At 61.6% G+C, this 57671-nt stretch carries 52 protein-coding genes and 1 tRNA gene (2 of these 53 cut by a window edge); 28 read left to right on the plus strand and 25 right to left on the minus strand.

Annotation, left to right across the window (positions count from 1 at the left end):
* The 11 genes from FBY10_RS05515 to pqqE form a co-directional block, all read left to right on the plus strand.
* Positions 1 to 1152 carry the final stretch of an EAL domain-containing protein gene (locus tag FBY10_RS05515; RefSeq protein ID WP_131699116.1) on the plus strand. Its footprint begins 2592 nt before the window's first position, so 1152 of the gene's 3744 nt are visible here — the last part of the coding sequence; the start codon falls outside the window, past its left edge; it ends in the stop codon at positions 1150 to 1152.
* Between the two features lie 16 nt (positions 1153 to 1168).
* Positions 1169 to 1245 (plus strand) — tRNA-Ile (locus tag FBY10_RS05520).
* A gap of 85 nt (positions 1246 to 1330) precedes the next feature.
* Entirely contained in the window at positions 1331 to 1777 is a 447-nt protein-coding gene (locus tag FBY10_RS05525) for an Lrp/AsnC family transcriptional regulator (protein WP_145336842.1), read from the plus strand.
* Positions 1778 to 1945: 168 nt separating this feature from the next.
* Complete coding sequence (locus FBY10_RS05530; protein WP_145336948.1) at positions 1946 to 3628, plus strand: NAD(P)/FAD-dependent oxidoreductase; 1683 nt, start codon at positions 1946 to 1948, stop codon at positions 3626 to 3628.
* 10 nt (positions 3629 to 3638) lie between these two features.
* A complete protein-coding gene (locus FBY10_RS05535) occupies positions 3639 to 4433 on the plus strand; it encodes a carbon-nitrogen hydrolase family protein (protein ID WP_145336843.1) in 795 nt (264 codons plus the stop codon).
* A gap of 48 nt (positions 4434 to 4481) precedes the next feature.
* Positions 4482 to 6851: a pyrroloquinoline quinone biosynthesis protein PqqF gene (gene pqqF / locus FBY10_RS05540; protein WP_145336844.1), complete on the plus strand. Its 2370-nt coding sequence runs from the start codon at positions 4482 to 4484 to the stop codon at positions 6849 to 6851.
* Between the two features lie 159 nt (positions 6852 to 7010).
* On the plus strand, positions 7011 to 7085 hold the full coding sequence (pqqA, locus tag FBY10_RS05545) for a pyrroloquinoline quinone precursor peptide PqqA (RefSeq protein ID WP_003194766.1): 75 nt from the start codon (positions 7011 to 7013) through the stop codon (positions 7083 to 7085).
* A gap of 71 nt (positions 7086 to 7156) precedes the next feature.
* On the plus strand, positions 7157 to 8068 hold the full coding sequence (gene pqqB, locus FBY10_RS05550; protein ID WP_032883902.1) for a pyrroloquinoline quinone biosynthesis protein PqqB: 912 nt from the start codon (positions 7157 to 7159) through the stop codon (positions 8066 to 8068).
* Positions 8069 to 8174: 106 nt separating this feature from the next.
* Entirely contained in the window at positions 8175 to 8927 is a 753-nt protein-coding gene (gene pqqC, locus FBY10_RS05555) for a pyrroloquinoline-quinone synthase PqqC (RefSeq protein ID WP_131699111.1), read from the plus strand.
* Positions 8924 to 9199 carry a pyrroloquinoline quinone biosynthesis peptide chaperone PqqD gene (gene pqqD / locus FBY10_RS05560; RefSeq protein WP_027605935.1) on the plus strand — a complete coding sequence of 92 codons (276 nt, stop codon included), beginning with the start codon at positions 8924 to 8926 and terminating at the stop codon, positions 9197 to 9199. Before pqqC ends, pqqD begins: the two co-directional genes overlap by 4 nt.
* Positions 9192 to 10322, plus strand: coding sequence for a pyrroloquinoline quinone biosynthesis protein PqqE (gene pqqE, locus FBY10_RS05565; protein WP_065938222.1), 1131 nt, complete (start codon positions 9192 to 9194; stop codon positions 10320 to 10322). The genes pqqD and pqqE overlap by 8 nt, the downstream gene beginning before the upstream one ends.
* A gap of 5 nt (positions 10323 to 10327) precedes the next feature.
* Here pqqE and FBY10_RS05570 read toward each other — a convergent pair whose 3' ends face one another.
* Positions 10328 to 10486, minus strand: a complete 159-nt coding sequence (locus tag FBY10_RS05570) for a YqaE/Pmp3 family membrane protein (protein ID WP_010207008.1) — start codon at positions 10484 to 10486, stop codon at positions 10328 to 10330.
* Between the two features lie 181 nt (positions 10487 to 10667).
* Positions 10668 to 11936, minus strand: coding sequence for an aspartate aminotransferase family protein (locus FBY10_RS05575; RefSeq protein WP_145336845.1), 1269 nt, complete (start codon positions 11934 to 11936; stop codon positions 10668 to 10670).
* Between the two features lie 209 nt (positions 11937 to 12145).
* Between FBY10_RS05575 and FBY10_RS05580 the strand changes: the two genes are divergently transcribed.
* Entirely contained in the window at positions 12146 to 13045 is a 900-nt protein-coding gene (locus tag FBY10_RS05580; protein ID WP_131699108.1) for a LysR family transcriptional regulator, read from the plus strand.
* Between the two features lie 240 nt (positions 13046 to 13285).
* Here the strand turns inward: FBY10_RS05580 and FBY10_RS05585 are convergent, their stop codons facing one another.
* The 10 genes from FBY10_RS05585 to bioB form a co-directional block, all read right to left on the minus strand.
* Positions 13286 to 15064 carry an acyl-CoA dehydrogenase C-terminal domain-containing protein gene (locus tag FBY10_RS05585; protein ID WP_131699107.1) on the minus strand — a complete coding sequence of 593 codons (1779 nt, stop codon included), beginning with the start codon at positions 15062 to 15064 and terminating at the stop codon, positions 13286 to 13288.
* A 122-nt stretch (positions 15065 to 15186) separates the two neighbouring features.
* The gene (locus FBY10_RS05590) at positions 15187 to 16956 is read right to left on the minus strand and encodes an acyl-CoA dehydrogenase C-terminal domain-containing protein (RefSeq protein WP_145336846.1); all 1770 of its coding nucleotides are present in this window, start codon (positions 16954 to 16956) and stop codon (positions 15187 to 15189) included.
* Between the two features lie 90 nt (positions 16957 to 17046).
* Positions 17047 to 18336 carry a diguanylate cyclase gene (locus FBY10_RS05595; protein WP_131699105.1) on the minus strand — a complete coding sequence of 430 codons (1290 nt, stop codon included), beginning with the start codon at positions 18334 to 18336 and terminating at the stop codon, positions 17047 to 17049.
* 204 nt (positions 18337 to 18540) lie between these two features.
* Positions 18541 to 20346, minus strand: a complete 1806-nt coding sequence (locus FBY10_RS05600) for a phenylacyl-CoA dehydrogenase (protein WP_131699104.1) — start codon at positions 20344 to 20346, stop codon at positions 18541 to 18543.
* Positions 20347 to 20599: 253 nt separating this feature from the next.
* A complete protein-coding gene (locus FBY10_RS05605) occupies positions 20600 to 20881 on the minus strand; it encodes a hypothetical protein (RefSeq protein WP_053131056.1) in 282 nt (93 codons plus the stop codon).
* 106 nt (positions 20882 to 20987) lie between these two features.
* A complete protein-coding gene (gene bioD / locus FBY10_RS05610) occupies positions 20988 to 21668 on the minus strand; it encodes a dethiobiotin synthase (protein WP_131699103.1) in 681 nt (226 codons plus the stop codon).
* Positions 21665 to 22477, minus strand: a complete 813-nt coding sequence (gene bioC, locus FBY10_RS05615; protein WP_145336847.1) for a malonyl-ACP O-methyltransferase BioC — start codon at positions 22475 to 22477, stop codon at positions 21665 to 21667. Before bioC ends, bioD begins: the two co-directional genes overlap by 4 nt.
* Positions 22470 to 23201: an alpha/beta fold hydrolase gene (locus tag FBY10_RS05620; protein ID WP_145336848.1), complete on the minus strand. Its 732-nt coding sequence runs from the start codon at positions 23199 to 23201 to the stop codon at positions 22470 to 22472. The genes bioC and FBY10_RS05620 overlap by 8 nt, the downstream gene beginning before the upstream one ends.
* Positions 23194 to 24375, minus strand: a complete 1182-nt coding sequence (bioF, locus tag FBY10_RS05625; RefSeq protein WP_131699100.1) for an 8-amino-7-oxononanoate synthase — start codon at positions 24373 to 24375, stop codon at positions 23194 to 23196. The genes FBY10_RS05620 and bioF overlap by 8 nt, the downstream gene beginning before the upstream one ends.
* A gap of 46 nt (positions 24376 to 24421) precedes the next feature.
* Positions 24422 to 25477, minus strand: a complete 1056-nt coding sequence (gene bioB / locus FBY10_RS05630; protein ID WP_010207025.1) for a biotin synthase BioB — start codon at positions 25475 to 25477, stop codon at positions 24422 to 24424.
* A 92-nt stretch (positions 25478 to 25569) separates the two neighbouring features.
* Between bioB and FBY10_RS05635 the strand changes: the two genes are divergently transcribed.
* The 5 genes from FBY10_RS05635 (at position 25570) to rarD (ending at position 31269) form a co-directional block, all read left to right on the plus strand.
* A complete protein-coding gene (locus FBY10_RS05635; RefSeq protein ID WP_145336849.1) occupies positions 25570 to 26307 on the plus strand; it encodes a ComF family protein in 738 nt (245 codons plus the stop codon).
* Between the two features lie 52 nt (positions 26308 to 26359).
* Positions 26360 to 27124, plus strand: coding sequence for a TOBE domain-containing protein (locus FBY10_RS05640; protein ID WP_131699098.1), 765 nt, complete (start codon positions 26360 to 26362; stop codon positions 27122 to 27124).
* Between the two features lie 79 nt (positions 27125 to 27203).
* Positions 27204 to 29102: a PhoX family phosphatase gene (locus FBY10_RS05645; protein ID WP_145336850.1), complete on the plus strand. Its 1899-nt coding sequence runs from the start codon at positions 27204 to 27206 to the stop codon at positions 29100 to 29102.
* A gap of 179 nt (positions 29103 to 29281) precedes the next feature.
* Positions 29282 to 30256: a serine/threonine protein kinase gene (locus FBY10_RS05650; RefSeq protein ID WP_015886213.1), complete on the plus strand. Its 975-nt coding sequence runs from the start codon at positions 29282 to 29284 to the stop codon at positions 30254 to 30256.
* Between the two features lie 128 nt (positions 30257 to 30384).
* Positions 30385 to 31269: an EamA family transporter RarD gene (rarD, locus tag FBY10_RS05655; protein ID WP_145336851.1), complete on the plus strand. Its 885-nt coding sequence runs from the start codon at positions 30385 to 30387 to the stop codon at positions 31267 to 31269.
* A 219-nt stretch (positions 31270 to 31488) separates the two neighbouring features.
* On the opposite strand, the gene FBY10_RS05660 is transcribed toward rarD, so the two are convergent.
* Positions 31489 to 32001, minus strand: coding sequence for a glycine cleavage system protein R (locus FBY10_RS05660; protein WP_145336852.1), 513 nt, complete (start codon positions 31999 to 32001; stop codon positions 31489 to 31491).
* A 266-nt stretch (positions 32002 to 32267) separates the two neighbouring features.
* Here FBY10_RS05660 and FBY10_RS05665 point away from each other — a divergent pair, with 266 nt between their 5' ends.
* The gene (locus tag FBY10_RS05665; RefSeq protein WP_145336853.1) at positions 32268 to 34445 is read left to right on the plus strand and encodes a malate synthase G; all 2178 of its coding nucleotides are present in this window, start codon (positions 32268 to 32270) and stop codon (positions 34443 to 34445) included.
* 118 nt (positions 34446 to 34563) lie between these two features.
* On the opposite strand, the gene FBY10_RS05670 is transcribed toward FBY10_RS05665, so the two are convergent.
* Positions 34564 to 35010, minus strand: a complete 447-nt coding sequence (locus FBY10_RS05670; protein ID WP_131699148.1) for a response regulator — start codon at positions 35008 to 35010, stop codon at positions 34564 to 34566.
* Between the two features lie 246 nt (positions 35011 to 35256).
* On the opposite strand from FBY10_RS05670, the gene FBY10_RS05675 reads away from it, so the two are divergent.
* The 8 genes from FBY10_RS05675 to FBY10_RS05710 all read left to right on the plus strand — a co-directional run bounded on the left by FBY10_RS05675 (position 35257) and on the right by FBY10_RS05710 (position 44275).
* Positions 35257 to 37179: a putative nucleotidyltransferase substrate binding domain-containing protein gene (locus FBY10_RS05675; protein WP_178116728.1), complete on the plus strand. Its 1923-nt coding sequence runs from the start codon at positions 35257 to 35259 to the stop codon at positions 37177 to 37179.
* Positions 37176 to 37883, plus strand: coding sequence for a PolC-type DNA polymerase III (locus FBY10_RS05680; protein WP_145336855.1), 708 nt, complete (start codon positions 37176 to 37178; stop codon positions 37881 to 37883). Before FBY10_RS05675 ends, FBY10_RS05680 begins: the two co-directional genes overlap by 4 nt.
* A 100-nt stretch (positions 37884 to 37983) precedes the next feature.
* A complete protein-coding gene (locus FBY10_RS05685; RefSeq protein ID WP_145336856.1) occupies positions 37984 to 38502 on the plus strand; it encodes an RNA polymerase sigma factor in 519 nt (172 codons plus the stop codon).
* Positions 38499 to 39467: a FecR domain-containing protein gene (locus tag FBY10_RS05690; RefSeq protein WP_131699090.1), complete on the plus strand. Its 969-nt coding sequence runs from the start codon at positions 38499 to 38501 to the stop codon at positions 39465 to 39467. The genes FBY10_RS05685 and FBY10_RS05690 overlap by 4 nt, the downstream gene beginning before the upstream one ends.
* A gap of 204 nt (positions 39468 to 39671) precedes the next feature.
* Positions 39672 to 42110, plus strand: a complete 2439-nt coding sequence (locus FBY10_RS05695) for a TonB-dependent siderophore receptor (RefSeq protein WP_145336857.1) — start codon at positions 39672 to 39674, stop codon at positions 42108 to 42110.
* A gap of 63 nt (positions 42111 to 42173) precedes the next feature.
* A complete protein-coding gene (locus FBY10_RS05700) occupies positions 42174 to 43277 on the plus strand; it encodes a PepSY domain-containing protein (RefSeq protein WP_145336858.1) in 1104 nt (367 codons plus the stop codon).
* Complete coding sequence (locus FBY10_RS05705) at positions 43274 to 43456, plus strand: hypothetical protein (protein WP_131699087.1); 183 nt, start codon at positions 43274 to 43276, stop codon at positions 43454 to 43456. The genes FBY10_RS05700 and FBY10_RS05705 overlap by 4 nt, the downstream gene beginning before the upstream one ends.
* 189 nt (positions 43457 to 43645) lie before the next feature.
* A complete protein-coding gene (locus tag FBY10_RS05710; RefSeq protein ID WP_131699086.1) occupies positions 43646 to 44275 on the plus strand; it encodes a glutathione S-transferase in 630 nt (209 codons plus the stop codon).
* A gap of 186 nt (positions 44276 to 44461) precedes the next feature.
* On the opposite strand, the gene creD is transcribed toward FBY10_RS05710, so the two are convergent.
* Genes creD through FBY10_RS05730 form a run of 4 tightly spaced genes read right to left on the minus strand, consistent with a single transcriptional unit; the run spans position 44462 to position 48504 of the window.
* Positions 44462 to 45835 carry a cell envelope integrity protein CreD gene (creD, locus tag FBY10_RS05715; RefSeq protein WP_131699085.1) on the minus strand — a complete coding sequence of 458 codons (1374 nt, stop codon included), beginning with the start codon at positions 45833 to 45835 and terminating at the stop codon, positions 44462 to 44464.
* Positions 45836 to 45886: 51 nt separating this feature from the next.
* Complete coding sequence (creC, locus tag FBY10_RS05720; protein WP_131699084.1) at positions 45887 to 47326, minus strand: two-component system sensor histidine kinase CreC; 1440 nt, start codon at positions 47324 to 47326, stop codon at positions 45887 to 45889.
* Positions 47326 to 47994 carry a two-component system response regulator CreB gene (gene creB / locus FBY10_RS05725; protein WP_131699083.1) on the minus strand — a complete coding sequence of 223 codons (669 nt, stop codon included), beginning with the start codon at positions 47992 to 47994 and terminating at the stop codon, positions 47326 to 47328. Before creB ends, creC begins: the two co-directional genes overlap by 1 nt.
* Before the next feature lie 9 nt (positions 47995 to 48003).
* Positions 48004 to 48504: an ATP-dependent zinc protease gene (locus FBY10_RS05730; RefSeq protein ID WP_053131000.1), complete on the minus strand. Its 501-nt coding sequence runs from the start codon at positions 48502 to 48504 to the stop codon at positions 48004 to 48006.
* Positions 48505 to 48677: 173 nt separating this feature from the next.
* On the opposite strand from FBY10_RS05730, the gene FBY10_RS05735 reads away from it, so the two are divergent.
* Entirely contained in the window at positions 48678 to 49565 is an 888-nt protein-coding gene (locus tag FBY10_RS05735; RefSeq protein ID WP_131699082.1) for an acyltransferase, read from the plus strand.
* Here the strand turns inward: FBY10_RS05735 and FBY10_RS05740 are convergent.
* Positions 49562 to 50134: a DUF2780 domain-containing protein gene (locus FBY10_RS05740; RefSeq protein WP_131699081.1), complete on the minus strand. Its 573-nt coding sequence runs from the start codon at positions 50132 to 50134 to the stop codon at positions 49562 to 49564. The two genes, FBY10_RS05735 and FBY10_RS05740, sit on opposite strands and share 4 nt — an antisense overlap.
* 136 nt (positions 50135 to 50270) lie before the next feature.
* Between FBY10_RS05740 and FBY10_RS05745 the strand changes: the two genes are divergently transcribed.
* Positions 50271 to 50729 (plus strand): anti-sigma factor domain-containing protein, encoded by a 459-nt coding sequence (locus tag FBY10_RS05745; protein WP_131699080.1) that lies wholly within the window; start codon positions 50271 to 50273, stop codon positions 50727 to 50729.
* A gap of 135 nt (positions 50730 to 50864) precedes the next feature.
* On the opposite strand, the gene fdhA is transcribed toward FBY10_RS05745, so the two are convergent.
* The 6 genes from fdhA to FBY10_RS05775 all read right to left on the minus strand — a co-directional run.
* Positions 50865 to 52064, minus strand: a complete 1200-nt coding sequence (gene fdhA, locus FBY10_RS05750) for a formaldehyde dehydrogenase, glutathione-independent (RefSeq protein ID WP_003176541.1) — start codon at positions 52062 to 52064, stop codon at positions 50865 to 50867.
* 205 nt (positions 52065 to 52269) lie between these two features.
* Entirely contained in the window at positions 52270 to 53127 is an 858-nt protein-coding gene (purU, locus tag FBY10_RS05755) for a formyltetrahydrofolate deformylase (RefSeq protein WP_032883972.1), read from the minus strand.
* A gap of 10 nt (positions 53128 to 53137) precedes the next feature.
* Complete coding sequence (locus tag FBY10_RS05760) at positions 53138 to 53770, minus strand: sarcosine oxidase subunit gamma (protein ID WP_131699079.1); 633 nt, start codon at positions 53768 to 53770, stop codon at positions 53138 to 53140.
* A 130-nt stretch (positions 53771 to 53900) separates the two neighbouring features.
* Positions 53901 to 56918: a sarcosine oxidase subunit alpha gene (locus tag FBY10_RS05765; protein WP_131699078.1), complete on the minus strand. Its 3018-nt coding sequence runs from the start codon at positions 56916 to 56918 to the stop codon at positions 53901 to 53903.
* Positions 56915 to 57217 carry a sarcosine oxidase subunit delta gene (locus FBY10_RS05770; protein WP_027605979.1) on the minus strand — a complete coding sequence of 101 codons (303 nt, stop codon included), beginning with the start codon at positions 57215 to 57217 and terminating at the stop codon, positions 56915 to 56917. Before FBY10_RS05770 ends, FBY10_RS05765 begins: the two co-directional genes overlap by 4 nt.
* Before the next feature lie 15 nt (positions 57218 to 57232).
* On the minus strand, positions 57233 to 57671 hold the 3' portion of the coding sequence (locus tag FBY10_RS05775; protein ID WP_010207084.1) for a sarcosine oxidase subunit beta. Its footprint extends 812 nt past the window's final position; 439 of the gene's 1251 nt are visible here — the last part of the coding sequence; its start codon lies beyond the right edge, outside the window — the gene reads right to left on this strand; its stop codon occupies positions 57233 to 57235.

The raw sequence follows: 57671 nt of genomic DNA on the forward strand, positions 1-57671 counted from the left end.
CTCAAAGACATCGCCGTACGCCTCAAGGAGCAATTGCGCGACATCGACACCGTCGCGCGCCTGGGCGGCGATGAGTTCATCATCCTGCTACCCGGCCTGCAACACGCCAGCGATGCCGAGCAACTGGCCAACAAGCTGCTGGCCTGCTTCACCCCGCCGTTCCAGGCCGGCGAACACGAATTCTTCATCAGCGCCAGCATCGGCACCAGCCTGTACCCCCAGGACGGTACCGACGTTGCCACCCTGGTCAAGAACGCCGACGCCGCGATGTACCGCTCCAAGGCCAAGGGCCGTAACCGGGTCGAAAGTTACACCCGCGACCTGACAGCCCAGGCCAACGAGCGTGTGGCACTGGAGCACGAACTGCGGCGTGCGATCGAACGTGATGAGTTGAGCCTGTATTACCAACCAAAACTGAGCCTGGTGACACAAGAATTGATCGGCGCCGAAGCCTTGATCCGCTGGCACCACCCCACCTTTGGCGATGTCCCGCCCGAACACTTTATCGCCCTGGCCGAAGAGAACGGCACGATCCTGCAGATTGGCGACTGGGTCCTGGAGCAGGCCTGCCTGCAAATGCACGCCTGGCAGACCCGCTTTGATGACTTCGGCCCGCTATCGGTCAACCTCGCCGGCGCGCAATTGCGCCACCCTGGTTTACTGGATCGCATCGAACAGCTATTGCGCGACTACAGTCTCGAACCGGGCTGCCTGCAACTGGAGATCACTGAAAACTTCATCATGAGCCAGGCCGAAGAAGCGCTGGCAGTCCTGCACCAACTCAAGCGCCTGGGCGTACAACTGGCGATCGACGATTTCGGCACCGGCTATTCGTCCCTCAGCTATCTCAAGCGCCTGCCGCTGGATTTCCTGAAGATCGACCAATCCTTCGTCCGCGGCCTACCCGACGACCCCCACGACGCCGCCATCGTGCGCGCCATCATCGCCCTGGGCCACAGCATGCAATTCACCATCATCGCAGAAGGCGTGGAGACCCCCGCGCAGCAAGCCTTCCTGGCCGCTGAAGGCTGCGAACAGATGCAGGGCTACATCGTCAGCCTGCCGCTACCGCCCGAGCTTTTTGCCGCTACCTTCCTTCGCAGGAGCATTGAGGATTTTTCGGATAGCACAGTGGAGAAACCATCGTTATAATCCGCGACCTGTTACAGGGCCTATAGCTCAGTTGGTCAGAGCAGAGGACTCATAATCCTTTGGTCCACGGTTCAAGTCCGTGTGGGCCCACCAAACAAGAAAGCCGCGCATTGCGCGGCTTTTGCGTATCTGGAAGATTGTAATATGGCTCCCCTCACCGCCCATACTGGAGCCACCCTTGGCCGTCCTCGATGAAATCGATCGTCAATTGATCGCCGCCCTGCAGATCAACGCCCGCGAAAGCGTGGCCATGCTTGCCCGGCAGTTAGGCATCGCGCGCACTACGGTGACGTCGCGCCTTGCGCGCCTGGAAAAAACCCAGGTGATCACCGGCTATGGTGTGCGCCTGGGCCAACGCATGGCAGATGGCGGCTTGCAGGCCTATGTGGGGATCACCGTGCAACCGCGTTCGGGCAAAGAAGTGCTGCGCAGGCTGAGCGTCATGGCCCAGGTTCAACAACTGTGCGCGGTCAGCGGCGAGTTCGATTACGTGGCCTGGTTGCGCACCGATTCGCCGGAACAGCTCGATCAACTGCTGGACCAGATTGGCAGTGTCGATGGCGTGGAGAAAACCACCACATCGATCATCCTCAGTAACAAATTGGACCGCGGACAACCAATCTGACCACTAAATTCGTCACTATGACTAAAAACAATTCATTCCGACGACACTTTGCGTCTTATTAACGAACGCAACGCTCCCTAAACTGGCTGCCATCTTTTCCTATACTCAGCGGGTCACTTCCCGCCGAGTCGTCAGCAAGGGCCCGCCATGAGCATTCCGTCCAGCACCATCAGCAAGACCAATCGCCACCCAGCAGACGGTAAAAAACCCATCACCATCTTTGGCCCGGATTTCCCGTTCGCCTTCGATGACTGGATCGAACATCCGGCTGGACTCGGCAGTATCCCCGCCGCCAACCATGGCGCTGAAGTGGCCATCGTCGGCGCCGGTATCGCCGGGCTGGTCGCCGCCTACGAATTGATGAAGCTGGGCCTCAAACCTGTGGTGTATGAAGCCTCGAAGATGGGCGGCCGTTTGCGTTCCCAGGCCTTCGAAGGCGCCGAAGGCATCATCGCCGAGTTGGGCGGGATGCGTTTTCCGGTGTCATCTACCGCGTTCTATCACTACGTCGACAAGCTGGGCCTGGAAACCAAACCCTTCCCCAACCCGCTGACGCCAGCCTCCGGCAGTACGGTGATTGATCTGGAAGGCCAGACCCACTACGCACAAAAGCTGTCCGATCTGCCTGCGCTGTTCCAGGAAGTGGCTGACGCCTGGGCCGACGCCCTGGAGGCCGGCTCGCAGTTCGGCGATATCCAGCAAGCCATCCGCGACCGTGATGTACCGCGCCTCAAAGCGCTGTGGAACAAGCTGGTGCCCTTGTGGGACGACCGCACCTTCTACGACTTCGTGGCGACCTCCAAGGCTTTCGCAAAGTTATCGTTCCACCACCGCGAGGTGTTTGGCCAGGTAGGTTTCGGCACCGGCGGCTGGGACTCGGATTTCCCCAACTCGATGCTGGAAATTTTCCGCGTGGTCATGACCAACTGCGACGATCACCAACACCTCATCGTCGGCGGCGTTGCCCAGGTGCCGATGGGCATCTGGCGCCATGTGCCGGAGCGTTGCGCCCATTGGCCGGCCGGTACCAGCCTCAGTTCCTTGCACCGCGGCGCACCACGGGCCGGGGTCAAGCGCATCGCCCATGCGGCTGATGGCCGTTTCGCGGTGACCGACAACTACGGCGATACCCGCGAATACGCGGCCGTGCTCACCACCTGCCAAAGCTGGCTGCTGACCACCCAGATCGAATGCGATGAAACCCTGTTTTCGCAAAAGATGTGGATGGCCCTGGACCGTACGCGCTACATGCAATCGTCGAAGACCTTCGTGATGGTCGACCGCCCGTTCTGGAAAGACAAAGACCCGGAAACCGGCCGCGACCTGATGAGCATGACCCTCACCGATCGCCTCACGCGCGGCACTTACCTGTTCGACAACGGCGACGACAAGCCAGGGGTGATTTGCCTGTCGTACTCGTGGATGAGCGACGCGCTGAAAATGCTCCCGCAGCCCATCGACAAGCGAGTGAAACTGGCGCTGGACGCCTTGAACAAGATCTACCCGAAAGTCGACATCAAGGCGCGCATCATCGGCGACCCGATTACCGTGTCCTGGGAGGCCGACCCGCATTTCCTCGGTGCCTTCAAAGGCGCGTTGCCGGGTCACTACCGCTACAACCAGCGCATGTATGCGCACTTCATGCAGAAGGACATGCCCGCCGAACAGCGTGGGATTTTTATCGCCGGTGACGACGTTTCCTGGACCCCAGCGTGGGTGGAGGGTGCGGTACAAACCTCGCTGAACGCGGTATGGGGCGTCATGACCCACTTTGGCGGCAGCACTCACCCCGAGAACCCGGGGCCGGGTGATGTGTTCGATGAGATCGGGCCGATTGCCCTGGCTGACTAAGGAGTTGAACATGCGCGTCGCCCTGTACCAATGCCCACCGCTGCCGTTGGATGTCGCAGGCAATCTCAAGCGTCTGCACCAACTGGCGCATGAAGCGTCGGACGCCGATGTACTGGTGCTGCCGGAGATGTTCCTCACCGGTTACAACATCGGTGCTGAAGCCGTGGGTGCCTTGGCCGAAGCGCAGGATGGGGAGTCTGCGCAAGCCATTGCCGAAATCGCACAAAACGCCGGGCGGGCCATTCTGTACGGCTACCCGGAGCGGGCCGACGATGGGCAGATCTACAACGCCGTGCAGTTGATCGACGCCCACGGCCAGCGCCTGTGCAACTACCGTAAGACCCACCTGTTCGGCGATCTGGACCACTCGATGTTCAGTGCCGGCGACGATGATTTTCCGCTGGTGGAACTCAACGGATGGAAGCTGGGGTTCCTGATCTGCTATGACCTCGAGTTCCCGGAGAACACCCGACGCCTGGCCCTGGCCGGTGCCGAGCTGATCCTGGTGCCCACCGCCAATATGGTGCCGTTCGACTTTGTCGCCGACGTCACCGTGCGGGCGCGGGCCTTCGAGAACCAGTGCTACGTGGCCTACGCCAATTACTGCGGGCACGAAGGCGAGATTCAATACTGCGGGCAAAGCAGCATTGCCGCACCGGATGGCCAGCGAATCGCCCAGGCGGGTCTGGATGAAGCCTTGATTGTCGGGACAGTGGATCGGCAATCGATCCTCGACGCCCGCGCCGCCAACCATTACCTGCAAGACCGGCGTCCCGAGCTTTACGGCCCACTGCACAAGCCCTGATTGAATGGGTTTGTTAGCATAGGCACTTGCCCCGTTCTGGAAGTGCCCATGCCCGCCCCGGCCCACCTTTATCCCGTTCATCTGACCCTGGCCAATGGCCTGCGGGTTTCCCTGCGTCATGCACCGCGCTTAAAGCGTTGCGCGGCGGCGCTGCAGGTGGCTGCCGGTAGCCACGACGTGCCGTTGGCCTGGCCGGGGCTGGCACATTTTCTTGAGCATTTGTTGTTTCTGGGAACCGAGCGCTTTCCTGCAGGCGAAGGGCTGATGGCCTACGTGCAGTGTCACGGTGGACAGGTCAACGCCAGCACTCGCGAACGCACCACAGACTTCTTCTTCGAACTACCGGTGTCGACCTTTGCCAATGGATTGGAGCGACTGGCTGACATGCTGGCGCGTCCGCGCCTGGATCTGGAAGATCAACTACGCGAGCGCGAAGTGCTGCACGCCGAGTACGTCGCCTGGTCCCAGGATGCCAAGGCACAGCAGCAGGTGGCGCTGCTCGAAGGTTTGGCGGCGGATCATCCGCTACGCGGCTTTCACGCGGGCAACCGTGACAGCCTGCCGGTGGAGCACGAGGAATTTCAAAAAGCACTCAGGGAATTCCACGGACATTTCTATCAAAGCGGGCAGATGACCTTGAGCCTCGCCGGCCCACAGACGCTGGATGAGCTGGAAGCCCTGGCGCAACGCTTCAGCGCGCAACTGATCACTGGCCCCCTGCATCCGCAGGCCTCGCCACCGGCCTTGATGCAAGGCCAGGCTCGGCGTTATCAACACATCGACAGCGGCCATCTGCACCACGTCATCACCTGTGACGCGCCCCGTGAAGCCCTGGATTTCCTCTGCACCTGGCTCAATACCTCCGCGCCGGGCGGGCTGCTCGCCGAGTTGAAAAACCGCCACTTGACCAGCGCACTGCAGGCGTCAGTGCTGTATCACTTCGCCGGACAAGCCGTGCTGGACATCGACTTTACGCTCGATAGCGAAGACGAACCGACCACACACATTGAGGCGCTGCTGCACGACTGGCTGAGTTTTTTCGCACACAGCGATTGGACGCCACTGCGCGAAGAGTTCGCCCTGCTGAACGCTCGCCAACAACAGACCCAGGGCGCCCTGGCATTGGCCCGCAACGATCGCGAAGACCTCAGTGAACAGGGCGTCGCTGCGCTCAAGGCCCTGCTTGTTTCACTGCATTTGCCGCCCGCCGAACACCGTTGGCAGTTGCCCCCGAACAACCCGTTCCTGCGCCCACAGGTCAAAGAAGAACGCGCCGGCCTGATTCGCGGCCAAACCAGCGCTCACCGAGGCTTGCGCACGTTTGCCCAAGATCGTTCACGGGGGCGAAGGGACGTATCGGCGCTGACCTTCAGCCAGGCCTTGGCGGATGACAGCGATGAGGGCGCGCTGTACCTGCAGTGGCGCTTCGACGCGCCAGCGCCTGCGGGGCTGGAAAACACCTTGCAGCCATTGCGTGAGAACGCGCGCCAGGCGGGCGTGGAATTATCTTTCGAAACCACCGGCCATGATTGGCTGGTGAAGATGACCGGGTTGCACGACCCCATGCCGGCCGTCCTGGAGGCGTTGGCGCAGAGCCTGCATCTGCCGCAAGACGCCGCCCCGCCAGCAACACCCATGATCGCAATCCGAGAACTGCTCAAGGCGCTCCCCACGTGCTGCGCCACCGACAGTGTCGACGCCAGCGATCAGCCTGCATCCTGGGCCACCGCACGCTGGCACGGCCTGGGGCTGAGTATGCCCGCCGCGTGTGAAACGTTGATAAAGGCCGCCGCCGCTCGTCTGCCTGGACAACCTGCACACCTGGAACCCCCTCTTCAACACCTCGGCGGTCAACGGGTGTGGCATACGGTTAAAACTGACTCAACCGAAGCCGCCGTGCTGCTGTTTTGCCCGATACCCAGCCAATCCCTGGCCGATGAAGCCTCATGGCGACTGCTTGGGCACCTGCTCCAAGGTCCGTTCTACCAACGCCTGAGGGTCGAGTTGCAGTTGGGCTACGCCGTATTCAGCGGTGTCCGACAGATCAACGGGCAAACCGGCCTGCTGTTGGGTGTGCAGTCACCCAGCGTTTCGTTGGAAGGTATCGTCGATCACGTGCACACCTTCCTGGAACACCTACCGTTGTTGATCGACGGCAGCGATGACTTGGGCAATCACACCTTGGCACAGCAGTTCTGCGCCGAAACGCTACCGATCACCCAAAGTGCCGAACTGCTTTGGCACGCGTGCCTGGCGGGCCATCCGTCGGATTATCTGTGCCAGCTTCAAGCGTTGATCCAGACCCGAACGCAGGAGGACCTGCAACGAGCAGCCCAACAGCTACAGGACGCGACTGGCGGCTGGCGCTGCATCGCCAACGGCCCACGTGTCGACGAGACCTGGCAACCCGCGAGCTGATCATTGCCAACCCTGCAACAGGCTTTTTCCACCAAGACAGCGCTAACTTGAAAAGAATTGCGTAACATTCCTACGCACACATCTGAACATCTCCGACTGGAGGTGGACTATATGTATTACTTGGTAGTAAACGTCCCATCCCTTCGTAGGAGTAAGAATATGACCTGGTCCAAACCTGCTTACACTGATCTGCGCATCGGCTTCGAAGTCACCATGTACTTCGCCAGCCGCTAAGCCGCTGGGTAATACAACGCCTCGGTTCGCCCGGGGCGTTTTTGTTTTGAGCTTTGCTTGATGGAGCGGCCATGTTTGTCCAGATTCTAGGTTCCGCCGCTGGCGGCGGCTTCCCGCAGTGGAACTGCAACTGCGTGAACTGCGCAGGTTTTCGTGACGGCAGCCTGCGGGCGCAGGCGCGGACCCAGTCATCCATCGCCATTTCCGACGATGGCGTGAACTGGGTACTGTGCAATGCCTCGCCGGATATCCGCGCGCAACTCCAGGGTTTTGCGCCGATGCAGCCCGGCCGCGCACTGCGCGACACCGGCATCAGTGCCATCATCCTGATGGACAGCCAGATCGACCACACCACCGGTTTATTGAGCCTGCGCGAAGGCTGCCCACACCAGGTGTGGTGCACCGATATGGTCCATGAAGACCTGAGCACCGGCTTCCCGCTGTTCACCATGCTCACCCACTGGAACGGCGGCCTGGCCTGGAACCGTATCGAGCTGGATGCCAGCTTCACCATCCCGGCCTGCCCCAACCTGCGCTTCACCCCACTGCCACTGCGCAGTGCCGCCCCGCCCTACTCGCCGCACCGCTTCGACCCGCACCCAGGCGATAACATCGGCCTGATCGTCGAAGACCTGCGCACCGGCGGCAAACTGTTCTACGCCCCGGGCCTGGGCAAAGTCGATGCGCCGTTGCTGGAGATCATGGCCGGCAGCGATTGCCTGCTGGTGGATGGCACGATGTGGGACGACGACGAAATGCAGCGCCGTGGCGTCGGTACCCGTACCGGCCGCGAGATGGGCCACCTGGCGCAGAACGGCCCCGGCGGCATGCTCGAAGTACTGGAGCAGTTGCCCGAGCAGCGCAAAGTGCTTATCCACATCAACAACACCAACCCGATCCTCGATGAAGACTCCCCCGAGCGCGCGGAACTGGTGCGGCGCAATGTTGAAGTCGCTTACGACGGCATGAGCATCGAACTGTAGGAGCGGGCTTGCCCGCGAAAAACCCAAGGGCACCGTGCTCATTCAGAACGCCCACGTCATCGTTAACGACCTTCGCGAGCAAGCTCGCTCCTACAGGAGACCTCTTATGACTGATAGACCCATGAACACCGACGAATTTGAAAAAGCCCTGCGGGCCAAAGGCGCCTTCTACCATATTCATCACCCGTACCATGTGGCGATGTATGAAGGCCGTGCCACCCGCGAGCAGATCCAGGGCTGGGTCGCCAACCGTTTCTATTACCAAGTGAATATCCCGCTGAAAGACGCCGCAATCCTGGCCAACTGCCCGGACCGCGAGATCCGCCGCGAGTGGATCCAGCGCCTGCTCGACCACGATGGCGCACCGGGTGAAGACGGCGGTATCGAAGCCTGGTTGCGTTTGGGCCAAGCGGTCGGCCTCGACCCTGACCAGCTGCGCTCCCAGGAACTGGTGCTGCCCGGCGTGCGCTTTGCGGTAGACGCCTACGTGAACTTTGCGCGCCGCGCCAGCTGGCAGGAAGCCGCCAGCAGCTCGCTCACCGAGCTGTTTGCGCCGCAGATCCACCAGTCGCGCCTGGACAGCTGGCCGCAGCACTACCCGTGGATCGATCCCACCGGTTACGAGTATTTCCGCACCCGCCTGGGCCAGGCTCGGCGCGATGTGGAGCATGGGCTGGCAATCACCTTGCAGCACTACACCACCCGTGAAGGCCAGGAGCGCATGCTGGAAATTCTCCAGTTCAAACTCGACATCCTGTGGAGCATGCTGGATGCCATGAGCATGGCCTACGAACTGAAACGCCCGCCGTATCACAGCGTGACCGAGCAGCGGGTCTGGCACAAAGGGATCACCCTATGAGTTTTGATCGCAGCAGAAAACCAACCTGGCGCCAGGGCTACCGCTACCAGTACGAACCCGCGCAAAAAGGCCACGTATTGCTCTACCCCGAAGGCATGATCAAGCTCAACGACAGCGCCGCGCTGATTGGTGGCTTGATTGACGGTGAGCGCGACGTGGCGGCGATCATTGCCGCGCTCGAAGAACAGTTCCCCGGCGTGCCTGAGTTGGGTGACGACATCGAGCAATTCATGGAGGTCGCCCGTGCTGAGCACTGGATCACCCTTGCCTGAAAAACCAGCCATCGGCCTGCCGCTATGGTTACTCGCCGAGCTGACCTACCGCTGCCCGTTGCAATGCCCGTATTGCTCCAACCCGCTGGACTTTGCCGAGCAGGGCAAGGAGCTGAGCACCGAACAGTGGATCAAGGTGTTTCGCGAGGCCCGTGAGATGGGCGCCGCGCAATTGGGGTTTTCCGGCGGTGAGCCACTGGTACGCCAGGACCTTGCCGAACTGATCGCCGAGGCGCGCAAGCTGGGGTTCTACACCAACCTGATCACCTCGGGCATCGGCCTCACCGAGCAGAAAATAAGCGACTTCAAGAAAGCCGGCCTGGACCACATCCAGATCAGCTTTCAGGCCAGCGACGAACAGGTTAACAACCTGCTGGCCGGCTCGAAAAAAGCCTTCGCGCAAAAGCTGGAAATGGCCCGTGCAGTGAAGGCGCACGGCTACCCGATGGTGCTGAACTTCGTCACCCATCGGCACAATATCGATAAGATCGACCGCATCATCGAGCTGTGCATCGCGCTGGAGGCGGACTTTGTCGAGCTCGCCACCTGCCAGTTCTATGGCTGGGCGCAACTCAATCGCGTGGGTTTATTGCCGACGAAGGAACAGCTGGTGCGCGCCGAACGCATCACCAACGAATACCGCGCCAAGCTCGAAGCCGAAGGCCACCCGTGCAAGCTGATATTCGTCACGCCGGATTACTACGAGGAGCGCCCGAAGGCCTGTATGAACGGCTGGGGCAGTATCTTTCTGACCGTGACGCCAGACGGCACCGCCCTGCCCTGCCACGGCGCCCGACAGATGCCGGTGCAGTTTCCCAATGTGCGCGACCACAGCATGCAGCACATCTGGTACGACTCTTTCGGCTTCAACCGCTTTCGCGGCTACGACTGGATGCCCGAGCCGTGCCGTTCATGCGATGAAAAGGAAAAGGACTTCGGCGGCTGCCGTTGCCAGGCCTTCATGCTCACGGGGGATGCGAGCAATGCCGACCCGGTGTGCAGCAAGTCCGAGCAGCACGGCATCATCCTCAAGGCGCGGGAAGAGGCCGAACATGCTACCCAGACCATCGAGCAACTGGCCTTTCGCAATGAGCGCAATTCACGGCTCATCGCAAAAGGCTGAGGCCATCAGCGTTTGGCGATGATGTACACGGCGTGAATGATGCCCGGGAAGTAACCGCACAACGTCAGCAGAATATTCAGCCAGAACGCGCCGGCGAAACCCACTTGCAGGAACACACCCAGTGGCGGCAGCAGGATGGCGATGATGATACGAATGATGTCCATGGGTCAGCTCCAGAAAATCGGCTCGTGTGAGCCGTGTAGCTAATCGACCTTGGGCGTTCGTGAGGGTTCAGTGGGATCTGGCACCAGGCCATCCTTTAATGGCCAGACAAAAAAACGCCCCCAGCCGAAAAAATCAGGCTGGAGGCGCCGCGTATACCGCGAGACGGTTCAGGAATGTGGGTTAAACGGCGATGCCCTTGCGGCACTGCAACTGGGCGGTGCGCACCCGGGAAAAAGCGCGAGCCAGGCGCAGGAGCATTTCGTCGATGTTGCTTTTGCTCACCGTAAGCGCCGGGGTGAAGCGCAGGCAGTCAGGTTGCGGGGCGTTGAGGATCAGGCCTTCGTGCAGAGCGGCTTTTACCACTGCATCTGCAGAATCATCCGACAACGTCAGGCCCCACATCAGGCCGTGGCCGCGCAATGGGCCCTGATCGTAGCGGTAGCCCAGCCGGGCAAGGCCTTCGCTCAGGTAAAGGCCGGATTCACGTACGTGTTCCAGGAAGCCATGCTCCAGCACCGTATCGAGCACCGCCAGCCCGGCCGACGCCATCAGCGCGTTGCCATGATGGGTGCCTTCCAACTCACCCACTTCGAAGCAACAGGCGTTGCCGCGCGCCAGCAGGGCTGCCAACGGCACGCCTCCGCCCAGGCCTTTGCCGAGGGTGATGATGTCGGCCCGCACGCCGTACTGCTGTTCGGCAAGCAAGGTGCCGCAACGACCGAGGCCGGTTTGTACCTCATCGAGGATCAGCAGGATCCCCAGTTCGCGGCACAGCCGTTCAACCCCCTTGAGGTAATGTTCCGTCGCGGGGATCACGCCGGCTTCGCTCTGGACCGGCTCCAGCAGGATGGCGACTGTCTGTGCATCGACCGCCGCATGCAGGGCCGGCAGATCGTTGAACGGCACATGGCTGAAGCCGGGCAATTGCGGTTCAAAGCGGTTTTCCAGATTGCCGGCCGACGCCGCCAGTGCGGCGAAACTGCGCCCATGGCAACCATTGCTCGCGCTGATAATGCGGTGGGCCCCGCCGCGATGCAGTTGGCCCCACTTGCGCGCCAGCTTGATCGCCGCTTCGCAGGCCTCGGCGCCACTGTTGAGCAGGTAGGCCTGGTCGCTGCCGGTACGATGGCACAGGCGGTCGACAAGATTGAGTTGAGCGCGGTTATGCAGACCCATGCCCGGATTGATCAGGGCCTGGGTCTGCTCGGCGAGGGCTTTGATCAAGACCTGCGGGCTGTGGCCGAGGCTGTTGGCGGCGTTGCCCTGGCTGAAATCCAGGTAGGCACGGTCGTCGCTGTCCCACAGCCAGGAGCCCTGGCCACGTACGAAAACCTGAGGCGGCCTCGCCACGGTGGGCATCAGCGCCTCGCTGGACAGCGTATCGGGTGAAGCCTCCAGAACCAGGTCGTCCAGGCTGGGCACGGGACGACGTATATTGAAGAGATTCACAGCTTCCCCCCGATGGCAACCGGGCCTTGGTCGGTTTCTCCTGCAATCATTGTCTGCGGGTGTGTTGCCTTGCCTATGTAAACGTCATCAACATAAACACTGTTCATTGCCCGATCCGGCCCTGTAAGCCCTGCGAATAGGCGCTAGACTAGGCGCCTCGGGGGCCATCGGCCATTTCGATTTTCCAGCTTTTTCGATAAGTAAGTCTTATGGATTTCAAGCAACTGCGTTATTTCGTCGCGGTGTATGAAGAAGGCCATGTGGGCCGTGCCGCTGAACGCCTGTCGATCTCTCAGCCGGCGCTCTCACAACAGATCCGCCAGTTGGAGCGCAACCTCGATGTGAGCCTGTTCGAACGCAGCAGCAAACGCCTGCTGCCCACCCTGGCCGCCCATACGCTGTACAACCATGCCTTGCCGCTGATCGATGGCATGCAGCAAGCCATCGAAGCCTTGCGTAACTTCAAGGGTCAGGCCATGCGCACCCTGGCCATCGGCGTGCTGCAAACCGTGCACACCAGCCTGGTCCCGCAAATGCTCGAGCGCGTGCGCAAGGCCCAGCCGCACCTGGTGGTGCAGATCTACGAATTGACCGGGCTTGAGATTGAACGGCGATTGCTTAACGGCTCGCTGGACATCGGCATCAGCTACCTGCCGCCACGCCAGCCGGGGCTGCACGGCGTGTTGCTGTATGAGGATGAGCTGAAGGTGGTCATCCCGGAAGATCATCCGCTGCGCGAATTCAAGAAAGTCTCGCTGAAACAGGCGGCCGAGTTGCCGATGTTGCTGTTGGGGGAGGAGTTTCAAGTCAGGCAGATCTGGCAAGGCCAGCTCGCAAACCTTGGGCGACGGCCTCAGGTTCAGGCGGAGCTCAATACCATGGTGGGGATTCTCGACAGCTTGCCTAACACCCAATTGGCAACGGTGCTGCCGGGGCGCTCTCAGGACGAGCACAACAGCCAAATGCTGCTGTGGAAACCCTTGAGCGAACCGAGGGTGCCGCTGAAAGTCGGGCTGGTCTGCCGCGATGTACAACGCCAACAGGCGACGGTGGCACTGTTACGCACGTTGCTGGAAGACGTGATGAATGCGCCGCCGGCCCTGGCTTGAAATTCGGCGCCTGACTTTTTCGCAGGCAAAAGAAAACCCCGCCGAAGCGGGGCTTTGCAGACTGTTTCCCTGACATCCATTTCACTCCGCCATCCTGGCAGAATCCTACGTGTCCGTGTTGTTGCTTTGCGCTTCCTGCGCGACGTCCATGTGAAGTAGATTATCTGTGGATCCAATTTGGCGATAGAGGACGATTAGCAGTACGTCATGTAAGAGAATGCTTACACGCCCTCCAAGCCCTTAGAACAGTGCCTCATCCAGCAAAAACAGGGATTCGCTACCGGCTTTTACTGACGCACTCAGCGAGTGAATACGTGGCAACAGACGCGCAAAGTAGAAGCGCGCGGTGCCCAGCTTGCTGGCGTAGAAGTCTTCCTCCGTCTCCTTGCCCCACGCGGCCTTGGCCATACGCGCCCACATATAGGCGTAGGCCATGTAACCAAATGCATGCAAATACTCCACCGAGGCTGCGCCGATCTCGTTCGGGTTGGTCTTGGCGCGATCCAGTACCCAGGCGGTCAACTCGTCCAGGTTATCCACCGCCGCGCTCAGCGGTTGGCTGAACTCAGCCAGTTCGGGCCCCGCCGAGGCGATGAACTGGCGAATCTCGTCGGCGAACAAGGTGTAGAACGCACCGCCGCTGCCGACGATCTTGCGCCCCATCAAGTCCAGTGCCTGAATGCCGTTGGTGCCTTCGTAGATCTGGGTGATGCGTACATCACGCACCAGTTGCTCCTGGCCCCACTCACGAATGTAACCGTGGCCGCCAAACACTTGCTGGCCGAGCACGGTGGTTTCCAGGCCCAGATCGCTGAGGAACGCCTTGGCCACCGGCGTCAGCAACGCCACCAGGTTATCGGCCCGCTCGCGGGCAGCGGCATCTTCACTGAACTTGGCGATGTCCAGCTGCGTCGCCACGTAGGTGGAGAACGCGCGACCGCCTTCGTTCGCGGCTTTCATGGTCAACAGCATACGGCGCACATCGGGGTGGACGATGATCGGGTCGGCCACCTTGTCTTTGGCCTGGGCACCGGTCGGCGAGCGGCTTTGCAGGCGGTCGCGGGCATATTCAATCGCGTTCTGGTAGGAGCGCTCGCCGGACGCCAGGCCCTGGATACCCACGCCAAGACGCTCGTAGTTCATCATGGTGAACATCGCCGCCAACCCACGGTTAGGCTCGCCCACCAGATAGCCCACGGCTTCGTCGAAGTTCATCACGCAGGTGGCGGACGCCTGGATACCCATCTTGTGTTCGATGGAGCCGCAGCTCACCGGGTTACGCGCGCCCAGGCTGCCGTCGGCGTTGACCATGAACTTCGGCACCAGGAACAGCGAAATCCCCTTGGGACCGGCCGGTGCGTCCGGCAGTTTAGCCAGCACCAGGTGAATGATGTTCTCGGTGAGGTCGTGTTCACCGCCAGTGATAAAGATCTTGGTCCCGCTGATCGTGTAGGAACCGTCTGCCTGCGGCTCGGCCTTGGTGCGGATAATCCCCAGGTCGGTACCGGCGTGTGCTTCCGTCAGGCACATGGAGCCGGCCCACTCACCGGAATACATCTTCGGCAGGTAGGTGGCCTTGAGCTCTTCACTGGCGTGAGTGTTGATCGACACACAGGCGCCGGAGGTCAGCATCGGGTACAGGCCAAACGCAAGGCTCGACGAGTTGATCATCTCTTCAACCTGGGCCGACACCGCCTTGGGCATGCCCATGCCGCCAAACACGGGGTCACCGCCTACGCCGACCCAGCCACCTTCAGCGTAGGTTTTGTAGGCCTGTGGATAACCATCCGGAGTAAACACCGCCGTATTATCCCAGCGGCAGCCCTGCTCATCACCACCGCGGCTGAGCGGGGCGATGGATTTGGCGGTGACCTTGCCGGCTTCTTCGAGGATGGCCTCTACGGTTTCGGCGTCAACACTGTCTGCCAATGCCGGCAATTGGGCCCAAGTGGTGGCGACCTCAAAGACTTCGTTGAGGACGAAGCGCATATCACGCAGCGGCGCTTTGTAATCAGCCATGGCAAACCTCGTGAGAACGTGAAAAGTGATTCGATAGGATCGGTTTTACAGGCTCCGAGTGTACCCGAACAACTTTTCAGACACATAGGGTCCACTTGTGACTGGCTGGTATTTTTAAGTCATCACAGCGCAAACGACTCCGCAGGCAGACTCATCAGGCATTCGCTGCCCGCTTCCACGGCTGCGCGATGGGTTGCGGTACGTGGCAGCAGGCGCTTGAAGTAGAAGTCGCAGGTGGCCAGCTTGGCCTTGGCGAAGTCTGTGTCATCGTGCGCCAGCGCTGCAATGGCCATCCGCAGCCACAAGTAGGCGAGGATGATGTAACCGCTGTACATCAAGTAATCCACAGCCGCCGCGCCCACTTCATCAGGGTTTTTCATGGCCGCCATACCGACTTGGGTCGTCAGCTCGCCCCACTCCTGATTCAGTTGATTGAGCTGCACCACATAACCCTTGAGCTGCGCATGGTCGGCATTCGCCGCGCAAAACTTATGCACAATCCTGGTAAAGCCGCGCAGCAACTTGCCCTGGCTGCCCAACACCTTGCGCCCCAGCAGGTCGAGGGCCTGGATGCCGTTGGTGCCTTCGTAGATCGGCGCAATCCGCGCATCGCGCGCCAGTTGTTCCATTCCCCACTCACGAATGTAGCCATGGCCGCCGAATATCTGCATGCCGTGGTTGGTCACCTCCAGCCCGGTGTCGGTCATAAAGGCTTTGCAGATTGGGGTAAGGAAGGCCAACAGGTCTTCGGCCTCCTGGCGCTGGTCGGCGTCGCTGCTCAGGTGCGCGGTGTCGAGCAACTGTGCAGTGAAATAGGTCAGTGCGCGGTTGCCTTCGTTGAAGGCTTTCATGGTCAGCAGCATACGGCGCACATCGGGGTGCACGATGATCGGGTCGGCGGCTTTCTCCGGGGCCTTGGCGCCGGTCAGCGCGCGCATCTGCAGGCGATCGTTGGCGTACTTGATCGCGCCCTGGAAGCTCGCTTCGCCATTGCACAGGCCCTGCATGCCGGTCCCCAGGCGGGCGTGGTTCATCATGGTGAACATGCAGTTGAGGCCTTTGTTCGCCTCGCCAATCAAAAAGCCCTTGGCGCCGTCGAAGTTGAGCACACAGGTAGCCGAGGCCTTGATGCCCATCTTGTGCTCGATGGAGCCACAGTGCACTGCGTTGCGCTCTGCCGAATCCGTATGGAACTTGGGCACGATAAACAGCGAGATACCTTTGGTGCCCGCCGGCGCATCCGGCAGCTTGGCCAGCACCAGGTGGATGATATTGGCGCTCATGTCGTGTTCACCGGCCGAGATGAAGATCTTGCTGCCGGTGATCGCATAGCTGCCATCCGCCTGGGGCACGGCGCGGGTCTTGATCAGGCCCAGGTCGGTGCCGCAATGGGCTTCGGTCAGGCACATGGTGCCGGTCCATTCGCCTGCGGTGAGTTTGCTCAGGAACGTGGCCTTCTGCTCTTCGGTGCCGTGGGCGTGGATCGCCGACATGGCGCCGTGGGTCAGGCCCGGATACATGCCCCACGAGGTGTTGCTGGAGCCGATCATCTCGCTGAGCACCAGGCCCAACGATTGCGGCAGGCCCTGGCCACCGTAGGCCGGGTCTGCCGCCACACCGTGCCAGCCGCCCTCGACGTACTGGGCGAAGGCTTCCTTGAAGCCCTTGGGGGTGGTCACCACGCCATTGTCGAAATGGCAGCCCTCTTCATCACCACTGCGGTTGAGTGGCGAAAGCACGTTCTCGCAGAATTTCGCGCCTTCTTCCAGGATTGCACTGACCATGTCCGGGCTGGCGTCCGTGGCGCCCAGGGCAGCGTAGTGGCCGTGGAAATCAAACACGTTGTCGATCAGAAAGCGCATGTCGCGCAGGGGAGCTTTGTACTCAGGCATGGCGATGTCTCCGGCAGCAGATCCTTTCAACCTACTGCCGGCCGGCGCCCCGGACAATCATTGTAGAACCGCTGAATACACCGCCATCACTCAACCGGCAGCGCTCTGCATGCGCACCGCGCCACGGCGGGTCTGCCCGGCCGCAACCACACAGTTACGCCCCGCGCCCTTGGCGGCGTACAGCGCCTGGTCGGCGGACTTGAGCACTTCTTCCGCCGTACGCTGGTCGATCTGGCGCTCAGCCACGCCGATGCTGACCGTCACCGACACACTCGACGCGCCGCTGCCCGCCCGGCGTTGACGGCCTTGTTGATCGTCCTGGGGCCGGTCCGAGTTGCGCAGCTTGATGTCGTAGTTGGCGACGATCTCGCGGATTTCCTCCAGGTGCGGCATGCACTCATCCAGGGTCTTGCCGGCAAACACCACGGCGAATTCTTCACCGCCGTAGCGGTAGGCACGCCCACCACCATTGACCTTGGACAGCTTGCTCGCCACCAGGCGCAGCACCTGGTCGCCCACATCGTGACCATGGGTGTCATTGAAGCGCTTGAAGTGATCGACGTCGGTCATTGCCAGCACATAGTTGCGCCCCAGCCGCTGCATGCGTTCATTCAAGGCACGGCGCCCCGGCAGGCCGGTCAGTTCATCGCGGAACGCCATTTGATAAGCCTCGTGGGCCACACCGGCGGCGATCATCAGCATGACCTGGCTGCACATGATATTCAGCGTGAACGGCAGGATGAAGGTCTGCGGCAACATCCAGAACATCCCCAGCAAACCCACCAGCTGCGCTGCATGCAACGGGCGCGGCTGGTACCAGTACTGCGCCGCCAGGGTGAGGAAGCCGATCAGGAACATCGGGTATGACAGCTGGATCAGGCTCATCCAGGTCCCATGCAGGGCGGGCCAGCGGATCTCCGCCAGCCAGTTCAGCAGTGCCTGGGGATAACTTTGCTCCAGAGCCAGCGCCACGCTGCCAATTGCCAGCAGCACCGCACAACGGGCGACGAAGTCGCGGAACAGATGGGTCTTCTCCTGCCAAAGCGCGTAGATGCTGAACAGCAGCGGCAATAACAGGCAACACAGGTGAAACACCACGGCCGCGTCTTCGCGCACGCGGCCATTGTCGCGGTAGTAGTCAGTCTGGGTATCGAGCAGGAAATAGGCGATGTACACCGTGATCATCAGGAACAATTCACGCTGACGGCGATACACCGCGCAGTACGAACCGCCCAGCAACAGCACCAGGGTCGGCAACACATTGAACAGTGAAGTGAAGAAGACGCTGAGGTCCTTGACGTACGCAGCCGAGAGCCCGGCCAACAGCAGCAGTAACGAAGGGAGAAAGTGACTGAAACGTAAAGCAGACACGCGTGACAAGGGTAAAACTCCGACCCGCAAAAAGTAGTGGCACTGTGCCTTGATGCGGACAGTTAAGCACAACCCGCCCGTTGTGTATCACATTGCCATCACTGTAACGGCAGCCGGAAGCAATCCCTGAGCGCTGTACTGTGTTTTTTATCCCCCAATGAAAAAACCGCCGCTCCCAAGGGAAGCGACGGTTTCAGATGAACCCGGTAAGGCTTAGTAAGCCAGGCCGAAGTCTTCTTCTTTCATGTCCATCAGGTTATTGGCGCCCGACAGCATGGTGGCCACGTGGGTACGGGTACGCGGCAGGATGCGCTGGAAGTAGAAGCGCGCAGTTTGCAGCTTGGCGGTGTAGAACGCTTCTTCGCTGGTACCGGCAGCCAGTTTTTCGGCCGCCAGGCGTGCCATGTCGGCCCAGAAGTAAGCCAGGCACGCGTAACCGGAGTACATCAGGTAGTCCACCGAGGCAGCACCCACTTCTTCACGGTCCTTCATCGCAGCCATGCCGACCTTCATGGTCAACTCGCCCCACTCTTTGTTCAGTGCAGCCAGCGGCGTCACGAATTCCTTGACCGCTTCGTTGCCTTCGTTGGCCTGGCAGAACTTGTGCACGATCTTGGTGAAGCCCTTGAGCGCTTCGCCCTGGGTCATCAGCACTTTGCGGCCGAGCAGGTCCAGCGCCTGGATACCGGTGGTGCCTTCGTACAACATGGAGATGCGGCTGTCGCGAACGTTCTGCTCCATGCCCCACTCGGCGATAAAGCCGTGGCCGCCATAGATCTGCACGCCGTGGTTGGCCGATTCAAAACCGACTTCGGTCATGAACGCCTTGGCAATCGGGGTCATGAATGCCAGCAGGCCGTCGGCCTGTTTCTTGGCCTCGTCGTCGGTGCCGTACTTGACGATGTCCACTTGCTTGGCGGTGAAGTACACCATCGCACGGTTACCTTCGGCGAAGGCTTTCATGGTCAGCAGCATGCGGCGCACGTCGGGGTGCACGATGATCGGGTCAGCGGCCTTTTCCGGCGCTTTCGGGCCAGTCAGGGAGCGCATTTGCAGGCGATCGCGGGCGTATTTCAGGCCGCCCTGGAAGCCGATCTCGGCGTGGGCCAGGCCTTGCAGCGCAGTGCCCAGGCGAGCGGTGTTCATAAAGGTGAACATGCAGTTCAGGCCTTTGTTCGCCGGGCCGATCAGGAAACCGGTGGCCGCGTCGAAGTTCATCACGCACGTGGCGTTACCGTGGATACCCATCTTGTGTTCCAGGGAACCACAGCTCACTGCGTTGCGCGCACCGATCGAACCATCGGCTTCAGGCAGGAATTTCGGCACGATAAACAGCGAGATGCCTTTGGTACCGGCCGGTGCGTCCGGCAGGCGGGCCAGCACGATGTGGACGATGTTGTCGGCCATGTCGTGTTCACCGGCCGAGATGAAGATCTTGGTGCCGGAGACTTTGTAGGAACCGTCGGCCTGAGGCTCGGCCTTGGTGCGCAGCATGCCCAGGTCGGTACCGCAGTGTGGCTCGGTCAGGCACATGGTGCCGGTCCATTCGCCCGACACCAGCTTGGTCAGGTAAGCCTCTTGCTGCTCGGGGGTGCCGTGCTCGGAGATGGTGTTCATCGCACCATGGGACAGGCCCGGGTACATGCCCCACGACCAGTTGGCTTCGCCGACCATTTCGCTCACGGCCAGGCCCAGGGATTCCGGCAGGCCTTGGCCGCCGTGCTCCACGTCGTGGGCCAGGCTTGGCCAGCCGCCTTCGACGAATTGTTTGTAGGCTTCTTTGAAACCAGCAGGGGTTTTAACGCCAGACTCACTCCAGGTGCACCCTTCGATGTCACCCACGCGGTTCAACGGTGCCAGCACTTGCTCACAAAACTTGGCGCCTTCTTCGAGAATGGCGTCAACCATGTCCGGGGTAGCGTCCTGGCAAGCCGGCAGGCTCTGATAGTGCGCTTCATAGCCGAGCAGTTCGTCACGAACGAAGCGAATATCACGCAAGGGGGCCTTGTAGTCAGGCATAGCGATAAACCTCTGCTGATGTATCTGGAATGAACAACCGCGTGGATGTGTTGTGGCGGTCAAACAGGTGTTTGAAACATACGTTTACGACCTGGGGATGTCAAGCGTCGTCCAGACACCGTTTGTCATGACGCGGGTCAATGCCAGGCACGGCGAGGCCTGCGGCGGGATGCCACAAGGTGTTCAGAAGAAAATGGAGGATTGCGCAAGACTGACCAGCCCCCAGAAAGAAGCCGGTCGTACGCAAGAGGGGTTAAGCGAAGGTGTCGATCAAGGTGCCAAGCATTTCGTCCGAAGCCTTGGCGACCTTGGCGCCCAACTCCACTTGAAACTTGCCTTGGGCCATTTCGACCATATTGCTCGCCGAATTCGTCGGCTGGGCGCGGTCATTGGCTTGCAGCCGGTCGCTCTGTGCGTCCGACGGCTGAGTGGTCGCGGTGCTGGCAATTCTGCCGGCGGCCTGGTCGACACGGCTCTGCCCGGCCTGAATAGTGCTCAGCCCCGAGTAAAACGCGCTGCTGCCAGAGATTTCCATGGCTTTAACCTGCCTTTAGAGAATCGTGAAGTTGAATTGAAGCAGACATCCTGGCAAAAAGCCCGTCAAAAACACTAATGGCATAATGCCTTGTCGATAGCCAGAATCAGTCAAGCAGGTCCAGTTGCAGGTGCTCAGCCACCGCTTCGGCGCTGGCGTGCTTGAGCTTGGGCACTCGGCCCAGGCACGGCGCGGGCAAGCGTTCGGCCAGGGTTGCGAGGTTTTCTTCCAGACGAGAGGTCTTGGGGTCGATGATATTCGCCACCCAACCGACCAAGGGCAAACCGTCCCGTGCGATGGCTTCGGCGGTGAGCAAGGCATGGCTGATGCAACCCAGGCGCACGCCCACCACCAGGATCACCGGCAGTTGCAGCGCTATGGCCAGGTCCGACAGGTTGTCCTGGTCGGCCAGCGGTACGCGCCAGCCGCCTGCGCCTTCGATAAGGGTGAAATCCGCTTGTCGCGCCAGGATCTGCTGCATGGGTTTCAACAACGACTGCACCGTCAGCGCGACGCCGGCCTCTCGCGCAGCCAGGTGCGGGGCGATGGCGGGTTCGAACGCCACCGGGTTGACCTCGGCATAACTCAACGGCAATGAACACTCGGCCAGCAAGGCCAGGGCATCGGCGTTGCGCAAGCCCTTGGGCGTAACTGCGCAACCGGAAGCCACGGGTTTTCCAGCCGCGGTGCTTTTGCCGGCAAGCCGCGCGGCGTGCAACAGGCCCGCGGCGATGGTGGTCTTGCCGACATCCGTGTCGGTGCCGGTGATGAAATAAGCGGCGCTCATAGGGGCTTCTCCAGGACGGCGTACACCACTTGATAAGTGGCCGGCAGTCCCTCGGCCTGACGGAACTGCTCGTAGGCGTCTACCAGTGCAGCAATCCGCGCACGGCCCGTCAACCCTCCCGGGCGGCCCGGATTGAGATTGTGCGCCCCCAGCGCCTTGAGCTCATGGGTCAGGCTGCGCACATCCGGGTAATGCAGCACATGGGGGCGCCGCTCCAGGCTGAGCACGCGCAAACCACTGGCCGCGCACAATTGCTGGTACGCCTCGAAGGTGCGAAATCGGTTGACGTGCACCAGGCCATCCGCCGCCCGCCAGCTTTCGCGCAGCTCATCCAGCGTCCCGACGCACAAACTGGCGAACGCCAGCACGCCACCCGGTTGCAGCACGCGATAGGCCTCGCTGAGCACCGCCTCGAAGTTCGCACACCATTGCACCGCCAGGCTGGAGAAGATCAGCCCGCAGCTGCCATCCTTCAAAGGCAGACGCTCGGCATCGCCCGCGATGAAATACTCAGCACCGCCCAAAGGCCGTGCGTGATCGAGCATGCCTTCGGCAATATCCAGTGCCACACCCTGGCTGGCCGGCAACAACTCAGCCAGCACCCGGCTGAAATAACCCGTGCCGCAGCCCATATCCAGCCAACGCCGTGGCGCACACGCTGAGGGCAGACGGGCCAGCAGTTCATGCCCCACCGCCCGCTGCAACTCGGCGACGCTGTCATAACTGGCCGCCGCACGGGAAAACGATGCCGCCACCTGGCGCTTGTCCGGCAAGGCGCCCGGCAGTGGGGGAAGGGATAAATCAGTCATCAACGCACTCGTGCAAAAAAGCCTGGATAGCCCCCGCCACACCGTGAGGGTCTTCCAGAAGAAAAGCGTGACCAGCCTGTTCAATCAGGCCGATTTCCACATCAGGCAGCAGCGCCAGCAGGTCGCTGGCGGCTTCGGCGGGCATCAATCCGTCCATGCCGGCGAACAGATGCAACTGTGGGCCACGATAGGCCAGCAAGGCGTCGCGGGTATCCAGTTGGGCCAACAATTCCAGGCTGTGCATCAACACGCTGGACGCTGAATTCGGCGCGCCACCGACCAGCAGGCGCGACAGCCCGCGCGGGTCTTCGGCGCCTTTGGCGCACAACAGGCCGAAGCGCTTGAGGGTGACTTGGGAATCGGCATGACAACCGGCCAGGAACGCATCGAAGGTCTCGGCGGGCATCGCATTCGGCCAGCCTTCGTGGGCGACAAAACACGGGTTGCTCGCCAGGGTCAGCAAACCGCAGCAACGCTCGCCGCGCCGCGCCGCCAGTTCGGCAGCGAGCATGCCGCCCAAGGACCAGCCGCCGAGCCAGGCGTTGTCAGGCAGGGTGGCGTCGAGTTCGTCGAGCCATTCATGGAGGTCGCTGGAATCGAGCGCCGGCAACGGCTCGATCTGCACCTGCAGGTGTTCGTCCAGGCCACGCAAGGCGGCGGCCAATGGCTCCAGCGGCGATACGCCGAGGCCCCAGCCGGGCAGCAAGATCAGTCGATCACGCATGGTCGGGCTCCGTGGCACCAGACAAGCGGAAACACTCTTCCAATGCGTTTAACAATAGCTGTACCTGCGCTTCGCTGTGGGCGGCCGTCAGTGTCACGCGCAAACGCGCGCTGCCGGCGGGTACGGTGGGCGGGCGGATCGCGGTGACCATCAGGCCGCGCTCACGCAGCAGCTGCGACAGGCGCATGGCTTTGGCACTGTCGCCGATCAGAATCGGCTGGATCGGTGTAAAGCTGTCCATCAAGTCCAGGCCAAGCTGCTCGGCGCCCTGGCGGAACTGACGAATCAAGCGGTCGAGGTGCTCGCGCCGCCAATGCTCGGTGCGTAGCAGCTCCAGGCTTTTCAGAGTGGCGCAGGCCAGCGCCGGCGGTTGGCTGGTGGTGTAGATATACGGCCGGGCAAACTGGATCAGGCTTTCGATCAAATCCTCACTGCCCGCGACAAACGCCCCGGCCGTGCCGAACGCTTTGCCCAGGGTGCCCACGAGTACCGGCACGTCGTCCTGACTCAAGCCGAAATGCTCGACGATCCCGCCGCCATTAGCGCCGAGCGGGCCAAAGCCGTGGGCATCATCCACCATCAACCAGGCGCCTTTGGCCTTGGCTGCACGGGCCAATGCCGGCAGGTCGGCCAAGTCGCCGTCCATGCTGAACACACCATCGGTGACCACCAGCGTATTGCCGATGGCTTTCTCCAGGCGCTTGGCCAGGCTGGTCGCGTCGTTGTGCAGGTAGCGATTAAAGCGCGCACCGGAGAGCAAACCGGCATCCAGCAGCGAGGCATGGTTGAGACGATCTTCCAGCACCGTATCGCCCTGCCCCACCAACGCCGTGACCGCACCGAGGTTGGCCATATAGCCGGTGGTAAACAACAGCGCCCGCGGGCGGCCGGTGAGGTCGGCCAGCGCCTCTTCCAGTTCATGGTGCGGCGTGGCGTGGCCAACCACCAAGTGCGAGGCACCGCCGCCCACGCCCCAGCGGGACGCCCCGGCGCGCCAGGCCTCGATCACTTGCGGGTGATTGGCCAGGCCCAGGTAATCGTTATTACAGAATGCCAGGAGGGGTTGACCGTCAACCACCACCTCCGGACCTTGAGGACTCTGGAGCAGCGGGCGTTGACGGTAAAGGTGTTCGGCACGGCGGGCAGCGAGGCGCGCGGAAAGATCAAAAGACATGCAGGCCTCGGGGTGGCAGGTGCAACTCGGTCAAAACAGGTGGGAATCAAACAACGGCGTTATAGAACTGCTCGCTGCTCTTCTGCTCCACCAACGCCTGTTCAATCGCCGCCTGGTGCACTTCATCCGCATGCTCTTCACGGGCTTCCGGCAGGATGCCCAGGCGCGAGAACAGTTGCATGTCCTTGTCGGCCTGCGGGTTGGCGGTGGTCAGCAGTTTGTCGCCGTAGAAGATCGAGTTGGCACCGGCAAAGAACGCCAGGGCCTGCATCTGCTCGTTCATCGCTTCACGGCCGGCGGACAGGCGCACATGGGATTGCGGCATCAGGATGCGCGCCACGGCCAGCATGCGGATGAAGTCGAACGGGTCGATGTCCTCGGCGTTTTCCAGCGGCGTTCCGGCAACTTTCACCAGCATGTTGATCGGCACCGACTCCGGATGCTCCGGCAGGTTGGCCAACTGGATCAGCAGGTTGGCGCGGTCGTCGAGGGACTCGCCCATGCCGAGGATACCGCCCGAGCAGATCTTCATTCCCGACTCACGCACGTAGGCCAGGGTTTGCAGGCGCTCGCTGTAGGTGCGGGTGGTGATGATGCTGCCGTAGAACTCCGGCGACGTGTCGAGGTTGTGGTTGTAGTAATCGAGGCCCGCCTGGGCCAGGGCTTCGGTCTGGTCCTGGTCGAGACGGCCGAGGGTCATGCAGGTTTCCAGGCCCATGGCCTTTACGCCTTTGACCATCTGCAGCACGTAGGGCATGTCTTTGGCCGACGGGTGCTTCCAGGCGGCACCCATGCAGAAACGGGTCGAACCGATGGCCTTGGCGCGGGCAGCCTCTTCAAGGACCTTCTGCACCTCCATCAGCTTTTCTTTTTCCAGACCAGTGTTGTAGTGGCCCGACTGCGGACAATATTTGCAATCTTCCGGGCAGGCGCCGGTCTTGATCGACAGCAGCGTCGACACCTGTACACGGTTGGCATCGAAGTGCGCGCGGTGCACGGTCTGCGCCTGGAACAGCAGGTCATTGAACGGTTGCACGAACAACGCTTTGACTTCGGCTAAAGACCAATCGTGACGCAAGGTGGCGGTGGTGCTGGCGCTCATGGGCGATTCCTTGATTATGCTTTGGCAAGCGCTGCGGGAAGGGCAATACCCACAGGCACGACACGGATGCTCGGCATATTTAAGGAAGACTCATGCACTGTCAACCAATACGAAAACACGAAGTTTACATCTGGTTAAAAAGCATACAGAAATGCTTAATCTGCGACGAGACGACTGAAACAGCCGACTGTGTCTGCAACGCCTGCGAAACCCAGCTGCCCTGGCTGATGGAGCATTGTGAAGTCTGCGCCTTGCCTTTGGCGATGGACGGCCTGGTCTGCGGCCAATGCCTGAGACAACCGCCCGCCTTTAAACAGGTGATCGCCCCCTGGACCTACAGCTTTCCCGTGGACACCCTGATCAGTCGCTTCAAGCACCAGGCACGCTGGCCCCTCGGGCATATGCTAGGGCGCTTGTTGGGGCACTACTTGCAACATCGCTTCGACAACCACCCACTCACCCGCCCGGACATTCTGTTGCCGGTGCCCATGGCCCGCAGGCGCCTGCGTGAACGGGGCTATAACCAGGCGCTGATGCTGGCGCGCTGGCTCAGTGCCGACCTGAACCTTCCCCACGATGAACATCTGTTGCTACGCCCTTATGAAACCGTCGCGCAGCAAGCCCTCGACGCCAAGACGCGCAAACGCAACCTGCTCAACGCCTTCGCCCTGGCCCCTGGCGCCGAGGTGCGCGGCCGCCACCTCGCGTTGGTGGACGACGTGCTCACCACCGGTGCCACTGCCCACAGCCTGGCGCGGCTGTTGATCAACGCCGGAGCGCGACAGGTGGACGTGTACTGCCTGGCCCGCACGCCAAAGCCTGGTACTTGACTCTCATGCCTCGCGGCCGCAACGTCCGCTCATCCCAACACAGCGTGCGCCCATGTCTCTACCGACTCTGCTCAGCCAACATATTGTCCGCCGTCCCCAGCGTATCGCCCTGCTGGGGCATATCGCCGAACAGGGCTCCATCACCCGCGCAGCCAAAAGTGCGGGTTTGAGCTACAAGGCCGCCTGGGACGCCATTGATGAGCTGAACAACCTGGCGCAAAAACCCTTGGTCGAACGCAGTGTCGGCGGCAAGGGCGGCGGCGGGGCCCGACTCACGGCCGAAGGTGAACGGGTGTTGCGCCTCTATCAACGCCTGCAAGTGTTACAGGCCGAAGTACTCGGCTCGGACGAAGCCGCCAGCGACTTCAACCTGCTCGGCCGCTTGATGCTGCGCACCAGCGCCCGTAACCAGTTGCATGGCCAGGTCATTGCGATTGAACAGCATGGCCGCAACGACCTGATTCACTTGCAGCTCGCCGGTGGGCTGACCCTGGCGGCGCAAATCACCCATGACAGTACGCAACGGCTGGAGCTGGAGGTTGGCGTGGAAGTCGTTGCTTTGATCAAGGCCGGCTGGCTGGAATTGCTGGCACTCGATAAGCCTGCAACACCTGGACACAATTGCGTGAGTGGAACCGTCGACGCGATTCTCGACGCCGAGGACGGCCCCAGCGAAGTGCGCATCGCCCTGCCCAATGGCCAGGTTTTATGCGCCTTGGCGCAGCCCGCCGAGCTCAAGACACTGGACGCCGCCGCAGGCCGGACACTCCAAGTGCAATTTGCCCCCAGCAATGTGCTGCTCGGCACGCCGGTCTAAGCCGAGTAGCGCTTCAAACTGCAACAATTTCGTCACGCCCGCTCCTTATGGTGTCTGCAAAAACCGCAGGGAGCCTGAGATGAGCCTATTAGAAGAAAACCAAGCCACCGACCTCGAACACATGGTCGGCCTCACCCGCCGCCGCTTCATCGGTGCCGGTGCCCTGTGCGGTGCCGCGATGTTCCTCGGTGGCAACCTGCTGAGCCGCAGCGCCCTGGCCGTCAACGCCGCCTCCGCCAGCCCGCTGCTGGGCTTTACCAGCATCGCCGCAGCCACCAGCGACGCCATCACCCTGCCGCCGGGCTACAGCGCTTCGGTGCTGATCAGCTGGGGCCAGCCGCTGCACAAGAACGCCCCGGCCTTCGACCCATCCGGCAATGGCACTGCCAAAGCCCAGGAACAACAGTTCGGCGACAACAACGACGGCATGAGCCTGTTCGCCTTCCCCGGCGAAGACAACCGCGCGCTGATGGCGATCAACAACGAATACACCAACTACCGCTACCTCTACGCCCACGGCGGCGCCCCCCAATCGGCCGAAGACGTACACAAGGCCCAGGCCAGCGAAGGCGTCTCGGTGATCGAAGTGCGGCGCAAGGGCGATACCTGGCAGTTCGTCCAGGACTCGCGCTACAACCGCCGCATCCACGGCAACTCGCCGATCCGCCTGAGCGGCCCCGCCGCCGGCCACGAATGGTTGAAAACCAGCGCCGACACGTCCGGCAAAAAAGTCCTCGGCACCTTCCAGAACTGCGCCAACGGCAAGACCCCATGGGGCACTTACCTGACCTGCGAAGAGAACTTCACCGACTGCTTCGGCAGCAGTAACCCGCAGCAAGTGTTCGACGCCGGGCAGAAACGCTACGGTGTGGTGGCCGCCAGCAAAGAGATCAACTGGCACCTGCACGACCCGCGCTTCGACATGGCCAAGAACCCCAACGAACTCAACCGCCACGGCTGGGTAGTGGAAATCGACCCGTTCGACCCGCAATCCATCCCGGCCAAACGCACCGCCCTGGGCCGTTTCAAGCACGAGAACGCCGCCCTCGCGGAAACTCGTGACGGCCGCGCCGTGGTGTACATGGGCGACGACGAACGCGGCGAGTTCATCTACAAGTTCGTCAGCCGCGACAAGATCAACCACAAGAACCCCAAGGCCAACAAAGACCTGCTCGACCACGGCACCTTGTACGTGGCCATCTTCGATGCGGGCGATGGCAACGCCGATCATCCGAAAGGCAAAGGCCAATGGGTCGAGCTGACCCATGGCAAAAACGGCATTGACGCCAGTACAGGCTTCGCCAGCCAGGCCGAAGTGCTGATCCACGCACGGCTGGCCGCCAGTGTGGTGAAAGCCACACGCATGGACCGCCCGGAATGGATCGTGGTCAGCCCTACCGACGGCCAGGTCTATTGCACCCTGACCAACAACGCCAAGCGCGGCGAAGACGGCCAGCCGGTGGGTGGGCCCAACCCACGCGAGAAAAACGTCTACGGCCAGATCCTGCGCTGGAAGGCCAACGCCGATGACCATGGCGCAGCGGACTTCAGCTGGGACTTGTTTGTGGTGGCCGGCAACCCGGGCGTGCATGCCGGCACGCCAAAAGGCGGCTCGTCGAACATCAACCCGCAGAACATGTTCAACAGCCCCGACGGCCTGGGATTCGACAAGGCTGGGCGCCTGTGGATTCTTACCGATGGCGACTACAGCAACGCCGGCGACTTCGCTGGCATGGGCAATAACCAGATGCTCTGCGCCGACCCGAGCACCGGGGAAATCCGCCGTTTCATGGTCGGGCCGGTAGCGTGTGAGGTGACGGGCATCAGCTTCTCGCCGGATCAGAAAACGCTGTTTGTGGGGATTCAGCACCCAGGCGAAACCGGTGGCTCGACGTGGCCGGAGCACCTGCCGAATGGCAAGCCGCGTTCGTCGGTGATGGCGATTCGGCGCGATGATGGCGGGATTGTCGGCGCCTGATAGACCGCTATCGGGGGCAAGCCCCCTCCCACACTGGACCGCATTCCTAAAGGATAAACGCGGTCACCTGCGGGAGGGGGCTTGCCCCCGATGACAATGGCACAGGCGCCCCCTATCTCCAGCCTGGTGCGTTACCATACCCGGCCGGACGCGGCGCCCTGCTGCGCGCAGGAGTTCGCATGGCCCATCCGTTTGAAACCCTCACACCCGATCTGGTACTCGACGCTGTCGAAAGCATCGGTTTCCTCAGCGATGCTCGCGTTCTGGCGCTCAACAGCTACGAAAACCGCGTATATCAGGTGGGCATCGAAGACTCCGAACCGCTGATCGCCAAGTTCTACCGCCCCCAGCGCTGGACCAACGAAGCGATCCTCGAAGAACACCGTTTCACCTTCGAGTTGGCCGAGTGCGACGTGCCGGTGGTCGCGCCGATGATTCATAACGGCGAAAGCCTGTTCGAACACGCGGGTTTCCGCTTCACCCTGTTCCCACGCCGTGGCGGCCGAGCACCGGAGCCGGGCAACCTTGACCAGCTTTATCGCCTTGGGCAGCTACTCGGCCGCTTGCACGCCGTGGGTTCCACCCGCCCGTTCGAACACCGCGAAGCCTTGGGTGTGAAGAACTTCGGTCATGACTCTCTCAATACGTTGCTCGAAGGCAATTTCATTCCCAAGAGCCTGCTGCCGGCCTACGAGTCCGTGGCCCGCGACCTGCTCAAGCGTGTGGAAGAGGTGTACAAAGCCACGCCCCACAAGAACATCCGCATGCACGGCGATTGCCACCCCGGCAACATGATGTGCCGCGATGAGATGTTCCACATCGTCGACCTCGACGACTGCCGCATGGGCCCGGCGGTGCAGGACTTGTGGATGATGCTCGCCGGCGATCGCCAGGAATGCCTGGGCCAACTGTCGGAACTGATGGACGGCTACCAGGAGTTCCACGACTTCGACCCGCGCGAACTGGCGCTGATCGAACCGCTGCGCGCGTTGCGCCTGATGCACTACAGCGCCTGGCTGGCACGGCGCTGGGATGACCCGGCGTTCCCCCACAGCTTCCCGTGGTTCGGCAGTGAGCGGTATTGGGGCGACCAGGTGCTGGCGCTGCGTGAACAACTCTCAGCGCTCAACGAAGAACCCCTCAAACTCTTCTGATTGCTTTGTGTGGGAGGGGGGCTTGCCCCCCTCCCACACAAAGCAGACCGCATTACCAATGCCAGTCCCATTGGTTGACAAATATCCTTACAATCGCGCTTTGTTAGCTGCCTAAGCAAGGATTACGCATGCAAGCCGCCAACCCCCGCAAGGGGTACATCCTGGGCCTGAGTGCCTATGTCATCTGGGGTCTGTTCCCGCTCTACTTCAAAGCCATCGCCAGTGTGCCCGCCGCCGAAATCATCGTGCACCGGGTGCTCTGGTCGGCGCTGTTCGGTGGTTTGCTGTTGATGGTGTGGAAGCACCCCGGCTGGTTTCGCGAACTGCGCGACAACCCCAAGCGCCTGGCAATCCTGGCACTGAGCGGTTCGTTGATTGCCGGTAACTGGCTGACCTATGTGTGGTCGGTGAACAGCGGGCGCATGCTCGAAGCGAGCCTGGGTTACTACATCAACCCGCTGGTGAATGTGCTGCTGGGCATGCTGCTGCTTGGCGAGCGCCTGCGTCGCCTGCAATGGGTGGCCGTGGGGCTGGCCGCAGTGGGTGTGGCGCAACAGGTGTGGCAGGTGGGCAGCTTGCCGTGGGTGTCTTTGGTGCTGGCGCTGACCTTCGGTTTCTACGGCCTGATCCGCAAGCAGGCGCCGGTCAAGGCGCTGCCTGGGCTGGTGGTGGAGACCTGGATGCTGGTGCCGATTGCGGTGGCCTGGTTGTTGTTCAACCCGTCGGCCCACAGTGCGCAACTGGCGTTCTGGAGCACATCCGAAGCCTGGTGGCTGGTGGCGGCCGGCCCCGTAACGTTGATCCCGCTGGTGTGCTTCAACGCCGCCGCACGGCATTTGCCTTACACCGCTTTGGGCTTTTTGCAGTATGTGGCACCGACGCTGGTGTTGCTGGAAGCGGTGCTGCTGTTCGGCGAGCACCTGGCGTCGAGCACGCTGATCGCGTTTGCCTTTATCTGGGCCGGGCTGGTGGTCTACAGCGTCGATGCCTGGTTGACCGTGCGCAAACGCTGATCAAATAACGCACAAACCTCTGCAAGCCCCAGCCGGCTTGGCTTGCAGAGATCCACCCCAAGGTTATCCACAACCTGATCCCCGCCATTTGTGCACAAGCCCTTGAAACTGCTCGTTTTTTGCTCAGCCCGCGCAGAAGCCCGGTCGGCGTGGCCTGGCGCCGGGTCTCTACAGGTTATCCACAGGCCCATGCAAGATTTCCATGCATAACCTTGTGGGTTATTCCTCGCTACGCAACTCCACCATCAGGTCATCGGCCAAGGTTTCCAGCGACTCCTGCAACTTATCCAGGGACAACGTCGACGGCACCTGCAACAACGCCTCCGCGCTGAACAGCGGGTCACCGCTCATCGGGGCCGGCCGTACATCGGTGCTCAGGCGTTCCAGGTTCACACCCTGCTTGCTCAACAGCGCGGTAATCTCACGCACGATGCCCGAGCGATCATTGCCGACCAAGGTCATCACGATGGGTTTGGACGCCGATGCCTGCCCGGTACTGCCCTCTCCTACCAGCACGCGAATGCCGTGGGTGGATAAGTCTTCCAGCGCCCCTACCAGCGCCTGACGGCTTTCCGCAGGAACGCTGACCCGCAGGATCCCGGCAAACTGCCCGGCCATATGCGCCATTCGGCTTTCCAGCCAATTGCCGCCGTGGGCCGCAATGTTCTGCGCGATGCGTTCTACCAGGCCGGGTTTGTCGGCGGCAATAATAGTGAGTACAAGATGGTCCATGGCGAAGCCCTCTGAATTCAATCTACAAGGTGGACTCGGAAGCCCGCGAAAACAAATCGTGTACCATTTTTATATTTATCTGGAACAATCTAATAGTTTTTTGAGAACATCCGATTCTCCGCTGTGACCGTACGACCAAAGTGGGTCGCTAAACGACGTATTTAGTCTAATTTTCACAACCGCAAGTCATCATGTAGTATGCCCTCCCGAGCACTACATAATGAAAATCTGAATCAGCGCATAAGCTCCGCAGAGTGAGGCAAGCAATGACTGAACACGTTCAAGTCGGTGGCCTGCAGGTCGCCAAAGTCCTGTTCGACTTCGTGAACAACGAAGCCATTCCCGGTACCGGCATCACTGCCGATCAGTTCTGGGCCGGTGCCGACAAGGTCATCCACGACCTGGCTCCGAAGAACAAAGCCCTACTCGCCAAACGCGACGATTTCCAGGCGCGGATCGATACCTGGCACCAGACTCACGCCAGCCAGGCCCACGACCCGGTGGCCTACAAAGCCTTCCTGCAAGACATCGGATACCTGCTGCCAGAAGCCGCAGACTTCCAGGCCTCGACCCAAAACGTCGATGACGAGATCGCCCGCATGGCCGGCCCGCAACTGGTGGTGCCGGTGATGAACGCCCGCTTCGCCCTCAACGCTTCCAATGCGCGTTGGGGCTCGCTGTACGACGCCCTGTATGGTACCGATGCCATCAGCGAAGCCGACGGCGCCGAAAAGGGCAAGGGCTACAACAAAGTGCGTGGCGACAAGGTGATTGCCTTCGCCCGTGCCTTCCTCGACGAAGCCGCGCCACTGAGCGCCGGCAGCCACGTCGATTCCACCGGCTACAAGATCGTCGAAGGCATGTTGATCGTCAGCCTCAAGGGTGGCAGCAACAGCGGCCTGCGTGACGATGCGCAGTTGATTGGTTTCCAGGGCCCTGCGGCCGAGCCGATCGCGATCCTGCTGAAACACAACGGCCTGCACTTCGAAATCCAGATCGACGCCAGCACCCCGGTCGGCCAGACCGATGCCGCCGGCGTCAAAGACGTACTGATGGAAGCCGCACTCACCACCATCATGGACTGCGAAGACTCCGTCGCCGCCGTCGATGCCGATGACAAGGTGGTGATCTACCGCAACTGGCTCGGCCTGATGAAGGGCGACCTGGCCGAAGAAGTGGCCAAGGGCGGCAAGACCTTCACCCGCACCATGAATGCCGACCGCGTCTACACCGGCGTCGACGGCAAGGACGTGACGCTGCACGGCCGTTCCCTGCTGTTCGTGCGCAACGTTGGCCACTTGATGACCATCGACGCGATCCTCGACAAAGACGGCAACGAAGTACCCGAAGGCATCCTCGACGGCCTGCTCACCAGCCTGGCAGCGGTCCACAGCCTCAACGGCAACAACACGCGCAAGAACAGCCGCACCGGTTCGGTCTACATTGTGAAGCCGAAGATGCACGGCCCGGAAGAAGCCGCGTTCACCAACGAGCTGTTCGGCCGCATCGAAGACGTGCTGAACCTGCCGCGCAACACCCTCAAGGTCGGGATCATGGACGAGGAGCGCCGCACCACGGTCAACCTCAAGGCCTGCATCAAGGCGGCCAGCGAGCGCGTGGTGTTTATCAACACCGGCTTCCTCGACCGCACCGGCGACGAAATCCACACCTCCATGGAAGCCGGCGCGATGGTGCGCAAGGCGGCGATGAAGGCGGAAAAATGGATCGGTGCCTACGAGAACTGGAACGTCGATATCGGCTTGAGTACCGGCCTGCAAGGCCGTGCGCAGATAGGTAAAGGCATGTGGGCGATGCCCGACCTGATGGCGGCGATGCTCGAACAGAAGATCGCCCACCCACTGGCCGGCGCCAACACCGCCTGGGTGCCATCGCCGACGGCAGCCGCACTGCACGCGCTGCATTACCACAAGGTCGACGTGTTCGCACGCCAGGCCGAACTGGCCAAGCGCGAGCGTGCGTCGGTGGACGACATCCTCACCATTCCCCTGGCCAGCAACACCGATTGGTCCGACGAAGAAATCCGCAACGAGCTGGACAACAACGCCCAGGGCATCCTCGGCTATGTCGTGCGCTGGATCGACCAAGGCGTGGGTTGCTCGAAAGTGCCGGACATCAACGATGTCGGCCTGATGGAAGACCGCGCCACCCTGCGCATCTCCAGCCAGCACATTGCCAACTGGCTGCGCCACGGCATCGTCAACGAAGCCCAGGTGATGGAAAGCCTCAAGCGCATGGCGCCGGTGGTGGACCGTCAGAATGCCGGAGATGCGTTGTACCGCCCACTGGCGCCGGATTTCGACAGCAACATCGCGTTCCAGGCAGCGGTGGAGTTGGTGATTGAAGGGACCAAACAGCCGAATGGCTATACCGAGCCGGTGTTGCACCGTCGGCGTCGGGAGTTCAAGGCTAAAAACGGCCTGTAAATGAAAAAGCCCTGATCGTGAGATCAGGGCTTTTTCTTTGGGGCTGTGGTGTGGATGTACGCGGTCAACTGTGGGAGGGGGCTAGCTCCCGATGAGGCCCGTACAGACACCGCAAAAATCAGGAAGCCAACCCCAACTCGCGCTTGACCAGCTTCGCCAACTTCACGCTGTCGATCGGCTTCAACAGAAAATCCACCACACTCAAATGCATCGCATCGATCACATCCGGCGCTTCGGCGTCCCCCGACATGATGATGATGGGCAACGCAGCGCGAGTGGATTCGCGCACTTGCTTGATCAACTCCAGACCGTTGCTGGGTTTCATGCGCAGATCGGTGATCAGCAAACCGATGGAGCTGCTGGACTTCAACAAGTTCCACGCCGCCTCGCCACTGTCGGCAGTCATGCAGCGAATACCATCCAAGCCCAGGATCTCCGCCAGCAGTTCACGCGCATCCTTGTCGTCGTCAACAATCAACACGCGTTGTGGCGGTAAATCAGGCTCCAGCATCACGGCGCTCAGCGCCTCGCGCTCGGCATCACTCAAAATATCGTGGTCGGACATACGGTTCTCAGCAATTCTCATCAATCTCCCTGCACACTCGTCAGACATCTGCGGAAGGGCGATCAATGTGCACTTCGTCGGAAAGTTTGCCTAGTGGGTGTTCTACGGGGTTTGGACGATAGTCGTGTAAGGTTTTTCCTTAGTTATGCGGCGTTTTCATCGACCTAGACTTACGTCCAATGGGCACCCGCCGCTCAGGAGTCGACCATGCAGGACGATAACGACAAAAAAATTGCGGTCATGGTTATGAGTAAAGCTGATGCTTTCGCCCAGGCGGGGAAAACTGCTGTATTGCAGAACATCCACGGCACCCTGCAGTTCCTGCAACGCTTCCCGCCGTTCAACCAGATGGAAAACGCGCACCTGGCGTTCCTGGTGGAACAGTGTCAACTGCGCTTCTTCGGCCCCGGCGAGAGCATTCTCAAGCCGTCGGGCGGACCGGTGGAACACTTCTACATCGTCAAGCAGGGCCGCGTCGTGGGTGAACGGCCGGACTCCACCCAAGCCACCTTCGAAATCACCACTGGCGAGTGTTTTCCCCTCGCGGCGCTGTTAGGTGAACGCGCCACCCGCACCGAACACAAGGCCGCTGAAGACACCTTCTGCCTGCAACTGAACAAACCGGCCTTTATCAAGCTGTTCGCGCTGTCCAGCCCGTTCCGCGACTTCGCTTTGCGTGGCGTCAGCAGCCTGCTCGACCAGGTCAACCAGCAAGTGCAGCAAAAAGCCGTGGAAACCCTCGGCACCCAATATTCCCTGAACACCCGCCTGGGCGAATTGGCCATGCGCCATCCGGTCACCTGCAGCCCGCAGACGCCGCTGCGCGAAGCGGTAACGCTGATGCATGAGCAGCAGGTGGGCAGCATTGTGATCGTCGACGAACACAAGGCGCCCCTGGGTATTTTCACCCTGCGCGACCTGCGCCAGGTGGTGGCCGACGGCACCGGTGACTTCAGCCAGGGCATTGAAGGCCATATGACCCAGGCGCCGTTCTTTTTGACCCCGGACCACAGCGCCTTCGACGCGGCCATCGCCATGACCGAGCGGCATATCGCCCACGTCTGCCTGGTCAAGGACCAGCGCCTGTGCGGCGTGGTGTCCGAGCGCGATCTGTTTTCCCTGCAACGGGTCGACCTGGTGCACCTGGCCCGCACCATCCGCAACGCACCACGGGTGGAGAACCTGGTGGCGCTGCGCGGCGAGATCGGCCAACTGGTGGAGCGCATGCTCGCCCATGGCGCGTCGTCTACCCAGATCACCCACATCATTACCCTGCTCAACGATCACACCGTGTGCCGGGTGATCGAGTTGACCCTGGCCGAAAAAGGCGACCCCGGCGTGCCCTTCAGTTGGCTGTGTTTCGGCAGCGAAGGCCGGCGCGAGCAGACGCTGTACACCGACCAGGACAACGGCATCCTGTTCGAGGCCAAGGACGCGGTGGAAGCCGCCGAGATTCGCGGGCGGCTGCTGCCCCTGGCACAACAGATCAACCAAAGCCTGGCGCTGTGCGGGTTCAGCCTGTGCACGGGCAATATCATGGCCGGCAACCCGGAGCTGTGCCTGTCGCGGGCGGAATGGGCGCGGCGGTTTGCGGCGTTCATTCGCGAGGCGACGCCGGAGAACCTGCTGGGGTCGAGTATCTATTTTGACCTGCGCGTGGTGTGGGGCGATGAACGCGGCTGCGAGCAACTGCGCCAGGGCATTCTCGACCAGGTCGGGGATAACCGGCTGTTCCAACGCATGCTGGCCGAGAATGCCTTGCGCCAGCGCCCGCCCGTAGGGCGTTTCCGCGATTTTGTGCTGACGCGCAAAGGCGGGGAAAAAGCCACCCTCGACCTCAAGGTGCAGGGGCTCACCCCCTTTGTCGACGGCGCACGCCTGCTGGCCCTGGCCAATGGCATCCACGCCAATAACACCCTGGAGCGCCTGCGCCAGTTGGTGGTCAAGGAAGTGATCGAGCCCCTGGACGGCGCCGCCTATGAAGAGGCGTATCACTTTATCCAGCAAACCCGCATGCAGCAGCATCAGTTGCAGACCCGCGAGAACCAGCCGTATTCCAACCGCGTCGACCCCGACAGCCTCAACCACCTGGACCGCCGTATCCTGCGCGAATCCCTGCGCCAGGCCCAGCGCCTGCAAAGCAGCCTGACCTTGCGGTATCAGTTGTGAGCTTGTTTGGTTGGCTGCGCGCGGCCAAGCCCAGACTGGATGCCGCGCAACAACGGCGCCTGGAGCAACTCCCCACGCCTCTTGTATTGGGCGACAACGCGTTGCGCAGCCAGCGCTGGGTGGTGGTGGATCTGGAGACCAGCGGCCTGAATCTCAACCGCGATCAGGTGCTGTCCATCGGCGCGGTGGTGATCGAGGACGGCGCGGTGGATTTTTCCCAACTGTTCGAGCGCACCTTGCACCGCGCCGAAGCCAAACTCAGCCCCAGCGTGCTGATCCACGGCCTCGGCCCCAGCGCCATCGCGGCGGGCAGTGACCCGGTCGATGCACTGCTGGACTTCATGGAGTTTGTCGGCGACAGCCCGCTACTCGCCTTCCACGCGCCATTCGATCAACACATGCTCGGCCGCGCCCTCAAGGACAGCCTCGGGTATCGCTTGGCCCATACGTTCCTGGATGTGGCCGACATCGCCCCGCTGCTGTGCCCCGAGGCGCATATACGCGAGGCCGGGCTGGACGACTGGATCAACCACTTCGACCTGCAGGTAGGCGAACGCCATCATGCCAGCGCCGATGCCCTGGCCACGGCGGAGCTGATGCTGATCCTGTTCAGCCGCGCGCGTCAGCAGCAGATCGACACGCCTCAGGCGCTGCAAGAGCGCTTGAGCCAATGGAAACGGCGTAAACACGCGCCATCGTTTTAATGTCATCTCCCGACAGACGCTAATTGCGCCCGCCCCACGCCTCTGACACAATCGCGAATAATTCTCGTTAGTTTAAACCTTTTGTTTATTCGGTGATGCCTTGTCGTCGGCCCAGAACCCACACAGTGAGCTTGTTGGCGCGTTGTATCGCGACCATCGTGGCTGGCTGCTGGCCTGGCTGCGGCGCAATGTGGCCTGCCCGAGCCGTGCCGAAGACCTGAGCCAGGACACCTTCATGCGCCTGCTCGGCCGTGACGAGTTGCGCGAGCCCCGCGAGCCACGGGCGTTTCTGGTGGCCATCGCCAAGGGCTTGCTGTTCGACTACTTTCGTCGCGCCGCCCTCGAACAGGCCTACCTCACCGAATTGATGCTGATCCCGGAAAGCGAACACCCTTCGCCCGAAGAGCAGCAACTGATCCTCGAAGACCTCAAGGCCATCGACCGCCTGCTTGGCAAACTGTCGAGCAAGGCCCGTGCCGCGTTCCTATATAACCGCATCGACGGGCTGGGCCACGCCGAAATCGCCCAGCGCCTGGGCGTGTCGGTGCCGCGTGTGCGCCAGTACCTGGCCCAGGGCATTCGCCAGTGCTACATCGCCCTGTATGGCGAGCCGCTGTGACCTTTGTCAGCGCCAAGCCGGTGTCGGCCCGCGTGCTGGATGCGGCGATTGCCTGGCAGTTGTCCCTCGATTCGGGTGATGGCAGCGCGGTGGAGCGAGAAGAGTTCAGCAAATGGCTGGCCAGTGATGAAGAACACGCCCGTGCCTGGCGCCAACTGGGCATGCTCGACCAGCGTTTCAGCGTGGCCTCGGGCCCGGCGCGTGCGGCGTTGTTGCAGTCGCGCGAGGGCATTCGCCAGCGCGTGCGCAAGCTGGGCAGCGGCCTGGCGAGTATTGCGCTGGTGTGCGGCCTGGCATTGTTTGCCGGCGAACGCTACGTGCCGATCCACTATTGGCTGGCCGACCAACGCACCGCCACCGGCGAGCAGCGCACGCTGAAACTGGCGGACGGCACGTTGATCAACCTCAACACCCACAGTGCTATCGACGTGCGCTTCGATGAGAAGCGCCGGCTGATCGTGTTGCAGGAAGGCGAAATCCTCGTCGAGACCGGCCACAACGATGCGCGCCCGTTTTATGTGCAAACCCGCGACGGCAGCCTGCGCGCGCTGGGCACGCGGTTTATCGTCAAGCGCGAAGACGACGCCACGCGCCTGAGCGTGCTGCAATCGGCGGTGGGCGCCCAGCCCGAAGCGCTGCAGCAGGAACAGGTGTTCAAGGAAGGCCAGCAAGTGCTGATGCGCAGCGACGGCCTCGGCCCTGCGCTGGCCGTCACCCCCGCCACCGATGCCTGGACGCGCGGCATGCTGGTGGTCGACAACGCCCGCCTGGGCGATGTGGTGCAGGAACTCAGCCGCTACCGCACCGGCCATCTCGGGGTGGATAAAGACGTGGCCGACCTGCGCATCACCGGTAGCTTCCCGCTGCACGACACCACCCTGGCGCTCAACGCGCTGCTGCCGACCCTGCCGGTGCAGATCGAACAGCACACACCGTGGTGGGTGACGGTCACGGGTAAGCCTTAGGTTCTGTGGGAGCTGAGCTATCGCTATCGGGAGCAAGCCCCCTCCCACATTTGAAGGTATTCGCAAATCAACCTGTGGGAGGGGGCTTGCCCCCGATGAGGCCCTCAAACCCACCACAAAAAATATTTTGATCCTGCCCTATCACTTTTCAATTCTCGTTCGGCACATAGGCAATTGCGAATTACTTCCATTCAGGAGCCGCCCATGTCCCGCACGCTAGACACCTTGTTGCGCCCCAGCCTGTTAGCCGTGGCCATTGCCCTCAGCGCCCCCCTGGCCAGCACTGCGCTGATTGCCGCCGAACAAGCCTCCAGCGTGCACGCCTACAACCTGCCGGCCGCCCCGCTGGCGAGCACCCTGAACCAGATCGCCAGCCAGGCCGGCCTCGCACTGACCCTCAACCCAGCGTTGGCCTCGGGCAAGACCTCGGCCCCGGTCCAGGGCCAGTTCGATGCACCAGGTGCACTGCGTGAAGCCTTGCGTGGCACCGGGTTGCAACTGGAGCAAAGCAGCGCAGGGACGTACACGCTGGTGGCGGTTCCGGAGGGTGTGATGGCGCTGCCGGTGACCAACATTACGGGGCAAGGCAGCTATGAAAGCGCCTGGGGCCCGGTGGATGGTTATGTTGCAACACGCACCGCCGCTGGTACCAAGACCGATACACCGATTGCCGAGCTGCCTCGCTCGGTGAGCGTAATCACTCGCAAGCAAATGGAAGACCGATCCGTACTCAACCTCAATGACGCTTTGCGCTATACCGCAGGCGTGCAGAGCTCCGGCTACGGCTCCGATTCCCGCAGCGACTGGCTGCTGGTCCGCGGTTTTGTTCCAACTCAATTCCTCGACGGACTGCCATTACCCAAAGGCAACTACGCCACACCGAAAATAGACACGTGGAACCTGGAACGCATTGCCGTCCTGCGCGGCCCGGCTTCCTCGGTTTACGGGCAAACCCCACCTGGCGGTTTGCTGGACATGGTCAGCCGTCGCCCCCAGGCCGAAAGCTCGAATGAAATCGAAGTACAGGCCGGCAGCAACAACCACAAACAGATCAACTTCGACAGCACCGGCAAGATCGACGACGAGGGCCAGTTCCTCTACCGCGTCAGCGGCGTGGTGCGCGACAGCAACACCGCCGTGGATCACATCCCGGACAAGCGCTACAACATCGCGCCCAGCCTGACCTGGAACATCAACGACGACAGCAAGCTGACGTTGCTCACCCAGTTCACCCGCGACGATACCGGGATCACCGGGCAGTTCCTGCCATTGCAAGGCACCAAGCTGAGTTCGCCGGCCGGCAAGATTTCCCATCATAAGAACCTGGGCGATCCGGACTGGGAATTCTACGATCGCACCTACTATGCGCTGGGCTATGCCTTCGAAACACGCCTGAACGACACGTGGCAGTTCCATCAGAACCTGCGCTACACCAAGAACGATCTGTCGTTCCAGGGCATCACTGCCGGTGGCGCATTCTTTCCGAATGGCCCTGAAGTCGCAGTTGACGCCGACGGCAACGTGAGGCGCTCCGCCGGAAAGGTTGATGAAAACATCGGTCAGTTCGCCGTCGACAACAACTTCCAGGCCGACTTCCAGACGGGCGCGGTAAGCCACACACTGTTGCTGGGGCTGGACCACCAGCGCTCCACCAGCGACGCGCGCTGGGACTGGGGTTCGACGGGTGTGCCGACCATCAACTTCAACCGTCCGGTGTACGGGCAGGACTTCTCCAAGGTCCAGTACTTCACCATGTACGACTACACCCAAAAGACCCAGCAGACCGGCCTGTACGTCCAGGACCAGATGGCCCTCGACAACTGGCGCCTGACCCTCGGCGGTCGTGAAGACTGGGTACATACCGGTACCACCTTCCATAACCTGAACGATGCGACCAACACCCAGCGTGACAAGCACTTCAGTGGCAACGCAGCGCTGAGCTATGTCTTCGACAACGGCATCACCCCGTATCTGTCCTACGCCGAATCATTCCAGGCAGGCTCAGGCACCCAAGTGGCCAGTACCGGGGCATTCAAGCCCACCGAAGGCAAACAGTACGAAGCCGGTATCAAGTACCAGCCTCCTGGCACCAAGGCGTTGTTCACCGCTGCCGTGTTCGACCTGACCCAGCAAAACACGTCAGTCACCGAGGGCAGTATCACTCGCCAAGTGGGTGAAGTGCAGGTACGCGGCCTGGAACTGGAAGCCAGTGCCGACGTCACCGAAAGCCTGAAACTGGTGGGTTCCTATACCTATAACGACAGCGAAATCACTCAAGGCGCTGCCGCTGAAAAAGGCAACCGTCTGAACCAGTTGCCTCGCAACCAGGCCACTGGCTGGGCTGACTACACATGGCGCAGCGGGCTGCTGGACGGTTTTGGGGTGGGTGCGGGCGTGCGTTACGTCGGCGACACCTACGGCAACGCTGCCAACACCGAACTGGGCCATGTAGGTTCCTACACCGTTTACGACGCCTCGGTGCACTACGACCTTGGCCGTTTGAACAGCACCATGAAGGGTGTCACCGTGGCCGTCGACGCCAAGAACATCTTCAACAAGGACTACCTGTCCACCTGCGATGGTTTCTACTGCTACTACGGCGACCAGCGTAACGTGGTCGCCAGCGTGAACTACAAATTCTAAAACGGTGATAAACCGCTGATGAAGGGCCGCCTGAACCGCGGCCCTTTTGCCTTTGGAGCCGTGATGAAAAGCAAAACCATCCGCCGCTGGTCCTTCATCCACACCTGGACCAGCCTGATCTGCACGGTGTTCCTGCTGCTGCTCGCCCTCACCGGCCTGCCGCTGGTGTTTCACCACGAGATCGATCACCTGCTGGGCAACGAGCCCGAACTGGCGCAGATGCCCGCCGATACGCCACAGCTCGACCTCGAGCAACTGGTGACCAAAGCCCAGGCCCATCGCCCGGGCGAGGCCATGCAATACCTGGCGTGGGACGAAGACGACAAGAACGGCGTGATCGCGATCATGGCCGCCACGGCCGGCACCGAACCCAACTCATCCCACACCTTCATGCTCGACGCGCGCACCGGTGATGCGGTCGAGATGCCGTCGGCCAATGGCGGACTCACCCTGTTCCTGCTGCGCCTGCATGTGGATATGTTCGCCGGCCTGCCGGGCAAGTTGCTGCTGGCGTTCATGGGTATTCTGTTTGTGCTGGCGATTGTCTCGGGCACGGTGCTGTACCTGCCGTTCATGCGCCGCTTGAAGTTCGCCACCGTGCGCCAGGACAAGTCCACGCGCCTGCGCTGGCTCGACCTGCACAACCTGATCGGCGTGGTCACCCTGACGTGGGCACTGGTGGTGGGCGTGACCGGCGTGATCAGCGCCTGTGCCGACTTGATCATCGCCGCCTGGCGCACCGACAGCCTCAGCGCGATGATCGAACCCTATAAAAACGCCCCGCCCCTGACCCAACGCGCACCCGCGAGCGAGCTGCTGAGCATCGCCGCCAAGGCCGCGCCCGGCATGCAGCCGGACTTTATCGCCTTCCCCGGCACACGCTTTTCCAGCGAGCACCATTACGCGGTGTTCATGAAGGGCAGTACACACCTGACCTCGCACCTGCTCACGCCGGTCCTGATCGACGCCAGCACCCTGGCCGTCACCGCCATCGCCGAACGACCGTGGTACATGGACGCCATGGGCATGTCGCAGCCTCTGCACTTTGGTGACTACGGCGGCATGCCGATGAAGATCCTCTGGGCGGCGCTGGATGTGCTGACCATCATCGTGCTGGTGAGTGGGATTTACCTGTGGATCGTGCGGCGCAAGGCGGGCAAGGCATGAAGCCAAGGCAGTCGAGTTTCTGGAAGGTATTTGGTATTCCGCTGGGGATTGGCCTGCTCAGCGCCACCGGGTTGTTTGCGGCGTTGCTGGGGGATGGGCTGTGGGATTCGTTGAGTTGGTTGGGGTTGGGCCTGCCGGCTGCCATTGGTATTTGGGCGTTGTTCAAGCGGCGTGGCTGAGGGTGCTATCGGGGGCAAGTCGAATCGTCGCACCGCCCCTCCCACATGTGTTACGCGGTCGTCATGACAACTCGGTCAACTGTGGGAGGGGGCTTGCTCCCGATGAGGCCCTCAAGAACACCCGCATTCCCCCTCGCCAGCCACAGCGCAACCCTCTAGGCTAGCCACAGTCAATTTTGAGGTTTGCCCATGTCCACTCCCAGCATGACCTTGTTCCACAACCCCGCGTCACCGTTCGTGCGTAAAGTCCGCGTGTTGCTGGCCGAAACCGGCCAGCAGGACCGCGTCGCCCTGCATGGCTGCATGCCGACACCGGTCAACCCCGATGCGCAGTTGGTGCAAGACAACCCCGTGGGCAAGATCCCGGCCCTGCGCCTGGCCGACGGCACCGTGCTGCACGACAGCCGGGTGATTCTCGATTACTTCGACCACCAGCACGTCGGCAACCCGCTGATCCCCCGCGATGGCTCGGCCCGCTGGCGGCGCCTGACCCTGGCCTCGATGGCCGACGGCATCATGGATGCCGCCGTGCTGGTGCGTTACGAGACCGCCCTGCGCCCGGCGGAAAAACACTGGGCGCCGTGGCTCGACGAACAGCGCAACAAGATCCGTCGCGCCCTCGCCGAGCTGGAACAGGACGCCATCGCCGAGCTGACCAGCCACTTCGACATCGCTTCGATCAGCGTGGCCTGCGCCCTGGGCTACCTCGACTTCCGCCATCCGGATATGCAATGGCGCTCGGATAACCCCAAGCTGGCCGCCTGGTATGCCGAGGTCAGCCAGCGACCTTCGATGCTGGAGACCCAGCCGCCCGTGTGACGTTCACACCGACCCAATGTGAGAGCGGGCTTGCCCGCGATCGCGGTATGTCATTCAGCACATCTGTTTCTGAACCACCGCTATCGCGGGCAAGCCCACTCCCACATTGGACGGTGGTGGTATTGAGGAATGTAACGATCCTTGCGGCTAAATGCGCCCCCACTTGCTGATCCTCCCGCAACCCGATCATTGCACCGCCTCCAGATCGAACTGCAGCGGCTCGGCCACCTTGCGCTTGCCCACGCCATACCAATCCAGCTTACGTGTCAGCACCATCACCGTACCCAGCAGCCCGAACAGCAGCAGCGAGCCCATCAGCAGCGCGTAGTCCTCGGCACTCAACAGCCCGTACAGCAAGCCATACAACGCCGCCAACCCAGCCGAAAACCCCAGGCCATGGGCAACGCTGCGCAGCACGTGGCATACGTAGAACCCGATCAACAGCACACAGGCACTCGCCGAAATCAGGTAGGCCAAGGCAAAGCCCAGGTGCTCGGACAACGACAACAACAGCAGGTAGAAGAACGCCAAGGCAACGCCCACCAACGCGTATTGAATCGGGTGCACCGCCAGACTCTTGAGCACTTCGAAGAGGAAGAAACCGGCAAAGGTCAGGGCGATAAACAGCAGCGCGTATTTGATCGCGCGGTCGCTCTTGAGGTACTGGTCCACCGGGTCGATGAAGTTCACACCGAAGCTGCGGTTGTTGAAGTCGTCACAGCCTTGCTGGTCCAAACAGGATTGCAGCGCCTGCTCGAGGTTGGTGGAAAAGAACGAGGTCTGCCAGTTGGCCGTGAAGCCGCTGTCAGTCACTTCGCGCCGGGCCGGCAGGAAGTTGCCGATAAAGCTGGGGTGCGGCCAGTTGGAGGCCAGGGACACCTGACTGGTCTTGCCCACTGGCACCACTTGCAGTTGCTCGGTGCCTTGCAGGCGCAGATCAAAGGCGAAGTCCACTACGGCCGGTTTTCTGCTGTCCTGCTCTGGCAATGCCACATGCACGCCCTCCCCCAGCCAGTCCACCTGGGAGCCTGGTTCGAACTCCAGGCGCTGGCTGCCCAGCTCCAGCTTCAGCGCATTTTCGATGCCGCGAATATCGCTGATCCCCACCGCCAGAAACGCCGGTTCAAAGCGGTAATCGGCAAAGTCTTCGGTGATGCCCAACTGCGCCGGCAGCTCGAAACGCCCACTGATACGGTTGTCGGCATGGAACAGCCGCGCCTGGTAAATACCCCGTGCGCGCAGTTCGGTCTGCACCTTGCCGTCGAGCTCAAAACGGTCCGGCAGGAAATACAGACGACCCCGCTCTTCACGGGTGACCTCGTAGCGCTTGTTGAGCTTTTCATTGAGCTTCCACTCGCGCACGGTCTTGCGATACGGCACCACCATCACCGGGCCGGTGAGGCGCTGGGCGTAGCTGGAACTGCGCGCGATGTCCATCAGGACGCCGTCGCGCAGTTGCTGGCGGTCACTGATGATGCCGTTGATCATCAGCAACGGTATCAGCAACAGCAGGATCAGCAGCGCAATCGCGCCAAGTTTGAAAAGCAGGCTGCGGTTCATGGGTCTCTCCCTGTTTTGATGGGGAGAGTCTGGGCAGCCTGTGTGGGGGATTTATGTGGGCAATGTGGAGACTGTGTGGAGATGCAGCACCACGTGCACGCCGCCAGGCACATTACCGATCTGCAGGGTGCCGCCGTGCAGCTTCATGACTTCCTCGACAAAATTGAGGCCCAGGCCGGTACTTTTGCGCCCGCTGCCGGGGCGCGGCAAGGAGTAGAAGCGCTCGCTGAGGCGCGGCAGGGCGTAGTCGGGGATCGGGGCAGCCTGATTGAACAGGCTCACCTGCACGTCGTTGTGCAGCGTCTGTGCGCTGAATCTCAACACGCCACCGGGCGGTGTGAAGTCCAGCGCGTTGTCCAGCAAGTTGCCCAGGGCCTGGCGCAACAGGAAGGGTTCGCCGACTACCTTCACTTCAGCGGCAATTGTCTGTTCGACGTGCAGCCCGGCGCCTTCGATTCGCGCACATTGGGCGTTGAGTACATCGTCGACCAAGGCCGCCAGCGGGATACTCGTCTGCTCTTCCAAACCCTGGCGTTGTTCCACCTGCGCCAGGTTCAGCAGGCGCTCGATCAACTGTTGCAGGCGCGCGCTTTCGCTGTCGATATTGCCGACGAAGCGCTGCTGCTGTTCGCGGCTCATCTCGCCCTGCAACAGCTCGGCCGCGCCGCGAATCGCTGCCAGCGGGCTTTTCAATTCATGGGTCAGGGTGTGGACGTAATGTTCGACGTAGGCCTTGCCCTCCAGTTGCGTACGCATGTGCTCGACAGCGGTGGACAGCTGCTTCAGCTCGCCGCCGCGATAATGCGGTAGCTCGGCCCTTCGGCCTTCACTGACGGCTTCGGCGTAAGCGGTCAGGCGACGCAGTGCAACGCTCAGCCACCACGACAACAGCGCGCCGAGCAACAGGCCGAGGATGACCAGGCCCGCGCCGTACCACAGCAGGCGGCGTTCAGTGCGGTCGACATACGGCTGCAGCGAGCTGTTCGGTTTAGCCACGGTGACCACGCCGATGATCTGCCCGTTATCGCGGATCGGCGCGCCCACGTGCATCACCGATGAGGTGGGATCATCCGCTGCACTGCGAGTGGAACGCGCGCCGTACTCGCCGCGCAGGGTCAGGTACACGTCGTTCCACTTCGAATAGTCCTGGCCCACCGCTTCGCCCATGGAGTCGAGCAACACGGTGCCGTTGGCGTCGGTGACGTAGATACGGTGGTTGACCTGGTTTTTCGGCAGGCCCCAGATGGTCGCGCCCGGCTGGCGATTGCCGTAGGCCTTGAGCAGCTCCGGCCAGTGACTCTGCCCGAGGGTGCCGTGCTTCACGTCTTCGCGCAGGATCTCGGCCAGCAGGTTGGCGGTATCCACCAGGGTTTCTTCGGTGGATTGGCGCACGCCGGGGCGGATTTCCTTCATCACCGTGCTGAGCACGAAATAACCGGTGAGGCCGATAAACAGCGCATACACCAGGAAAATCCGCAGCCCCAGGCGCATCAGCCGTTGCTCGGGCTGTAGCTGTAGCCGAGGCCGCGATGGGTCTGGATCGGCTCAGCATCGGCGGCCACGCTGCGTAACTTGCTGCGCAGGCTCTTGATGTGGCTGTCGATATTGCGCTCGTAACCGGCGTCGGCCGCCACGCCCACCGCGTCCAGCAACTGCTCGCGGCTGAACACCCGCTCGGGTTGCTCCAGCAGGCTTTGCAGCAGGCGAAATTCATGCCGGGTCAGGCTCAGGGGTTGGCTGCGATAGCTGATTTGCATGCGCTCCAGGTCAACCTGGAACAGCGCCGGCGCCACACCGGGGCCAACGCGCTTGAGGATCGCCCGCACCCGCGCCGCCACTTCCCGCGGGCTGAACGGCTTGACCACGTAATCGTCGGCGCCGATCTCCAGCCCCACCACGCGGTCGATCTCGCCATCCCGCGCGCTGAGGAACATCACCGGCACTTCACTGAAACGGCGCAATTGCTTGCAGGTTTCAAAACCGCTGATGTCCGGCAGGCCGATGTCGAGGATGATCAGGTCGGCGGGGGTCTGGCGCTGATGGGCCAACGCCTCCTGGCCGAGGCTCAGCCAGGTGGTGGTAAAGCCCTCGCCCTGCAGGGCGAATATCAGCGTGTCGGCTATTGCCGCTTCGTCTTCGACAATCAGGATGTGGGGCATGGGTTCAAATCAGCAGTCCGGTTTGTCGGCAGTGTAGCGACGGGCCGGGTTTACTGCTGCGCCAAATTCACGCAAGGCCTTGGCGCCGATCAGCAACGGGTAATTGAAGCTGCTGCGGTCGGTCAGGTTGACCTCGACGGTACGCTTGACGTTGCCCAGGCACATTTCCAGGTCGATCACCGGGCGCTTGGCCACAGTGGCTTCGTCCTTGTCATCGTCTTCATCGGCGCGGCTCTTGATCTTGCTGATGCGCGACACCTTGTGCTCGTAGACCTTGTTGGTGGCGTCCTTGCCGCCGAGGCGGAAGCGCACCCAGTCGTCACCGTCACGGGTGAAGGTTTCGATGTCACGGGCCGACAGCGAAGCAGTCAGCGCGCCGGTGTCCATCTTGGCCTTGAAGGTTTCGCCGATCTCCGGCAACTGGATGTATTCATAGCGACCGTAAAGGGTCGGCTCGGCAGCCATGACAGGCAGGGCAGCCAGGGCGAGGGAGGCAAGAAGCAGTTTCACGAAGTGATTTCCTCGGAAAGAAGTAGGCGGATTCTAGACCGCAAAGACAGCACTTAGTTAGTCACGCCCACCATAACCGGCACATTGTGAAACATTCGTACGGCCATTTGCGATTTGGCCTCTAGACTCAGCTTGCTTATGATGGCCCGCCCACAAGATTCCAAGAGTTACTTATGCGCCGCCTGCTCACCGGCTGTTTTGTCTCACTGCTGCTGTTGCTCAACACCCTGGTCCTGATCGGACCGCTGATGGTATTTGCCCTGCTCAAACTGGTGGCGCCCGGGCGCTATCGGGACTACGCCTCATGGGCGGTGATGTGGATCGCCGAGACCTGGGCCGAGATCGACAAGCTGATTTTTTCCTTGTGCATCCCCACCCAATGGGACATTCGCGGCGGTGATGAGCTGCGCGGCGATACCAGCTACCTGGTGATCAGCAACCACCAATCCTGGGTGGATATCCCGGCGCTGATCCAGGCCCTCAACCGCCGCACACCGTTCTTCAAATTCTTCCTGAAAAAAGAGCTGATCTGGGTACCCTTCCTGGGCCTGGCCTGGTGGGCGTTGGATTACCCGTTCATGAAGCGCTACACCAAGGCGTTCCTGGCCAAGCACCCGGAGCTGGCGGGGCAGGATTTGAAGATCACCAAGGAGGCCTGCGAGCTGTTCAAGCGCCAGCCGGTGACCGTGGTCAATTACCTCGAAGGCACGCGGTTCGGCGAGGCCAAGCGCAAGCAGCAGGCTTCGCCATTCACTCACCTGCTCAAGCCCAAGGCGGGCGGCGTGGCGTTTGTGCTGGCGGCGCTGGGGGAACAGCTGGACGCCGTGCTCGACGTGACCGTGGTCTATCCGCAGCAAAAGATTCCGGGATTCTGGGATTTGATCAGCGGCGCAGTGCCCAAGGTGATCATCGACATCCAGACCCGTGAGCTGGACCCGGCGTTGTGGCAAGGTGATTACGAAAACGATCCGGCGTTTCGCCAGACCGTTCAGAGCTGGGTCAACCAGCTCTGGACGCAGAAAGACGCACGCATCGAACAACTGCGCGCGGAGCGTATTTAGCTCCCGGTGCCCCAGGCCTGGGCCAGTTTACCCAGCAGCGAGCTATTGGCGCCCTGCCCGCCCAGGTATTGCAGGATCACCGGGGCAAACTGGCCGACCATGCCACTGTCCATACCCAAGGCGCTGAACGCGGTGTTCAGGTCGTTGGTGTTCTTCACGTTACCCAGCAAGCCGTCCAGGCCGCTGGTCTTGCTACCGCCGGTCTGGCCGAGCATCCCGCTCAAGGCCCCGAGGCTGCCCAATGCATTGTTGCCCGACAGTTGGTCGAGGCCCGGCACGCTGTTACCCAGTTGCGAATAGTCGTTGCCGCTCAATTTGTTCTTGGCCAGGCCCAGCATCGCGCCAGTACCGCCTACGGCTTGTTCGGGGGTGATGTTCAGTTGCGAGGTCAGGGCGCTGAGCAGGCCGGCCGTCTCGGACGACGGTGCTGCAGCTGCGGCCTTGTTATTGCCCCCTTGCATGCCGGAGATGGCATTGGCCGCGTCGCCAAGGCTGAATCCCGCGGCAAACACCGGGGTGGCGGCCAGGCTCATCAGGCAGGAAAGGGCGAAACCGCGTGAAATCTTCATTGAAACAACCTCTGGATGTAGGGGTAAACGCAGGCGTTTGACTGGGCATCCGGCACATTGTTCCGAGCGGCCCAGGAACCCAATGGCCAGATCAGAGTCCATGAAACAACGTCAAAACTTTCCAGGAAACAGCCCTATGAGCGCGACCCGCCCCCAAGTGATTGAATCCAAGCCCCCTTTTTGGAGCCGCCCCCGGATGTTTATCGGGGTGTGCATTGCCATAGTCGCCGGTCTCGGCGGCGCGTTCTACACCCAGGACAACGTCAAGTCCGCCGCCACGCTGGTGACCACCACCCAACAGCCGGCCGCGCAAATCATGGCGCACAAGGATTACCTGAAAGTGCAACCCATCGCCATCACCGCACCCGCGTCGGATCAGAGCCTGGAACTGTGGGCGATTCCCGACGACGGCAAGCCCGTGTCACTTGGACTGATACCAGAGGATGGCGAGGGCATCATCGGCTTGAACCCGAGGCAGCAGGCCTCGATCAGCAAGCCGGTGGAATTGATGGTGAGTGCGGAGAGCAAAGGCGGCTCGGTGAGCAAGCAACCGACGGGCCCGACCGTCTATCAGGGGGCTTTGGCCAACCGCTGATGTTCCAAACACCACAACCCACTGTGGGAGGGGGCTTGCTCCCGATGGCGTTGAGTCAGCCAGTAAATAGGTAACTGACTGAACGCTATCGGGAGCAAGCCCCCTCCCACATTTGGGTTTTCGTATGCCTGGGATTTACGCCGCACTGAACAACTTATGCGGATCAATCACAAACTTCTTCGGCACGCCCGCATCGAACTCGCCGTACCCACGTGGCGCGTCATCCAGGCTGATCACCTGCACGCCGACGATCTCGGCGATGTTGATGCGGTCCCACATGATCGCCTGCATCAGTTGGCGGTTGTACTTCATCACTGGCGTTTGCCCGGTGTGGAAGCTGTGGGATTTGGCCCAGCCCAGGCCGAAACGAATGCTCAGGCTGCCCATTTTCGCGGCGGCATCCACAGCACCTGGATCTTCGGTGACGTACAGGCCGGGGATACCGATCTTGCCCGCCACGCGCACCACGCCCATCAGTGAGTTGAGCACCGTGGCCGGGGCTTCGGCCTTGACGCCGTCGTGCCCGTGGCCGCGGGCTTCAAAGCCTACGCAGTCGACGGCACAGTCCACTTCCGGCTCGCCGAGCAGCGCGGCGATTTGTTCGTGCAGGGGGGTGTCGGTGGACAGGTCGGCAATCTCGAAACCCTGGGCCTTGGCGTGGGCCAGGCGGATCGGGTTGACGTCGCCGATGATCACCACCGCCGCACCCAGCAGACGTGCAGACGCAGCAGCCGCCAGGCCGACCGGGCCGGCACCGGCGATGTAGACGGTGCTGCCAGGGCCTACACCAGCGGTAACGGCACCGTGGTAGCCGGTCGGGAGAATGTCGGAGAGGCAGGTCAGGTCACGGATTTTCTCCATGGCCTTGTCACGGTCCGGCAGTTTCAGCAGGTTGAAGTCGGCGTACGGCACCAGCACGTACTCGGCCTGGCCGCCGGTCCAGTCGCCCATGTCGACATAGCCGTAGGCACCACCGGCACGGGCCGGGTTGACGGTGAGGCACACGCCGGTATGTTGCTCTTTGCAAGAGCGGCAGCGCCCGCAGGCGACGTTGAAGGGGACGGAAACCAGGTCGCCGATCTTCAGGTTTTCGACGTCGCTGCCCTTCTCGATCACTTCACCGGTGATCTCGTGACCGAGCACCAGGCCGGTCTGGGCAGTAGTACGGCCGCGCACCATGTGTTGGTCGGAGCCGCAGATGTTGGTGGAGACCACGCGCAGGATGACGCCGTGCTCAATCTTCCTGCCACGGGGGTCCTGCATTTTGGGATAGTCGATTTTCTGTACTTCGACCTTGCCGTTGCCGAGATACACGACACCACGATTACCAGACATGCTTTCACCTCGCTGTTGTTTTTATGGAACTGCGTTGCCCTTTTGGGTGGGCAGCGCGTTTAAGTGCTCGGGTACAGATGCTGTTTCTTGTGTTGTTTGTGAGGGCCTCATCGGGGGCAAGTCGAATCGTCGCACCGCCCCTCCCACACTTGATTGGGTTCACACAGTCAAAATGTGGGAGGGGGCTTGCTCCCGATGGCGGCAGTCAGAGCACCACAGTCCTATTGGCATTCAAGAACACCCGTCGCTCAATGTGATACCCCACCGCCCGAGCCAGTGTCAGCCCTTCGATGTCCCGCCCCTTGGCAATCAGATCCTCGGGATAGTGACTGTGATCCACCACTTCCACACCCTGGGCGATGATCGGGCCTTCGTCCAGGTCGTTGTTGATGTAATGCGCCGTGGCGCCGACCAATTTCACGCCCTTGTTGTAGGCCTGGTGATACGGCTTGGCGCCCTTGAACCCCGGCAGCAACGAGTGGTGGATATTGATGGCCTTGCCGTCCAGCTTGCGGCACAGCTCCGGCGACAGCACTTGCATGTAGCGCGCAAGAATCACCAGTTCGGCGCCGGTCTCTTCAATCACTTGCCACACCTGACGCTCCTGGGACGGTTTGTCGTTAGGGTCGAGGGGGAAATGGTAGTAGGGAATTTGATGCCAGTCGGCCAAAGGTTTGAGATCGGGATGGTTGGACACCACCGCGACCACGTCCATCGACAGCTGACCGATACGCTGACGGTACAGCAGGTCGTTGAGGCAGTGATCGGCCTTGGAGACCATGATCACCACTTTTGGCCGGTAGTTCGGCGCCGTCAGCTCGAAGATCATGCCAAAGGCTTCACCCCGCGTGGCCAGGCCATCGCGGAAAGCCTGCTCGTCGAAGCCATCCGGCTGGCGAAATTCCACGCGAATAAAAAACCGACCCGAGAGGCGGTCATCGAACGAATGGTGCTCGGTGACGTAGCAGCCCTGCTCGAAGAGGTAGCGGGTAACCGCGTCCACCGTGCCGAGCACGCTGGGGCAGTCGGCGGTCAAAATCCATGTATCGGGTGCGCGGCTCATGGGTCATTCCTCAGGCTTGAACGCTCAGGCCAAATTCGGCCGAGGCGTCCTGCAACCACAACCACCAGTAATCCGAGAAGCTGCGACGAATCAGCAGTTCCCAGGTGTCTTCAGCGGTGTGGCGAATCACCAGCTGCGACTTGGCGAACACCGTGCCCACCGCCTTGCCCACCGGGAAGTTGTTGGGGTGCACGTCATAGCTGGTGGATTTCATCAGCACATCGCGCACGTTCGGGCCGCTGAGTTCAAGGATCTGCTGACCGCCGCTGACGTTGACGACCTGGATATGCAAATCACCCAGGGCGGCGCGCAGGTTTTGTTCGGCGGCGAATTCCTCACCGCTTGGCACGATCAGCAACCACTCATCCGGGCCGAGCCATTGCAGGCTGGTTTCGCCTTTGACGATGACCTGCAGGGCGCCGGGCAGTTCGATGCCCAGGGCCTTGTGCACGCCGGCGGCGAAGGCGGCGTCATGGCCGTCGCCACGGATCGTGAGATGACCAAGCAATTTCTTTTCGCGCACGGTCACACCGGCGTTCTTGCGGCCCTTGCCGACCAGGCTGGCGAGGTCGGCATGGTGCAGCGACGACTCGGCCTTGGCGCCGGAGGTGGGGCGTTGCTGGTAAACATTAGCTGCTGTCATGGAGCACCTTTCCTGAATTCTGTTGTGAGGCTGATGGCCTCATCGGGAGCAAGCCCCCTCCCACATTTGAAAGTATTCACACATCAAAATGTGGGAGGGGGCTTGCTCCCGATGGCCGCGCCGCGGTCTATCAGATGTTCTGCCGATCACCCTTAGGATCAAAGAACACCGAAGACACAATCTCCGCTTCGATCACGCTGCCATCCGCCTGGGGCGAGAACACCCGCTCACCGATGCGCTTCAAGCCGCCCTTGACCACGCCCATGGCAAACGAATAACCCAGGGAGTTATGCGCGTAGCTGGAGGTGACGTGACCGACCATCTTCATCGGAATAGTCTGCTTCGGATCGAACACCAGTTGCGCGCCTTCCGGCAGCCACACGTTCGGATCGATCGGCTTCAGGCCCACCAGTTGCTTGCGCTCTTCACGCACACAGTCTTCCCGGTTCATGCCGCGCCAGCCGATCCACGAGAACGGTTTGGTACGACCGACACACCAGCCCATGTTCAGGTCGTCCGGGGTCATCGAGCCGTCGGTGTCCTGGCCGACGATGATGAAGCCCTTCTCGGCCCGCAGTACGTGCATGGTCTCGGTGCCGTAAGGGGTCAGGTTGTACTTCTTGCCGGCCGCGACGATCTGTTCCAGCACGCCCATGGCGTAGTCGGCCTGCACGTTGACTTCGTACGACAACTCACCGGTAAACGAGATACGGAACACCCGCGCCGGAACACCGCCCACCAGGCCTTCTTTCCAGGTCATGAACGGGAAGCCGTCCTTGTCCAGGTCGATGTCGGTGACTTCCGCCAGCAGCTTGCGGCTGTTGGGGCCGGACAGGGTCATGGTCGCCCAATGGTCGGTGACCGAGGTGAAGTACACCTTGAGGTCCGGCCATTCGGTCTGTTGGTAAATTTCCAGCCACTGCAATACGCGGGCGGCGCCGCCGGTGGTGGTGGTCATCAGGAAGTGGTTGTCGGCGAGGCAGGCGGTGACGCCGTCGTCGAAGACCATACCGTCTTCCTTGCACATCAGGCCATAACGCGCCTTGCCCACGTCGAGCTTGGTCCAGGCGTTGGTGTAAATGCGGTTGAGGAACTCACGCGCATCCGGGCCTTGAATGTCGATCTTGCCGAGGGTCGACGCATCCAGCAGGCCGACGCTGTCGCGCACGGCCAGGCATTCGCGTTTCACCGCGGCATGCAGGTCTTCACCGTTGCGCGGGAAGTACCACGGGCGTTTCCACTGACCGACGTCTTCGAACTCGGCGCCGTTTTTCACGTGCCAGGCTTGCAACGCGGTGTAGCGCACCGGCTCGAAGATGTGCCCACAGTGTCGGCCCGCCACCGCGCCGAAGGTCACCGGCGTGTAGTTGGGACGGAACATGGTGGTGCCCATCTGCGGGATGGTCACGTTCAGCGAGCGCGCGGCAATCGCCAGGCCGTTGACGTTACCGAGCTTGCCCTGGTCGGTGCCGAAGCCCAACGCGGTGTAGCGCTTGACGTGTTCCACCGACTCGAAACCTTCGCGGGTGGCGAGTTCGATGGCGGCGGCGGTGACGTCGTTTTGCAGGTCGACAAATTGCTTCGGCGCCCGTGCGGTAGCTTTCTCGTGAGGCACTTGGAACAGCGCCAGGGTTGGCTCTTCCAGCCGGCTCAAGGCTTTTGGCAGCGTACCTTCCACCGGGGCAAAACCAGCCTCGCTGGCGGCGCGCACGCCGCCTTCAAAACCATCCGCCAGGGAATCGCCAAGGCCGTAGACGCCGTTGATGCCACCGACGCACACACGTTTCTGAGGGGCTTCGCCCGGTACAAAACCGAGGATGTCTTCACGCCAGGTCGGCTTGCCGCCCAGGTGCGAGGCCAAGTGGACCACCGGGCTGTAGCCGCCGGAGCTGGCCACCAGGTCGCAGTCCAGCCATTCGCCGGGGCTGGTGACTTTATGCGCCTTGACGTCGATCGCGGCGATACGCGCAGCGGTCACGCGTTTGGTGCCACGGGCCTCGATCACAGCGCTGCCGGTGAGGATCCGAATACCTTTGGCGCGGGCTTCTTCAACCAATGCACCGCGTGGGTTGTGGCGCACATCGGCCACCGCCACGACTTGCAGGCCGGCATCGAGCCAATCCAGCGCCACGCGGTAAGCGTGGTCGTTGTTGGTCGACAGCACCAGTTTCTTGCCCGGTGCCACGCCGTAGCGGCGCACGTAGGTGGACACCGCACCCGCCAGCATATTGCCCGGCACATCGTTGTTGCCGTACACCAGCGGACGCTCGCAAGCACCGGTCGCCAGGACCACACGCTGGGCACGCACGCGGTGGATACGCTGGCGCACCACGCCAATCGGCGCACGGTCACCCAGGTGATCGGTGAGGCGCTCGTGAATGGTCAGGAAGTTATGGTCGTGGTAGCCGTTGACGGTGGCGCGGGGCAGCAGCACCACGTCCGGCAGTGTTTTCAATTCGGCGATGACACTCGCGACCCATTCGGTGGCCGGTTTGCCGTCGAGGCTTTCGCGGGAATCGAGCAAGGATCCGCCAAACTCTTCCTGCTCATCGGCGATGATCACGCGGGCACCGCTGCGTGCGGCAGCCAGTGCCGCAGCGAGGCCGGCAGGGCCTGCGCCGACCACCAGGACGTCGCAGTGGCGGTTGAAGTTGTCGTAGGTGTCCGGGTCGTTCTCGGTCGGCGAGCGACCCAGGCCTGCGGCCTTGCGGATGTACTTCTCGTAGGTCATCCAGAACGATTGCGGGTACATGAAGGTTTTGTAGTAGAACCCCGGCGGCATCAGCTTGCCGCCGACCTTGCCGAGGATGCCCATCATGTCGTTGTTGACGCTCGGCCAGCCGTTGGTGCTGGTGGCGACCAAACCTTGGTACAGCGCCTGTTGCGTGGCACGCACGTTAGGGATCTGCGTGGCTTCGGTAGCGCCGATCTGCAGCACGGCGTTCGGCTCTTCGGCGCCGGCAGCGAAGATGCCGCGTGGGCGCGAGTACTTGAAGCTGCGGCCAATGATGTCGACGCCGTTGGCCAGCAGGGCTGCGGCCAGGGTGTCGCCTTCAAAGCCTTTGTAGCTCTGACCGTTGAAGCTGAAGGTCAGGACTTTATTACGGTCGATGCGGCCACCGTTGGATAGGCGATTGATCTGGCTCATACCTTCTCTCCAGAGGCCTTGGCGGTGAACTGAGGCTTCTCACCGATCTTGTAGGTTTCAAGAATTTCGTAGGTCACGGTGTCACGGGTCGCGTTGAAATACTGGCGGCAACCGGCGGCGTGAATCCACAGTTCGTGGTGCAGGCCGCGCGGGTTATCGCGGAAGAACATGTAGTCGCCCCACTCTTCATCGGTGCAGGCATTCGGGTCCAGCGGGCGCGGGATGTGCGCTTGGCCGGACGCGTGGAATTCCTCTTCGGAGCGCAGTTCGCCACAGTGAGGACAGAAGATATGCAACATAGGGAATTTCTCCTGTTAGTGGGCGACGGCCGCAGCGCCGTGTTCGTCGATCAACGCACCGTTGTGGAAACGGTCGATGGAGAAAGGTGCCGCCAACGGGTGCATTTCACCCTTGGCCAGGCTGGCAGCAAACACGTTGCCTGAGCCTGGGGTGGCCTTGAAGCCACCGGTACCCCAACCGCAGTTGAAGAACATGTTCGGCACCGGGGTCTTGGAGATGATCGGGCAGGCGTCCGGTGTGGTGTCGACGATGCCGCCCCACTGACGGTTCATGCGCACCCGCGACAGCACCGGGAACATCTCGACGATGGCCTGGATGGTGTGTTCGATCACCGGGTACGAACCACGCTGGCCGTAGCCGTTGTAGCCGTCGATACCGGCGCCGATCACCAGGTCGCCTTTATCGGACTGGCTGATGTAGCCGTGCACGGCGTTGGACATGATCACGCTGTCG

This window comes from Pseudomonas sp. SJZ103 (genome assembly GCF_007828335.1).
Taxonomy (GTDB): Bacteria; Pseudomonadota; Gammaproteobacteria; order Pseudomonadales; family Pseudomonadaceae; genus Aquipseudomonas.

Bases quoted from the DNA above. Each gene is read 5' to 3' on its own strand.
- FBY10_RS05535 (WP_145336843.1), top strand. From the start codon at position 3,639: ATGCGCGTCGCCCTGTACCAATGCCCACCGCTGCCGTTGGATGTCGCA.
- pqqF (WP_145336844.1), top strand. From the start codon at position 4,482: ATGCCCGCCCCGGCCCACCTTTATCCCGTTCATCTGACCCTGGCCAAT.
- pqqB (WP_032883902.1), top strand. From the start codon at position 7,157: ATGTTTGTCCAGATTCTAGGTTCCGCCGCTGGCGGCGGCTTCCCGCAG.
- pqqC (WP_131699111.1), top strand. From the start codon at position 8,175: ATGACTGATAGACCCATGAACACCGACGAATTTGAAAAAGCCCTGCGG.
- pqqD (WP_027605935.1), top strand. From the start codon at position 8,924: ATGAGTTTTGATCGCAGCAGAAAACCAACCTGGCGCCAGGGCTACCGC.
- FBY10_RS05570 (WP_010207008.1), bottom strand. From the start codon at position 10,486: ATGGACATCATTCGTATCATCATCGCCATCCTGCTGCCGCCACTGGGT.
- FBY10_RS05580 (WP_131699108.1), top strand. From the start codon at position 12,146: ATGGATTTCAAGCAACTGCGTTATTTCGTCGCGGTGTATGAAGAAGGC.
- FBY10_RS05585 (WP_131699107.1), bottom strand. From the start codon at position 15,064: ATGGCTGATTACAAAGCGCCGCTGCGTGATATGCGCTTCGTCCTCAAC.
- FBY10_RS05590 (WP_145336846.1), bottom strand. From the start codon at position 16,956: ATGCCTGAGTACAAAGCTCCCCTGCGCGACATGCGCTTTCTGATCGAC.
- FBY10_RS05600 (WP_131699104.1), bottom strand. From the start codon at position 20,346: ATGCCTGACTACAAGGCCCCCTTGCGTGATATTCGCTTCGTTCGTGAC.
- FBY10_RS05605 (WP_053131056.1), bottom strand. From the start codon at position 20,881: ATGGAAATCTCTGGCAGCAGCGCGTTTTACTCGGGGCTGAGCACTATT.
- bioD (WP_131699103.1), bottom strand. From the start codon at position 21,668: ATGAGCGCCGCTTATTTCATCACCGGCACCGACACGGATGTCGGCAAG.
- bioC (WP_145336847.1), bottom strand. From the start codon at position 22,477: ATGACTGATTTATCCCTTCCCCCACTGCCGGGCGCCTTGCCGGACAAG.
- FBY10_RS05620 (WP_145336848.1), bottom strand. From the start codon at position 23,201: ATGCGTGATCGACTGATCTTGCTGCCCGGCTGGGGCCTCGGCGTATCG.
- bioF (WP_131699100.1), bottom strand. From the start codon at position 24,375: ATGTCTTTTGATCTTTCCGCGCGCCTCGCTGCCCGCCGTGCCGAACAC.
- bioB (WP_010207025.1), bottom strand. From the start codon at position 25,477: ATGAGCGCCAGCACCACCGCCACCTTGCGTCACGATTGGTCTTTAGCC.
- FBY10_RS05635 (WP_145336849.1), top strand. From the start codon at position 25,570: ATGCACTGTCAACCAATACGAAAACACGAAGTTTACATCTGGTTAAAA.
- FBY10_RS05640 (WP_131699098.1), top strand. From the start codon at position 26,360: ATGTCTCTACCGACTCTGCTCAGCCAACATATTGTCCGCCGTCCCCAG.
- FBY10_RS05645 (WP_145336850.1), top strand. From the start codon at position 27,204: ATGAGCCTATTAGAAGAAAACCAAGCCACCGACCTCGAACACATGGTC.
- FBY10_RS05650 (WP_015886213.1), top strand. From the start codon at position 29,282: ATGGCCCATCCGTTTGAAACCCTCACACCCGATCTGGTACTCGACGCT.
- rarD (WP_145336851.1), top strand. From the start codon at position 30,385: ATGCAAGCCGCCAACCCCCGCAAGGGGTACATCCTGGGCCTGAGTGCC.
- FBY10_RS05660 (WP_145336852.1), bottom strand. From the start codon at position 32,001: ATGGACCATCTTGTACTCACTATTATTGCCGCCGACAAACCCGGCCTG.
- FBY10_RS05665 (WP_145336853.1), top strand. From the start codon at position 32,268: ATGACTGAACACGTTCAAGTCGGTGGCCTGCAGGTCGCCAAAGTCCTG.
- FBY10_RS05670 (WP_131699148.1), bottom strand. From the start codon at position 35,010: ATGTCCGACCACGATATTTTGAGTGATGCCGAGCGCGAGGCGCTGAGC.
- FBY10_RS05675 (WP_178116728.1), top strand. From the start codon at position 35,257: ATGAGTAAAGCTGATGCTTTCGCCCAGGCGGGGAAAACTGCTGTATTG.
- FBY10_RS05695 (WP_145336857.1), top strand. From the start codon at position 39,672: ATGTCCCGCACGCTAGACACCTTGTTGCGCCCCAGCCTGTTAGCCGTG.
- FBY10_RS05700 (WP_145336858.1), top strand. From the start codon at position 42,174: ATGAAAAGCAAAACCATCCGCCGCTGGTCCTTCATCCACACCTGGACC.
- FBY10_RS05705 (WP_131699087.1), top strand. From the start codon at position 43,274: ATGAAGCCAAGGCAGTCGAGTTTCTGGAAGGTATTTGGTATTCCGCTG.
- FBY10_RS05710 (WP_131699086.1), top strand. From the start codon at position 43,646: ATGTCCACTCCCAGCATGACCTTGTTCCACAACCCCGCGTCACCGTTC.
- creD (WP_131699085.1), bottom strand. From the start codon at position 45,835: ATGAACCGCAGCCTGCTTTTCAAACTTGGCGCGATTGCGCTGCTGATC.
- creC (WP_131699084.1), bottom strand. From the start codon at position 47,326: ATGCGCCTGGGGCTGCGGATTTTCCTGGTGTATGCGCTGTTTATCGGC.
- creB (WP_131699083.1), bottom strand. From the start codon at position 47,994: ATGCCCCACATCCTGATTGTCGAAGACGAAGCGGCAATAGCCGACACG.
- FBY10_RS05735 (WP_131699082.1), top strand. From the start codon at position 48,678: ATGCGCCGCCTGCTCACCGGCTGTTTTGTCTCACTGCTGCTGTTGCTC.
- FBY10_RS05740 (WP_131699081.1), bottom strand. From the start codon at position 50,134: ATGAAGATTTCACGCGGTTTCGCCCTTTCCTGCCTGATGAGCCTGGCC.
- FBY10_RS05745 (WP_131699080.1), top strand. From the start codon at position 50,271: ATGAGCGCGACCCGCCCCCAAGTGATTGAATCCAAGCCCCCTTTTTGG.
- fdhA (WP_003176541.1), bottom strand. From the start codon at position 52,064: ATGTCTGGTAATCGTGGTGTCGTGTATCTCGGCAACGGCAAGGTCGAA.
- purU (WP_032883972.1), bottom strand. From the start codon at position 53,127: ATGAGCCGCGCACCCGATACATGGATTTTGACCGCCGACTGCCCCAGC.
- FBY10_RS05760 (WP_131699079.1), bottom strand. From the start codon at position 53,770: ATGACAGCAGCTAATGTTTACCAGCAACGCCCCACCTCCGGCGCCAAG.
- FBY10_RS05765 (WP_131699078.1), bottom strand. From the start codon at position 56,918: ATGAGCCAGATCAATCGCCTATCCAACGGTGGCCGCATCGACCGTAAT.
- FBY10_RS05770 (WP_027605979.1), bottom strand. From the start codon at position 57,217: ATGTTGCATATCTTCTGTCCTCACTGTGGCGAACTGCGCTCCGAAGAG.